A 57,671-nucleotide genomic window follows, 5' to 3' on the forward strand; every position below is an offset into this window, starting at 1 on the left:
AATTGTTCCTCGCAACTGATGAGGACCGCGAAGGAGAAGCGATTGCGTGGCATCTTGTGCAAGCACTTAAGCCAAAAGTGCCAGTAAAGCGCATGGTGTTTCACGAGATTACAAAAGATGCGATTCAAGCTTCGCTTGCTAACACGCGAAACGTTGACGACCATATGGTTGATGCGCAAGAAACACGCCGCGTGTTGGATAGATTGTACGGCTACGAGCTTTCGCCAGTTTTGTGGCGTAAAGTGGGACCGGGTCTTTCTGCTGGGCGAGTGCAATCTGTTGCAACGCGTTTGATTGTTGAGCGCGAGCGCGAGCGAATGGCGTTTAAAAAGGCGAGCTATTGGGATGTTTGTGCGGATTTGAGCGCAAATGGCGTTGATTTCCAAGCGAGAATGACGGCTCTAAATGGAGAGCGTTTGGCTGCCTCTAAAGATTTTAATTCGCTTGGCGAGCTTCAAAAAACTAAGGGCGAATCTGCTTTAGCGCACTATTTGAATGAGGCAGATGCTTGTGCGATTGCACAGAGTCTTGGTGCGGCTGATTTTGTTGTGAGCTCAATGGACACTAAGCCGTATCGCCGCCGCCCATTACCTCCGTTTACAACTTCTACTCTTCAACAGACTGCTGGAAACCGCTTGTCGATGAGCTCTCGCCAAACTATGCGCGCGGCTCAATCTTTGTACGAAAACGGTTACATAACCTACATGCGTACTGATTCTGTAACACTTTCTAAAGAGGCGATTTTTGCGGCGCGAGATTGCGTTAAGTCTAGTTTCGGAGACGAGTATTTAGCGGATTCTCCAAAACAGTATGCTACGACTTCTGCAGGCGCTCAGGAAGCGCACGAGTGTATTCGTCCTGCTGGATCTACGTTTAGAAATCCTGCGGATTTGGCTGGTGTTCTCCCTGCCGATCAGCTTAAACTTTATACGCTTATTTGGCAGCGCACTCTTGCTTCTCAAATGGCGGATGCTACTGGTTTTACAGCTACAGTTAAGCTAGACGCTTTGGCTGGCAGCTTTGGAACTGCTAATTTCCAAGCTTCTGGAACCGTGATTGAGTTTGCTGGATTTATGAAGGTGTTTGGCGGATTTAGCGAAGACGAGCAGTCTAAGGCTTTGCCTCCTATGGCTAATGGCGATGTTCTTAAAGCTTTGCAAGTTAGCGCGGATGGTCATGAAACTCAGCCGCCAGCTCGCTACACGGAAGCGTCTTTAGTTAAAACGCTTGAAGCTAAGGAGATTGGTAGGCCGTCTACTTACGCTAGCATTATTTCCACGATTATTGACCGCGGATACGTGTATGAGCGTGGGCGCGCGTTGATTCCAAGCTGGCTTGCTTTTGCTGTTATTAAGCTTTTGGAATCTAATTTCCCAACTTACGTTGACTATGCGTTTACGGCGGACATGGAAAATGGTTTGGACCGCATAGCACATGGCGAGGAAGCTGGTAAAGATTGGCTTTACAAGTTTTACTTTGGAGATAACGGGGCGGTTGCTGGCGACTTTGCAATGCATGAAGGTTTGCAAAAACAAGTTGATCAGCTTGGCGAGATTGACGCTCGAGAAATCAACACGATTGATATTGGCGGCGGATTGCACGTGCGCGTAGGAAGATACGGCCCGTATTTGGAAGATACGAAGAATCTAGACGAAGAGGGCAATGCGCGCAGAGCTTCGATTCCAAGTACTTTGGCTCCAGACGAGTTGACTGAGCAAGTTGCGCGAGATTTGATTGAGAACAACTCCGACGGTCCGCGCGTTTTGGGTACGGATCCGCAAACTGGCGGCAGCGTAGAAGTTAGGAACGGGCGTTTTGGAGCGTACGTTGCTCTTGTTGAAGCCTCGGATGAGGATGGGTCGCAAGCAGCCGACGATTCTGCTAAAACTGGCGCAAAGTCTTCTGCAAAATCTAAAAAGTCTGCTAAAGCTAAGCCAAAAATGGCGTCTTTGTTTAAAACAATGGACCCTGCAACAATAACTTTGCAAGATGCTTTGCGACTTTTGAATTTGCCTCGATTGGTTGGCATTGTGGAAGAAGTTGATGAGCAAGGCGAAGTAAAGCGCGCGAAGATTGAGGCGAATAATGGTCGATACGGACCTTATTTGACTAAGACTTACGAGCGCGCGGATGCTGGCGATTCGGCTGTGGATGCCAAGCCAGACAATCGTTCGCTTGCAAGCGAAGACGCGATTTTTAGTGTGACTTTAGACGAAGCCAAGGAGCTTTTTGCTCAACCGAAGTATGCAAAACGCACTCGTGGAGCCGCAAAACCGCCGCTTAGGGAGCTTGGAGAAGATCCAGAAAGCGGCAAGCCAGTGGTAATTAAAGACGGCTTCTACGGAGCTTATATTACAGACGGCGTTACGAATCGCACGCTTCCAAAGCAGTACACGCCTGAGTCGATTGAGCCGCAAGTTGCGTTTGAGCTTTTGGCGCAAAAGCGCGCGGCAGGGCCTGTAAAGCGCAAGAGAACTGCTGCAAAGAAGACGGCAACAAAGAAGACGGCCGCTAAAAAGCCTGCTGCAAAAAAGAGCACAGCAAAAAAGTCCACGTCTAAAGGCGAGTAAACCTGGTAGAGGTATGCAAAAATGGCTATAGGTCTTAAAAACAGCGGGCTTAGCGGTTTAAACAAAGGTCTTTTTATATCTTTTGAAGGTATAGACGGCGTTGGGAAAACCACGCAAGTTGAGGCTTTGCGTGATTTTTTGCAAGCACGCGGACTTGAGGTTGTTGTAACGAGAGAGCCTGGCGGAACACCGTTGGGCGAACAGTTGCGCAACATTCTTCTACACGGCGGAGCGATTTCTGCGCGCACCGAGGCGCTTCTGTTTGCTGCGGATCGCGCTCAACATGCTGCGCAAATCATCATCCCAGCCTTGCGGCGCGGTGCGGTGGTTATAACGGACCGTTACATTGACTCATCGCTAGCGTATCAGTCTGGGGGGCGTGAGCTCACTATGCAAGACGTGCGTGATTTAAGCGAGTGGGCGTCTAATTGCCTTTGGCCAGATCGCACGTATTTGCTAGATATGAGCGAGAAAGATGCTGCTGTGCGATTGCATGGGCAGGCGGATCGCATGGAAAGTGCAGGGCTTGATTTTGCGCGCCGCACGCGTGAAGCGTTCTTAGATCTTGCTAAACAAAATGTGCAAAGATTTTGCGTTTTAGACGCCACTTTGCCAGCTTGCGACTTATCGAAGTTGATTGCTAAAGACATGTGCAAGTTGATGGATAATGCTGGAATAGGTGACAAAAAATCGCCAGAAGCCCCAGAAAATCAAGGATTTTAGGATTTTAGGACTATAGGATTTTAGCAATGGACGTTTGGGAATCGGTAGTTGGTCAAGCGCAAGTTGTTGAACGCCTTAAAAAAGTAGCGCAAGGCGATTCAAGCAAAATCGCGCAATCATGGCTTATTTGCGGATCTACTGGATTCGGGTGTGCAAAAGTGGCAAGAGCGTTTGCAGCGGCATTGCAATCGAGTGGAAAAATCGCAAGCAACCGCGCCGCCGAAAACTCCGCCACTCAAATAAACACTCAAATAAACACAGATAAAATCGCAAGTGAAGTATTAGCTGGAACAAGCCCAGACGTAAACATTTTAAGCACGGACAAAGTTACAGTAAGCATTGACGAAGTGCGCGAACTCGTATCAATATCCGAGCAAATGCCAAGTGTTGCACCGTGGCGAATCATAATAATCGAAGACGTTGGGCGCATGCTTGAGCGCACAACAAACGTTTTGCTAAAAGAAATCGAAGAGCCAGCACCTCGCACAATATGGATTCTTTGCGCGGCAAGCGCGGCAGATGTTTTGCCAACAATTCGTTCTAGGTCTCAAATAGTGAATTTGGCTCAACCAAGCGACCAAGATGTGCAAGAATACGTGCAACAAAGCGCACACATTGATGCAAAAACGGCGGCGAGCGTGGCTCGCATAGCTCAAGGAAACGTTGATTTAGCAATGCTCTACGCTACAAGCGAGAGTGCTAGAAGCAGAAGAGAAGAGCTTGTTGCAGGCGTTTTGCGTCTTAGCAGCGCAATAGATGCTATTATGCTTGCACAAACGCTAATCGAAGATGCTAAAAGTCAGGCAGAAGACGAAGTGCAAAAGTCTGTTGAAGCTGAGCAAAGCGAGTTTTTGCGCATAAATGGCATTAAGCCAACAGATAAAATCCCACCTAAAATTCGTAGCGCATACAATGCGATTGGCAAAAAAGACGATGTTAAGCGCAAAGTCACTCGCGTAAGCAGAGACGTTTTAAACCGCGCAATAGATGCGATTTGCAGCGTGTACAGAGATGTGCTTGTTGTGCTAAACAATGCGCAATTACAAACGCCACTTGTGAATCAAGAATTTAAAGCAGAAATTATGCAGCTTTCTAAAAAGAATACAGCAGAGCGCGCGCTTAAATGCCTGGACGCGCTTGCGGTTGCTAAAAAGCGGCTTGCTGGCAATGGAAACGCAACGCTTGTTTTTGAAGCACTTTTCTGTGAGCTGTAACGCGCTAGCATCTTTGCTTGGTATTGTTGTATGAGGGCTGGGTGTTTCTACGTTCGCGCGGTCTAAGCGCGCGAACGTCTTCGCTTGCGTTGAAAGCACACCGTGCTTTCAACCTTAAGCAAGCTCAGCGCTCCGAATTACCTTTTCGCGCTACGATTCTCAAGCGAAAAGGTAGGTCGTCGCGCATAGTCACAGCGGTAGTAGATACTTAAATTATGAATATTTCTACAGATTTCACCACTATTCCAGACAACTTTGCAAAAGCTGCGCCGGAAGAAAACAAGATTAACGGCGTTCCAGTCGTGTCTTTTCCATTTTATGTAGACAAGTTGCCGGATTTTGTGCACTACTTGCATTGGCGATTTGTAGACGACGACACTATACCAGTGTGCGGATTTCAGTGGATTCATTGGGTTGTGGCAAATGTTCCAGTGGAAGCGCTTATGTTTGACTTTAATGACTCGCGCGCTTTGCAAATTCCGCAAGACTTTTCGCGCACAATGCCAACCATGATTCCAGAAGTTGTACAAGGGCGAAACTCGCAAGCTAGCCGATTTGTGGGTTGCACGGACCCTGCAATTACAATGCGCTACAATGGCCCGCAGCCGCCAGACAAGGATCACGACTACATGCTAGAAGTGTTCGGCACGCAAAAGCCTCTTCCAAATCTTAAAGAAGGCTTCTATCTTAACGAAATGATGAATGAAATCAGGCATTACGATTCGTATGTAGACGTTAACGGATTATATTTGCGAGGAAAAGCTTAGAATTTAGGATTTAGGCTTTATATGACTTCGTGCGGATTAGTCGCAAGCAGCTTACGACTATATATGCGTGCGTAAAATAGTCAAAAATAAGCAAAACCAATCAAACTAATCTAAACAAACAAAATAATCAAAAATAATCAAATAACCAAAATAATCAAAAATTAGAAAAATGAGGATGCAAATATGGCATGCACAACAATTTTAGTAGGACGCAAAGCGAGCTACGACGGATCCACGCTTATCGCGCGTAACGAAGACTCAGCAAATGGCGAGTTTAATCCAAAGCGTTTAGTGGTAGTAAAGCCGCAAGACCAGCCTCGCGTTTATAAGTCCGTGCTTAGCCACGTAACAGTAGAGCTTCCAGATAATCCAATGCAATACACAAGCGTTCCAAACGCAGACTTGCGCGAAGGAATTTGGGGAGAAGCTGGCGTTAACGAAGCAAACGTGGCAATGAGCGCAACCGAAACGCTTACATCCAACGAGCGCGTGCTGGGCGCAGACCCAATGGTGGAGCTTCAAAAAGCGCAAGGTAAGGAAGGCGACGCTGATTATAAGTCAGAAGTGCCAGGAGGAATTGGCGAAGAAGACTTCTTAACGCTTGTTTTGCCTTATATTCGTAGCGCTCGCGAAGGCGTTGAGCGTTTGGGCGCTCTGCTAGAAAAGTACGGCACTTACGAGATGAACGGCGTTGCATTCTCGGATGTAAACGAGATTTGGTGGATGGAAACTGTTGGCGGACACCACTGGATTGCTAAGCGCGTGCCAGACGAGGCGTATGTTGTTATGCCAAACCAGCTTGGAATCGACGAGTTCGATTTGGAAGACGCTTTGGGAGACCAAGAAGAGCACATGTGCTCGGCTGATTTGCTTGAGTTTATTGAAGAAAACCACTTAGATTTGTCGGTAGAAAACGCTTCGCCATTTAATCCTCGAGATGCTTTCGGCTCTCATTCAGATGCCGATCACGTGTACAACACTCCTCGCGCGTGGTTTATGGAGCGTTTCTTGAATCCTTATGACGAAGTGTGGGATGGTAAAGACGCAGATCACAAGCCAGATAGCAACGATATTCCGTGGGCGCGCCAGCCTGAGCGCAAAGTGACGGTTGAAGACGTTAAGTACGTGCTTAGCTCGCACTATCAGGGCACTGAGTACGATCCTTACGGCAAGCTTGGCGATGAGCATACTCGTCATCTTTTCCGTCCAATCGGCATCAATCGTCAAAGTCAGCTGGCTGTTATGCAAATCCGCCCTTACGTGCCAGAAGCGTTCCGCACAATTCAGTGGATGGCGTACGGCTCTAACCCATTTAATGCGCTTGTGCCGTTCTATCCAAATGTAAACGAAACTCCAAAGTATTTGGAAGATACGACTACTCGCGTAACAAGCGAAAACTTCTATTGGGAGAATCGCATTATTGCAGCTCTTGCGGATGCCGCATTTAACGACACTGCAAACGCGATTGAGCGTTACCAAGAAGTTGTCGGTTCCCTTGGTCACGCAATGGTTAAGTCTACGGATGCTGCTGCGGCAGATCTTCTTGGCGTTTCTTTGAAGGATTACGAACCAGAACGTGAAGGTAATGAAGGCGAAGATTACGATGATTTAGTTCGCGATCCTGAAGCAATTATTGCAGAGCTTCGTAACGACAAAGTGCGTGAAGCTTTGGCTGAAGCGAACGACGATATGGCAGCAAAGTTGAAGAAAGAAACAGATTCTTTGCTTGACACAGTGCTGTACATAACTAGCATGCGTATGAAGAATGGTTTTAATCGTTCCGATCACTGATCGCAAGCTGTTATAGACATTAGTGATAACGCGCATAGTTTTAATGTAATATTGCTATACCACGCCCATGCAATCGTATAGTATAAAAATTGTTCATTTACATTAGCTATGCGCGTTTACTATTGAGCGTTTATTGGGCATCTGTTATTGAACGTTTGTTATTGAACACTATTGGGCATCTACTAGGCTTTTTGCTTATGAAAGTGGGGAATATGAGCATTCTTGATTCGTTTACTACGCAATTTGGATTAGTTAAAAAAATAGACGCCTTCGGATTTATGGATTATTTAAAGAAGAATCCAAGTGAGCAAAAAAAGCACGGTAAAGTGCTACTCGTTACAGCTGATACTCCTCTTAAGGCTTCTAGAGGAGAAGGCAAAACAACTACCACTATTGCGCTGGTAGACGCGTTGCGCGAACGCGGGGTAGATGCGGCGGCTGTTTTGCGCCAGCCAAGCATGGGCATTACTGCAGCGGGTTCAAAAGGCGGCGCTAGCGGCGGCGGAAAGTCCTCACTTTCGCACCCTGAGCTAATCGATTGGGGATTGTGCGGAGAAATGGCTGCCATTGAATGTGCGCAGAATTTGCTTGTTTCTTTTGCAGAAAAAGCGATTGACGAGGGTATTTTAGACACGATTTTAGTGCCGCGCGTAAGTGAAGTACCTTCAAGATCTTTGCGTAGTATTGCTGTTGACTTTGGCAAGAGCACGGTTGCGGAGCGCGTTGTGTTAACGCCAACTTGTGAGCTTATGCAAATTGTAGTGCTTTCGAGAAGCATGGAAGAAATCGCAAATCGCGTTGCTGCCATGATTGCTGGCACAAAAGATGGGAATCCTGTTAAATTTGGCGATTTTGTTGACTTGTGGCGAATCACAAATATTCTTGCCGATGCTGTAAAGCCTGCAAAAACTGAGACGATTAATGGTTCTCCGATTTATGTTCATTGCGGGCCATTTGCCAACGTATCTCTTGGTATTCCAAGCCTTGTAAGCGTTGAAATGGCTTGTGCGTTGCACGATGTTGTTGTTGTGGAAGCAGGCTATGGCACGGATGCTGGTGCGCAAAAGTGGCTAGATATTGCTGCTCGCGAATTTGGCGCAAAGTGGCCTGCTGCTGCGGTTGTTGTTACTCGTGCAACTACTTGGCGAGATGACGAAACGCTTGCGTGGCGTTACCCGTTCCACGTTTCGCGCCTTGAGTCGCTTGATATTCCTACTTTCCCTCTGATTAATTTGTGGGAAGGGGAAGATGGACAAGTTCCAGATTTGCTTGAGCAAGCTAAGACTTTGGGATTCCGTAAGCCGATTGTTGGTAATCTTTTCCGAGATGGCGGAGATGGCTTGGCGGATCAGCTAGACGATTTTGTGTCTGTGATTACCGCTGATGCTGAAACGAAAGTTCCAGAAAGTAGGCGAGGAAAGTCGCTTCGCGAGCGCATTAATCTGCTTTGCTCCGAGGCGTATGGTGTGCCTGCTGAGCGCGTAATCGACAAAGCAGGTTTTGCTGATTCGTTGAAGGAAGCGCAGGATTTGTGCAATAAGGCTGGTGTTGATTTTGATAGCTTGGCTCTTGTTGCTGTAAAGTCGCCAGCAACCATGACTGATGACGATCACGCGCCTGAAGATTCTCGCACTGTAACTTTAAAGAAAGTAGAAGTTCACGCTGGAGCTGGGGTTGTTCAAGTCAACCTTACGACTTCACTAACAACTCCAATGCCAAAAATCGTGTGATTTTTCTCAACTATTTCCGTTTTTTGTAGTTAGACACGCTGATTAGAGCTACAAAAAGCGGAATTGTTTTCCCGAGTTTGTACCAAATTTGACCTAAATCACGTACAATCTCGGGCAGGTCGTCGCGCAAGTGAGGTGGAGATTCGAGATTTTTCGCACTGAATGAGATGAACCTCAGCATGAAATGGTGATTCATCGAATGAAGAAGAAAAATCGAGAATCTCGGTGATGAAAGATACGCAAAAGTTTTAGATATTCAGAAGGTTTGATGTATTTCTATACGAGCAATAAAAGAGGAGCGTAGCGACGGGAGTTGCGAGGAGAGAAATACTCAAACCTCGCGCAATACCAAGCAATGGAACCGCGCTACGCTCTAAGCTCGAAGACAGGTCGATTAGCACGCAAATGTGCGACGAAGCCAATCGCAAGCAAGATCAATCCACTGCTGAACTTCTGGTTGTACAAACTCAGGAATCACTGCGCCATTTTCATCGCGCTTAGCAGTTTCTTTAACAGCCAAAGCCAAGCCGTGCGGACCCTTAGGGAACAAATGTGCTTCCACGCTTACGCCAGCTTTAACACAAGCATTAATAAACATAATAGAGTTTTGAATTGGAACCGTTTGGTCTGTAATCGTTTGCCAAACGAACACAGGTGGAGTCTTAGAATCAACGTGGTTTTCAAGCGAAAGCTGTTCAACGAGTTGCGCGCGAGTGTTAGAATCTACGCTTCCAAAAAGACGGTCGAAAGTTGGCTTATGCGCGTATTCGCCAGCGGAAATCACTGGGTAAGCAAGCATAAGAGCGTTTGGTCGAACGCCATTTGCGTTGTATCCATTTGCTTCTTCAACATCGTCGCTAACGCTAGTCGCAAGATTTGCGGCTACATGACCTCCTGCAGAGAATCCAATAATCGCCACTTTTTGCGCATTTACATGCCATTCTTTTGCATTATCGCGAATCAATTGCATAGCTTGTGCTGCTTCCAAAAGCTGAGTCGGGTGTGCACTAGGCACAAGAGAATAGCGCAGAACAAATGCGTGGAATCCAGCAGCAGCAAACTTCATAGCAACAGGTTCTGCTTCGCGATTAGAAACGCGCAAGAATCCGCCGCCTGGCAAAATCAGCACTGCTGGGCGTGTTTGATCCCCTTCGCTATCTAAGTTGTCATCTAAAACATATCCAGTAAGAAGCGCGTTGCTACCGTCAATGCCTTTAATTTGGCGTTCTATAATCTTCATGGTATCTCTTTTCGTTTTGCTTATTTGCAATTCATGTTAAGCATAATTACTAAGCGCAATTACTAAGCATAATTCTAATCAAATATCTTATTTTTTAAGTGCGTTATTTTATAAATTCGTGTAGAGTCTTAAGAGGTTTTATAAGGAGATTTAAGATGCGTAATGAAGAAGATAATTTAGGTAAAGTTGTTCTTGCAGCCACTCCTATTGGCAATATGGGAGATGCTTCATCGCGCTTGATTAATCTTCTAGAAACCGCGGATATTGTTGCAGCGGAAGACACGCGCAGGCTTTACGATCTTGCAAATCGCCTTGGCGTGCATGTTTCTGGGCAAGTTATTGCATATCATGATCACAATGAGCACAACAAGGCAGATGGCTTGCTGGATAAGGTTGAGCAAGGCAATACCGTTCTTGTTGTTTCCGACGCTGGTATGCCTACGATTAACGACCCAGGGCTTGCGATCGTTCGCCGTGCAATAGAGCGCGATTTGCCTGTTACTTGCGCTCCTGGGCCGAGTGCCGTACTAGATGCTCTAGCGCTTTCTGGCTTGCCAACAGACCGTTTTTGCTACGAAGGTTTTTTGCCGCGTAAATCTGGAGACAGACAGCAGCATTTGCGCTCGCTTCTTTCAGAGCGGCGAACAATCGTTTTTTATGAGGCGCCGCACAGAATTGCGGAGTCAATGGAAGATCTTCTTGCAGTTTTTGGCGCAGATCGCAAAATGGCGTTATGTCGCGAGCTTACAAAGGATTTTGAGGAAATAAGGCGAGGAACAATCTCTCAAATATGCAAAAGCGTAGAAAACGACCCTCCGCGCGGAGAAATTGTTCTTGTGATTGCGGGAGCTAGCGATGAAGAAATCAAGCAGCGAAACATTGATTTGAGCGTTGAACAGCTTGCGCAAATGTCTTACGATCTTTCGCAAAATGAGGGTTTGCGTATTAAAGATGCTATAACGCGTATTGTTTCACAAAATCCTCTTTCAGACGGTTCTTTTGCGAATCGTAAAGAAGTTTATGCTGCTTGTTTAAACATCAAGTCATGAAATCTGTTTCGCGTAATCGTAGCTTTCTAAAAGTACGTCTAAGCTATGCTTAACATCTGGACCGCCTTTCTGTGAAATATACTCCAGTATTTTTGCGTCAGCGGCTGGGTTTGCTATAACCCATTTTCGTAAGTGCGGAATGTTTCTCGCTATGTGCCAAAGTATTTCTTTGTCTGTATTTTCACAGCATGCTACTTGCTCTGTGAGAATGATTGGCGGTTTTGGTGGTAGATCTTTTGTTTGTGTTTTATGGAAATTTTCTGTATTTTCTTGTACTTGATTTAAATGTTCAATATTAATATTCATAAAAAATATCTTCCTGTTCTATAACGTTTTTTAGCCAATCTTTTGCTTTTTGCGCTCCTGGAAAATGTGGGTTGCTATTTATGATTTTTTCGCATTCTTTAAAGCTTGTGCCATATTCTTGAATCAGATTGAAAATTGTGTCTTTTTTGCGTATCTCGTCGTAAATATTTTTAGACGGTGTTAATGCTATGTCGCAGATTGTTCGAGCAGGAGATGTTATGCGCAAATCTTTAATCACCTTTTGTTCTCTCTTCAACAATTTTCGTCTGAATACTCGTAATGGATGGTCATGTGGTACTACGCGATAATGGCTGCCAGAGATAACGTCTAATATGTTTGGAATTGTTCCTCCAAGCCAAATCCATGATGCTGTAAACATGCATGCTGCAGAGTCTCGTGGTATTAGCTTTTTGAGTATTTTGCACCGCCCCTCAATGGACTTTGCAGTGGAATGTGCAAATCCGCTTCTTATTGACAATCGTTCAAAAGCTCCGAATTTAGATAATTTCTTCATGCACAATGGTCCTGGCAGATGCGTTGTGTCTAGTAAGGTTGGAAGATTTTTACTAATGTCAATGTGTTGATTTTTATTGTCGTAATTTTCAAGAATTATTTTTGTTTCTTGAGCTATATCTTTAGTCGTACTGTATTTATTCGCATCATAGTTTCTGCTTTTTGAAGTCTGTCTTGAAGTCTTTTTTAAATTTTTAGCGATTGGCTTGATTGTGGGTTTATCTGTTCTTTTATTTGTTCGCTTATCGGTTGTTTTGCATGTGTATTTACTTGTAGTATTAGTCGAATTGTTAATAGTTTTGTTTGCAATAATTTCTGCTTCGTTATTCATAATCCCTCCTTTCTTGTTAGACATAATGATTGGGAATAATTTTTTAGACATATGGTTTTAGACAGAATAGATACGTTTGTTCATGTTGTCCATAAGATTTTTGCGAAATGTGTAAAAGTGGATTTTTAAGCATTTTTACATTAAAAAATGTGCATATGTGTATATGTTTTTTATTAAGGTGTCCTCGCTGAACAAGATAATATTTGGCTATGAGTCATATTTTGGTGAATGTTGCATGGCCTTACGCAAATGGCCCTCGTCATATTGGTCACGTTGCAGGATTTGGTGTTCCTTCAGACGTGTATGCGCGTTATGAGCGTATGAAGGGCAATGACGTGCTTATGGTTTCTGGTACAGACGAACATGGCACGCCGATTTTAGTTGAGGCAGATAAAGAAGGCGTTAGTGCTCAGGAGCTTGCTAACCGCTATAATCGCGTGATTACTAAAGATTTGTGCGATTTGGGTTTAAGCTACGATTTGTTTACGCGCACGACTACAGCAAATCATGAGCACGTTGTTCAAGAGATGTTCCGTCAGTGCTTAAAGAACGGCTACATTTATAAGGGTACTCAAAAGGTTGCGATTTCGCCTTCTACAGGTCGTACTCTTCCAGATCGCTACATTGAGGGCACATGCCCACTTTGCGGCGCGGATGGAGCTAGAGGCGACCAGTGCGATGCTTGCGGTAATGAGCTTGATCCAGATGAGCTTATTAATCCTGTATCCAAGATTAACGGCGAAACTCCGCGATTTGAAGAAACAGAGCATTACTTCCTCGATTTGCCTGCTTTAGCTGATGCTAATTTAAGCTGGCTTAATTCAAGGGATGGTTGGCGTACAAATGTTATTAACTTCTCGATTGGATTATTTAAGGAAGTTAAGCCTCGAGCTATAACTCGTGATATTGACTGGGGTATTCCTGTTCCTGTAGAAGGATGGGTTGATAACCCGAATAAGCGCCTGTACGTGTGGTTTGACGCTGTTATTGGCTACTTGTCTGCATCTATTGAATGGGCACGCCGTCAAGGTAAGCCGGATGCTTGGCGCGATTGGTGGTGTGACCCTAAGTCTCCTGGCTATTACTTTATGGGCAAAGATAACATCACCTTCCATTCTCAGATTTGGCCTTCAGAAATGCTTGCATATAATGGCGCTGGCTCTAAGGGTGGCGAGGCTGGAGTTTATGGCCCGTTGAATATGCCTGAGCAAGTTGTTGCTTCTGAGTTTATGACTATGGAAGGCAAGAAGTTCAGTTCTTCGCGTGGAATTGTGATTTACGTGAAGGATATTTTGGAGCGTTATCCTGTGGATGCTGTGCGTTACTACATTTCTATTGCTGGTCCTGAAAATTCTGATGCCGACTTTACTTGGGCAGAATTTGTTCGTCATAATAACGAAGAGCTTGCTGCCAGCTGGGGTAATTTGGTAAATCGTGTCGCTAATTTGATTCATAAGAATTTCGGAGAGATTCCTGCTCTGGATGAAAATTCAATGACAGATATGGATCGCGCTTTGCTCGATCAAACCTCTAATGCTTTTGAGATTGTTGGTGGTTTGATTGAACGTCATCATCAGAAGAATGCGCTTAACGAGGCAATGCGTGTTGTGTCGGATATCAACAAGTACATTTCTGCAACTGAGCCTTGGAAGATTAAAGATGATGAAGCACGTCTTGGTACTGTTTTGCACGTTGCAGCTCAAGCTGTCTCTGATGCTAATCATTTACTTGCTCCATTCTTGCCACATTCTGCGCAAAAAGTGTGGGAAGCTCTTGGTGGTACGGGTGTGTTCTCTCCTCTGCCAAGAATTGAAGAGGTGACTGACTTAGATAATCCAGATTTTAAGTATCCGATTATTACTGGCGACTATCGTCTTGGAGAAACTGTTCACCCGTGGGAGAGTGAGGAATTAGTGACTGGTACGCCTGTCGCTAAGCCAACTCCGATTTTTGCCAAAATTCCTAAAGAGGCTATTGATGAGGAGCTTGAGCGTTTTGAATCTGCGCTTGCCGCTCGTCGTAAAGCTGACGAAGAAAGATTGGCTGCAGCTAAAAAATCACTAGAATCTAAGTGATTAAACGAAAAATTTTAAGTTATAGTGATGCATGTAACAAAAAATAGGTTGACTATCAGGATTTAAAAAATTTTTTAAGGAAATTTTTAGGTTATATGCGTGTTTTGCGAGAAAAGTGTGGTTATAATGAGTATTGCTGATGGTTATCCATCAGTGAGGTTCGTTCGCGAACCCCATAACTGAAACCTTCTTCTCTCTTTCTCTCTGCCCCGGTGGGTCTTCTCTTTCCCACCGGGCTTCTTTTTATCTTTTTTAACTGTTCGCCGCTTACCCTACCATTTGTTCCTTTATTTCTGCCAAGTGTGGTGGAGATTCGAGATTTTTCGCAGCTAGCGAGGCGAGCCTCAGCATGAAATGGTGACTCGCCGAGAGAGCAAGAAAAATCGAGAATCTCGGTGATCAAGCAATACGCAATTGTTCAAGTACGTAAGAGGGCTGGGTGATTCTTGGTCGAACAGTATAAGAGCGGCAGCCGATACCAAATAATCCAAATGATCAACCACTACAAACAAACTTCAACCCAAAAACAAAATCAAAACCAAATCGGAACAACCGCAACAACAGACTACACGTAAGAGGCAGAGCGTTGTGAGACAAGAATTACCCAGCCCTCGCGCAACAGTAAACAGAGAATGTCGCGAGCGTTATATTTGCATCACGAGCGAGACAAATATAACGAAATTAAGTCAAAAAACGTTACAAATATCTCATCAATGATGCAAATATAACGAAAATCAGTCAAAAAACGTTACAAATGACTCACGAGCGAGACAAATGTAACGAATCTGGGTCAAAAAAACGCAGACTGCGTTGCAATCTGCGTTTGTAAATCAGCTTGTGCTAAATCAAGTTTAGCGGCAGCGCTTTGTAAGTGGAATCCACGGATCAAGCATTACAGGCTCCTGATCCAATATTGCTCGCGTTGCTTCATCAAGATACTTCTTGTTAATAATGATTTCTGTAACGTAGCGGTCAAACCACTGTGCGGAGCCGACATAGTATCCGTCTTCGCCGTTATCTTTACCCCAGCTGTTTTCAATCTTCCAGCGGTCTGGCTCACCATCTTTGTTAAGGTTTACGCCAGTAAAGGTCATTGCGTGGTTGCCTGGGCAATCCATATATTCCAAACCTTTAGCTTTGTCGAATGTAAACTCTACATCGAATAGCTCGTCTACGCGCACAACTGCTGGGTCAAAGAACCCATCTTGCCTTAGCGAGAATTGCGTGCAATCGCAAGCAAACCAAATTGGGTGTCCGTCTTTTAGCTGATCGACAGCTGCTTTTCGGAATACTTCTAGCGCAACGTTTGCAAACTCCATTTCCTTCGTCTCAGCAACGTTTGTGGTGTATTTAAGCTGGTAGAGCTTGTTGAACGGAGTGTGTTCCATTGGGGAGTTGCACAAGCTCACAAAGTCGTTTACGTCAATTGGAACGTATTTCTTTGCGAATTCTAGTGGTGTTATTCCATATTCGCGAATCATTGGACGATCGTCTTTGCCAGTCTTTGGCTTATCGTCCTTCTTATCGTCTTCTTTGGCTTCGTTCTTTTTGTCGTCCTTTTCGTCTTTCTTATCGTCGTCATCTTTAGTACGTGCAATGAAGTCGAAACGCTCTGGTGGCTCGCCAAGTGCGATAGCTGTCATACGGTATACGGTTTCAAGGTCGCGGATTTTCATTTCGCGCAACTCTTCTATGGAAGTACCGTTCTTGTGTGCTTCGCGCAATTCAGCCGCGAATTCACGCAACTTGGTATTTATGTATTGTACGAATGCATCTGAGTCAATAGCATTCTGTGAATCTGGGTATGCGCTTTTTGGTACGAGTCCGTACTTGTTTACCAAGTTAACGAACATTTGCCACCATCCGCCGTCGTCGATCGGACCGTAGTTAATGTTTTCAAAGACTCGACTATCTAGGGTTTCGTCTAATGTTGCCAACACGTTTTCCAAGTACGCATTTGCCTTTTCAATCTTGTCCCAGAAGAACAGGTAGCTTTCGGAAAACTCGAAGTCGTCTAAATTCCACTTGTGCATTAATTCGTAACGCAAAGTGTTAAGGGAAGCGAACATCCAGCAACGTCCAGAGTGCTGTTGGTTTGTTATTGATCCTTGTTTTAATTCTATGGAGAAGTTGCGTGGTAAAGCGCGTTGTCCTTGATAGCTTGTTGCAGCTTTAAGAACGCCGCTTGCTACGGAAGCGTTTGCGGCTACTCGATTTGCTCGCTGTTCGTTAAAATGCTTGGAATATTCGCGCACGTTGTCTATGGTAACGGCTTTTACGTTTTCAGACATATATCTCCTTTTGTTGTTAGGTTGAAAATAAGCGAATAAGCGTTATTGTAGCGTGTTCAATGCACGAGTAGCGTTTTGCGTGATTTGTGCTTTTTTAATAGGATACTAGTAAAACTAATTGCAATGTGTTTTGTTAGTACGAAATGTTATTGTATTTACACTTTTATTACTATTTACGAAACTAATTTTCGTAAAATTTAAATAATTCCGTTAAATATTCTGATGTTTTGTTGATTTTGTGTATTAATTTTTGTGATAATTGATATTTATTCCGTATTATTGCATGTTTATTTTAAGCAATGTACATAGGTTAGCTAAAAATATACTAATTACATGTCCCATTTATGAGGGCTTACTTAAGTGTGCCTTGAGTATGCTTTTGATTTGCTTTTGCAACTGGGTATAGCAAACGATGGCAGTGTGCAAGCTTTAGGCTTGCAGTTACCAGATGGAGGTAACAATGGTTAGACGTAGAAAAGAGTCACAATGATACGATACATCGTTAAACGATGCCTGAATTATGTTGTGATGCTGTTTGTCTCCGTATCCATGACGTATTTCTTGGCAAGTGCTTTTATGGATCCGCGATCGAATTATATGTCTAGGCATCCGCATCCACCAATTCCTTCGATTAACCGTTCTTTGGATTTGGCGAACATTAACGACCAAACTCCAGTTATTACGAGATATTTGCGTTGGATTACTGGCGTTCTTACTCGTTGGGATTGGGGATTAAGCCCAGAGCAGGCTCCTGTTGGTCCTGCGATTGCGGCTCGTATTGGTGCGTCTGTCCAATTAGTTACTTGCGCAACTGTTCTTGGTATTGTTTTCGGTGTTAGTGTTGGCGTTTATACTGCTATTCGTCAATATAAGTGGCAAGACAGGGTTCTTAACTCTATTGCTACGTTCTTGCTTGTTGTTCCAGCTGCTGTGTTTGGATTGCTTATTGTGTTAGCTGCAATTAGCGTTAACAATGCTGCTGGCTCTCGTTTATTCTTTGTTACGGGATTGCATTCTTATCAAGGTTCTAACCCTATTGCTTTTGTTCTTGACTTCTTACAGCATTTGATTTTGCCGACAATTGTTATGACTGTTCCTGGCATGGTTGGATACCATCTTACGCAGCGCACTTATTTGCTTGACACTATGAATGCTGATTATGTTCGCACTGCTCGTGCTAAGGGATTGCCTTTGAACATTGCTATTCGTCGCCATGCTTTGCGTACTTCTTTGATTCCTACAGCTGTGGACGTCGCCTTCTCTATTGCAGGTGTGTTCACGGGTGCTGTGATTACTGAGACCGTGTTCGCAATTAACGGTTTGGGTAGCTATTTTGTGCAAACAATTTCTAATAATGACATTAATGGTTCTGTTGCTATTGCTGCATTCGGAGCTGTGTGTACTTTGGCTGGAGCTTTGCTGGCAGATATCTTCTCTGCTTGGCTTGATCCACGTATTCGCTTGAACTAATTGCAGAACAGTGTAGGTGTTATTGATATGAGTAAAAAAGATGTATCTTCAAACCTTCAAGAGTCTGCTGCAGACAAGAAGGCGACTGCTAATTCTTGGGGTAATTTTAAGCGCACTGGCAAGATTACGCTTTATACGCGTCGTTTCTTTAGGCGACCATCTGCCGTCGTTGGCTTGGTTTTGCTTGTGTTCTTGATTCTTCTTGCGTTGTTTGGATCTAAGATTAGTAAGTGGGGCTACGATGAGCCTGATTTTACGGCTCTTGCAACTCCTCCTAGCGCAGAGCATTGGCTTGGCACAACGCCTGGCGGTTCTGACATGTATGCAATGGTTGTTCGCGGACTTGGTCGCTCGCTTTCTATTGGTATTGTAAGCTCCATTTCTATTACAATTATTGCTGCTTTGGTTGGTACTGCTATTTCTTACTTTGAGGGTTGGTTTGAGCAAGTTGGCATGTGGGTTTTGGACATGCTTTTGATTGTTCCATCCTTCTTGCTTATTGCTTTGATTGTTAGCTCCGCGACTGGTGGCAATGATTGGCTTTGGCTTGCATTTGGTATGACTTCCTTTGGTTGGATTGGTTATGCTCGTACGCTTAGAACTTTGACTTTGAGTTTGCGCGAGCGTGAATATGTGCGCGCAGCCAAGTTTGAAGGTGTTTCTTCGTTCCGCATTATTGTTCGCCACCTTGTTCCAAATCTTGGTTCTGTATTGATTATTAATACAGTTCTCGGTGTTATTGGTGCAATCAACGGCGAAACCGCATTGAGCTTCTTGGGTCTTGGTATCAAGGCTCCAGATACTTCTTTGGGTACTCTTCTTAATGTTGGTCAAAGTAGCGTTATGACCTCTCCTTGGGTTCTTTTGGTTCCTTCTGCGGTTTTGGTTATTTTGACTTTCTCTGTTCAGCTTATTGGCGATGGTCTTCGCGATGCGATTGATCCATATTCTAGGTCTGTTGGTAAGGCCGAGTAAGGCTTGTTGGAGGTTTAAACATGACTGATATGGTGAATGACGCAATTAAGGAAGATTCTGTGATGGAAAATCAGAACAACGAACCACTTCTTTCTGTACGCAATTTGCAAGTTAGCTTTGCTTCGGAAGCTGGTACGGTTCATGCAGTACGCAATATGAATTTTGATTTGTACCGCGGAAAAACCATTGGTATTGTAGGTGAATCTGGATCTGGTAAGTCGGTTACTTCCCTTGCTGTTATGGGCTTGCTGGATAAGAACGCGTCTGTTAAGGGTTCTGTTGTTTATAAGGGCGAAGAGCTGTTAACGAAGTCTGATGCAGAGATGAGTAAGATTCGTGGCAAGAATATTGCTATGGTATTCCAGGATCCTCTTTCTGCTTTAACTCCAGTGTTTTCTATTGGAGATCAGCTTAAGGAAGCTTTGGTTATTCATAATCCAGATATGACCGAAGAACAGATTCGTGAGCGCTCTATTGAATTGCTTAACTTGGTTGGTATCACTAAGCCAGCTGAGCGCTTAAAGTCTTTCCCTCACGAATTTTCTGGCGGTATGCGTCAGCGCGTTATGATTGCTATGGCAATCGCGAATAACCCAGATATTATTATTGCTGATGAGCCTACTACCGCTTTGGATGTTACTATTCAGGCTCAGGTTTTGGATGTTTTGAAGAAAGCGCAGAAAGAAACTGGCGCAGCGATGATCTTCATTACTCACGATTTGGGTGTTATTGCTGGCGTTGCAGACGAAGTTATTGTTATGTATGCGGGTCATTTGGTTGAGCATAATAGCGTTGAGGAGATTTTTGCTCACCCAACTCAGCCATACACAATCGGCTTGCTTGGCGCTGTTCCGCGCGTTGATCAAAAGCGTACTCGTCGCTTAACTCCAATCTCTAAGCCAACAATGGATATGTTGATGGCAGAAGAAAAGAGTGGAGATACTAGCGACATGATGGGTCTGGAAGCAGAAAGCGAAACTGTTCGCGCGCTGCTTCATGCGGAAACCGAAAAAACGATTAAGCCAATGTTTGAGGGCATTCCTCGCGAGGATCGCAAGGTTGTTTTGGATGTTAAGGGATTGGTTAAAACGTTCCCAATTACAGGTGGCGGTTTCTTGAGACGCAAGGTTGGCGAAGTTCGCGCTGTTGATGGTATTGACCTTGAGATTCGCGAAGGCGAAACTGTAGCTCTTGTTGGCGAATCTGGTTCTGGTAAGTCAACTACTTTGATGGAAATCATGAGTTTAAAGAAGCCAGAAGCTGGCTCTATTACAGTTTTTGGCACCGAGCTTAACGATAAGTTGACTAAAGAGCAGCGTCGCGAGCTTCGTTCTAAGATTCAATACGTGTTCCAGGATCCTATGAGCTCTCTTGATCCTCGTATGCTTGTTTACGATATTTTGGCAGAGCCTCTTCATGTTCAAAAGAAGTCTAAGGAAGAGATTCGTCAGCGTATTGCGGAGCTTATGCAGCTTGTTGAGCTGAATCCAGATCAGGTTGATCGCTTCCCAACGCAGTTCTCTGGTGGCCAGCGTCAGCGTATTGCTATTGCTCGCGCTTTGGCTGTAAACCCTAAGCTGCTTCTTCTTGATGAGCCTGTTTCTGCCTTGGATGTTTCTATTCAGGCTGGAATTATTAACTTGCTTGAAGATTTGCAAGACAAGTTGGGTGTTGCTTACTTGTTTGTGGCTCACAATATGGCGGTTGTTCGTCATATTTCTAGCAGAATTGCTGTTATGTACCACGGACGCATTGTTGAATCTGGCGAAACGGATGAGGTGTTTGATAATCCTAAGCATCCGTACACTAAGGCTTTGATTAGTGCTGTGCCAATTCCAGATCCTGCGATTGAGAAGAATCGTAAGCGTATTATTCTCAATGAAGAAGATTCGTTTGATGACGTTGCAAGCGTCTGATTCTAATCTTTTGTGAATACGCCTAAACTTTTTGTTTAGGGCAATTTTGATCGCGTGTGTTATGCAAGACACACGCGATTTTTTGTTACAGGCACATAAATTCTAAAAAAAGTAATATATTTTGTTTTTTAATTAAAATAAACTAAAAAATTTTCTGTTTGACTGTTTTATGTATTTAATTTTCTTTTTTATGGATTAAATCTTAAGTAACAAAAGCTTAAATTCAGTATTTGTTAAAAAAGTCGTAACACAAAATGTCAAAAGATTAGATATACTCTACACACATACCAGAAAGCGGACATCATTTCTGGGGAATGAGAGGAATCATGAAAAAAACTAATGCAGGCAAATTAACTGTATTCGCCGCAGCTGCACTTTCTGTTGCAATGCTACTCGGCGCTTGCGGTGGCACAACTGCTACTACAGCAGATAAGGCCAAGGGCGGTATGACCGAAGAGCCAGCCGCAGGTGTGGATACTTCCTACACTGGCGCTCTTCCAATGCCTAAGGTTGACAAGCGCTATGACAATCCACAGCCTCGTGACAATGTTAAGGATGGCGGTACTTACACGTTCTCGCTTTCTGACATGGGTCCAAACTGGAACTACGCTTCTAACGACGGTAACACCGCGTATATGAGCACTTTGTGGGGCTTCTACCAGCCATCGCTTCTTTATTACGATACCGTTAAGGGCGAGAAGGTTAAGTACAACCCTGATTACATTACTTCTGTTAAGAAGGTTAGCGACAAGCCACTCGTAGTTCAGTACGATTTGAACCCAAAGGCTAAGTGGAACGATGGTACAGACATCGATTACACTGCTTTCAAGGCTACTTGGGAAGTTATGAATGGCCAGAACGAAGCCTACTCTGTACCATCTCACGAGGGCTATGACTGCATTGAGTCCGTTGAGCAGGGCGCAAATCCTAAGCAAGTAATCGTTAAGTACAATAAGCCATGCGCAACTTGGGAATTGCTTTTCGCTCCATTGGTTCATCCAAAGGCAACCGATCCAACCGTATTCAACCAGGGTTGGGTAAATAATCCTCACAACGAGTGGGGTGCAGGTCCATTCGAGATTCAGTCCGCAACCGAAGATCAGGTTGTTTTCGTGCGCAATCCAAAGTGGTGGGGCAAGAAGGCAAAGCTTGACAAGGTTGTTGTAAAGCGTATGGAAGATACCGCTGCAATGAACGCCTTCCAGAACGGCGAAATCGATTCCGTGGATTCCATCTCCACCAAGGATAAGGTTAAGGCTGCTCGTAGCGTTAAGGGCGCTCAGCTCCGTTACGGCTACAGCACCAAGATTCGTGTTATTAACTTAAACGCAAAGGCTGGCGCATTCAAAGACAAGGCCGTGCGTAAGGCCGTTGTCCAGGCATTCGACGTTGCCACCTACAACAAGATTCAGTTCCAGGGTATGAGCTGGAAGAGCGAGCAGCCAGGTTCGGAGCTTCTCTCCATGTTCCAGGCTGGCTACAAGAACAACCTCCCAGCTGATGGTAAGTTCAACGTAGAAAACGCTAAGAAGACTCTTGAGGCCGCTGGCTACAAGATGGGCAAAGACGGTTACTACGCTAAGAATGGTAAGACCGTTCAGTTCACATTTACCTTCTTCGGCGATGACTCTACTCAGGCAGCTCTTGCTAACGCATTCCAGGCCATGATGAAGAAGGCTGGCATGAAGTGCAAGACTGTAAACAAGCCTGCTTCTAAGTTCTCTAAGACTGTAAGCTCCTTCGACTTCCAGGTGCTTCCAATGGCTTGGGTTTCCCAATCCCCATTGAGCTTCGTGGGATCCGCTTCCCAGGTCTACGGTTCTAAGAGCGATTCCAACTTTACTGGCACTGGCAACAAGAAGATTGATGCCCTGCTCGCCAAGGTTGGTAAGACTTACGATTACAAGGAACAGACTGCATTGGCCAACAAGGCTGAGTCCATGGCTTTCGCCGAGTATGGTACGCTTCCAGTTTCTGCTCCTCCAACCTATCAGGCATACAAGAAGGGCTTCGCTAACGGCGGTCCTGCTGGATATGCTAACGTTTTTGTTGAAAACATTGGTTGGCAGAAGTGAGTAAATTTGTAGCGATAACTCGCGCAAGTTTACTAAGCTGATTGCTTAACTTATAGCATGTGGCGTGTGGTCTTTGGCTGCACGCCACATGCTTTTGCTGTAATCGCGTGCGTAGTTACGCAGAAAATAATCGCGTAAAAAATAGTCGCGCAAAAATAAACTCAGAAAAATAGTATAAACTTAATAAAACTTAATAAAAAATAAATCGCGAAGTCAAAAATAAGGGAGAATCTAGCGCATGTATGTAAATCCAAGTAAACGCAAAGACGCGAGTAATGTGCGCTGGGTTTTGCAATATTGTAAGCCAGATATGTGGAGAGTAGGCGTATCGCTAGTTCTTTTTACTATAAACGACACAATGGCAATGACAATGCCGCTGCTTTCGGGCTTTATTGTAGACAAAGTCATTATTGGAAAACAGCATGATTTGCTTGCTTTTGTATGCGTGCTAATGGTTGCAATGATGATTATTCGCGTAGGCTCAAGATATATCTACCAGCTTCAAATGGAAAGATTTGGCCAAAACGCCGTGTATCGCCTTGTAAGCGACGAGTACGAGAAGCTGCATTCGCTTGATTTTACATACTTTAATCACACGCGCACAGGCGACATTATGAGCCGCATGACTTCGGATACGGACGCGATTCGCCACATTTTAAGCTGGGTGTCTTATATGGCGCTGGATTGCTTAGTAATGTTTGTGTTTGCGCTAGTTATAATGTTTTCAATCCAATGGCAGCTAGCTCTAGCGCTTATGGCAATTACACCATTTTTATTCTGGCTTGCAAGACTTATGGGCAAGAACGCTAGGCCAAAGTTCCTTGCGATTCGCGAATCGTTTGCACGCATGAATTCAATGGTAGAAGAAAACATTGAAGGCAATCGTGTTGTAAAAGCTTTTGTGCGCGAGCCTTTTGAAACACAGAAATTCGATAAATGCAACGAAGACTACTTTAACCGCAATATTACGCTTGCAAAAAACACACAAAAATACATGCCATGGCTTGACGGCATGGGCTTTGCGTTAGAGCTTGTAACAGTAGGATTTGGTGGATGGCTTGTGCTTAATGGAAGCATGACTTTAGGTGCGTTTGTAACGTTTAACAGCTTCCTTTGGATGCTCCACATGCCAGTAAGAATGGTTGGGTGGCTTATTAACGATTGGCAGCGATTCAACGCAGGATGCGTAAATATTCGTAAGCTTCTCACGCAAGAATCGCATATTGATTTGCCATCTGCCTCCGAGAAAAACGTTAAGGTAAAGGGCCATGTAACTTTTGAACACGTTGATTTTGCGTTCCCAGATGATCTTGATTCCCCAGTTTTAAGCGATATTGATTTAGATGTTCCAGCAGGAACAAAGCTTGGAATCTTAGGGGAAACGGGGTCTGGAAAGTCAACGCTTGTAAGTCTTATAGCAAGATTCTATGATCCTACGCTCGGCCGCGTTTTAATTGATGGAAAAGACGTGCGCGAATGGCCTCTAGAAATTGTTAGAAATCAAGTTAGCATAGTTGCGCAAGAAACATTCCTGTTTTCCGATACGATTGCAGGAAATATTGGCTTTGGGTTGCCTCAAAACGAGGAAAATTGCAAAGAATTAGATAACACGATTAGGCGCATGGCAAGAATCGCAGATGCAGACGATTTTATTATGAATATGCCAGAAGGCTACGAAACTGTAGTAGGCGAGCGAGGAGTTGGTCTTTCGGGCGGTCAAAAGCAGCGTTTAAGTCTTGCTCGCGCGTTAGCTAATAATCCTGCAATCTTGATTATGGACGATACAACTTCTGCAGTAGACATGGAAACTGAGGAGCATATTCAAAAAGAACTAAAAAAGTTAGATGGTTCTCGCACAGTAATCACAATTGCGCACAGAATCTCGTCTGTTAAAGACGCAGACATGATTATTGTGCTAGATCACGGCAAAATCGTAGAACGCGGAACGCATGAGCATCTTGTGGCGTCGCATGGAAGATATTGGGAAATCTACAAAAAGCAGCTTGGTATGCAAATGGGCAAAGCTTTGGGATTTGAAGATTTAGACAAGGCTAAAGGTGAGTAGAATGGCGCAACGCAACACTTATAAAGAAGATGAAAGCCAAGAAGAGCACGTAAATTTACACGAGTTGATGCGCGTTCGCAAATACATAAAGCCGTACGCATGGCAATTAGTAAAAATAGTTTTAGTTGTTATTAGCGGAAGTTGCATTATGACAATAACGCCAATGATTACAAAAACACTTATAGACGTAGTTTTGCCTAATAAAAACGTTTCTTATTTGTATGCGCTTATTGCATTGTTTGGCGTGCTTATTGTGCTATATGAGCTTGGTTTGGCATACAGAACGCTTGCTATTACGCGACTTGGTCAAATGATAATTAAAGATATGCGACGAGATATTTTTACGCACGTGCAATCGTTGTCGTTTGATTACTTTGATTCGCGCCCACACGGCAAGATTTTGATTCGCATAGTAAACTACATTAATACGCTTTCCGACACGCTTTCGTCTGGTTTAATCAACGTATTTTCCGATGTTTTTGTGCTAATCATTACGCTGATCGCAATGTTTGCTATAGATTGGCGAATGGCATTGTGGAGCCTTGTATTATTCCCGGTTTTTATAATCTGGACTCGCACTTTGCAAATTTTGCAACGAAAAGCGTCTAAAAAATTGTCGAATAAACAAAGCAATCTTAACGCATATTTGCACGAATCAATCGCAGGCGTAAAAACCACTCAAACTTTTGCGCGCGAATCAGAACAATACGCTACATTCCAAGATCAGCAGTCGGGAGTCAGAAAAGCGTGGATGCGAAACGTTAGAGTGCAAATGCTACTTTGGCCAGGAGCTTCGATTATTGAAAGCGCAGCAATTTCGCTGCTTTACTACGTTGGCATAATGAATGCAAGTAGTATGAACATAAGCACGGGTACGCTTATAGCATTTGTGTGGTATTCGAGTACTTTTTGGGAGCCAGTTGTAAACATTGGTAACTTCTACACGCAACTCGTAACATGCTCAGTGTATTTGGAGCGTATTTTTGAAACGCTAAGCATTAAGCCAAATATTGTAGATAAGTCAGATGCAAAAGAATTGCCGCAAATTAAAGGCAGGGTTGACGTAAACGACGTTGTGTTCCGCTACGAAGAGAACGGAAAGCCGATTTTGAATTTAGTTGACTTGCACATTGAGCCTGGAACAACGGTTGCGCTTGTAGGTCCTACTGGAGCGGGTAAAACAACGCTTGTAAGCCTGCTTTCTAGATTCTACGACGTTTCCGAAGGCTCAATCACAATTGACGGCTACGATGTGCGCTCAATAACGTTAGCATCTTTGCGAAAGCAAATGGGCGTTATGCTTCAAGACAGCTTTATATTTAGCGGAACTGTTAAAGAAAACATTCGCTACGGCAAGCTTGACGCAACAGACGAGGAGATTGAGTCGGCGGCTCGCGTAGTTCACGCGCACGAGTTTATTGAAGAATTGCCTAATGGCTACGATACGGAAATTGAGGAGCGAGGAGCCACTCTTTCTGCAGGACAAAGGCAGCTTATATCGTTTGCCAGAGTATTACTTGCGAATCCGCGAATTCTAATTTTAGACGAAGCAACAAGCAATATAGATACGCGTACAGAAGAGGCGTTGCAAGCAGGATTAGCTCAATTGCTTAAAAATCGCACTTCTTTTGTAATTGCACACAGGCTTTCTACAATAGAGAATGCGGATTTGATTTGCGTGATTGACCATGGGCAAATCGTGGAGCGCGGAAGCCATGAGCAGCTTATGGCGCAAAAAGGTGCGTATTACAGGCTTGTGGAATCGCAATACGCTGCGATTAGTGCTGCGATCCAGTAAGCGCAAAAGTTGCGTTTTAAGTCACGTTTTAAGCCACGTTAAATATGCGACTACACTTGTAAATCATGAGTAAGCATCATCGCGAACACAATTGGGCGCCTTCTTTAACAGAGCAGTCTGAAATATGGCAGAATCTAATTAAAGAAGGCATAACAATCGCAGACGACCACACGCACATGTTAAGCGTAGTGGATTTTGCAAAAAATCTTAATCAAGAATTATCGCAAAAAGGGCGAGAACCAATTGCGGAACCAAGTGCAGATGACTTAGTAAATAGTGCAAAAGCATCAGGCGTTTCTAAAATGATTGAGGTTGGATGCGAATATCCAAATTGGCAGCCAACAATAGATTTTGCGGCAGCTCACGCGGATTGCGTGCGTGCTGCAATAGCGATTCACCCCAACGAAGCGCCTCTACACGGTCATAGGGGAGCAGAAGGACCAGACGGCTTACCGGTGGTTTATAAGCCGTATCATGATATTTCATTTGACGAAGCAATGCAACACTTGCGCTCGCTAGTCGTAGATAACGCAGAAGAAGTAGTGGCAATAGGTGAAACGGGATTAGACTATTTTCGCACAGGCGAGTCTGCAAGGATTTACCAACGCGAATCATTCCGCGCGCATATAGCACTTGCAAAAGAGCTTAATTTGCCGCTTCAAATTCACGATAGAGATGCTCATAGTGATGTTGTAGAAATTTTGCTAAAAGACGGAGCGCCAGAGCGCACAGTGTTTCACAGCTATTCTGGCGGGAAAGACTTAGCTCAAGTGCTAAAAGAAAACGGATGGTACGCAAGTTTTTCTGGAACGATTAGCTATAAAGGTAACGAAGATTTACAAGAATCTGCGCGAATCATTGGCAAAGATCATATAACTGTTGAAACAGATGCGCCGTACCTTACACCAATGCCGTATCGAGGTCGTCCGAACGCGCCTTATATGGTTCCTTATACACTTGAATCGTTAGCAACCGCGCTTGACTGTTCTTTGCTAGAAGTAGCAAAGTCAACTTTAAAAACAACGAAAGAAATCTACGGTTTTTAGATGATCTAGTCTTATATTCTTGCTTTGATTAAGCCTTATTTTTCAAGGATTCTATGCTGACTTTGCTTTATATATCTGTTATTGTATACAATATTTAGGTACAAATAAATAAAACTGTAAGCAGTAAGACCATATGCGACTTCTTATTATGGCAGATTATTGCAAAGAAGAGGTCTTACTTTTTGGAGGAAAAATCAAGCATGACTAAGTCACGCGTTTCAGCGCTATCTAACGATAACGCTAAGGATCTTCGCAACGGGGCGAAGGAGTCTGAGAAGGCTGCTAAGGGAGTAACGAACCCTAAAGAGGCGATCCTAAAAGCCGCTTCTTTTACAAAAGCGCCAAAAGTTTCTCAGAAAACCACCACTCGCGAAGAACGAGAGGCGTTGGCGTATCAGCAGGCTAAAGAAGTTAAAGAGGCTGAAAAGCTTGCGGATAGTGCGGTTAGAGGTCCACTTGGCAGATGGTGGGCAAAGATACAAACCAGCTCAGATAAATTTACTTTAGGTATGTCGATAGTGGCATTGGGCGTTGTTTATGGAGATATTGGAACTTCTCCTTTGTACACTGCTCAAACATTCTTAGCTGGTCAAGGCGGATTGCAAAACATTAGTCGCGAAGCCGTTTACGGAATGTTATCCCTAGTGTTTTGGTCAATCACGCTGATCACAACCGTAAAATACGTGTTTGTAGCTATGCGCACAGACAACAAAGGCGAAGGTGGAATTTTTGCACTCTACTCGCTTATTAGACGAAAAGGCGCGTGGCTTGCGATTCCAGCAATGATTGGCGGTGCTGCGTTCCTTGCGGATTCTGTTCTAACTCCAGCAGTTTCAATATCTTCCGCAGTTGAAGGTCTGCGAACTATATCTGCGTTTAGGCCTATTTTCTTAGAAAACGACAATCTATCTTTAATGATCACCGTGGTTATTATTGTGATTCTGTTTTCGGTTCAACAGCGAGGAACTGAAAGAATAGGCAAAGTTTTCGGCATAGTAGTTATGATATGGTTCGGATTCCTAGCGCTTGTTGGAATCATGAATATTGGAGAAGATTGGGCAATTTTTGAAGCTTTGAACCCAATTTACGGCTTGAAGTTTTTGTTTAGTTCGCACAATGTGCAAGGAATGGCGTTAATGGGCATCATATTCCTTTCCACAACAGGTGCGGAAGCCTTGTATTCTGATATGGGTCATGTTGGGCGTGGAAACGTTTACGTTACGTGGCCATTTATTAAAGTTGCTCTTGTTCTAAACTACTTTGGTCAAGGCAGCTGGATGCTACAACATCAAAACAATAAAGCATTATGGTCTATAGAAGGCTTAAATCCTTTCTTCCAGATGCTCAGCCCGAATTTACGTTATGTAGCAGTTGTGCTTTCTGTAACAGCAGGCATTATTGCATCACAGGCTTTGATTACTGGTGCATTCACTATGGTTTCAGAAGCTACAAGCCTTAATTGGATGCCTCATCTCCAGGTGCGTTACCCTGCGCGTACTCGTGGTCAGCTTTATATTCCAGTTGTTAATTTTGTGCTTTGTCTTGCAACTCTTACGGTTTTAGCTGTGTTTAAAGATTCAGAGCATATTTCGGGAGCATATGGTCTTGCACTTACGCTTACCATGATTGCTACAACAACACTTCTTACTGTTCACATGTGGTATCAAAAGAAGAAGATTGCTGCTTTAATTTTTGCCACTGTGTTCTTGATTATCGAGATTTTGTTCTTTATAGCATCTATGGCAAAATTCATGCATGGTGGTTGGTTTACCATGATTCTTGGGGCTACGATTCTTATCGTTATGCTCACTTGGAAGGATGGCACTAAGATTGAGCGTTCTCAACGCTTGCACATGAAGCCTAAGGATTTTCTGCCTGTGCTAGATAAGCTTCATCGTGATTTCCGTATTCCTTATTTTGCGGATAACATTGTTTATTTGACTTCCGATAAGGAAATGAAGCGTTTGGATACTGGAATCTTCTTCTCTATTTTTGCGGATCATCCTAAGCGTGCGCGCGCGTGGTGGGCTGTGTCAGTGGAAACGGATGATGCTCCGTTTACTCGCGAATATTGCGTGGAGAATTTTGGTACGGACTATTTGTTCCGCGTTAAGATCAAACTTGGGTTTAAGGTTTCTCCTTCGATTCCTGCGTATTTGCATCAGATTATGCACGATTTGTCGCATACTGGCGAGCTTCCGCAACAGCAATCTGTGTACCCTAAGGTTGATGCGGATCCAGATATTGGTCCAATTCGTTACGTGCTTTTACATAAGGCTTTGATGCCTGAGTCGAATATTTCTTTGCGTGGTGCGTTATCGCTAAAAATGAAGTATGCGATTCGTCATATTGCTGGTACGCCTGTTAAGTGGTTTGGATTAGCTCCGTATAATCCTGTTGTAGAAGTTCAGCCGTTGTTTGTTTCCACTCGTAGACCTCCTCGTTTAAAGAGAGAAGAAGTTGCTTCTTCTAGAGCAGTTCAGTCTTTGCAAGGTTCAGGAATTGTGTCTGATGTTGCGTCGGATGCTGAACAAACAACTATTATGAACGCTAGAGATATTGTTAATGCAAATGTTTCTAGCGATGGCAAGTCTGAGAAGTCTGAAAAGTCTGCAAATAAGGAGACTAAGGAATCTAAAATATCTAACACTGGCAAAATCGCTAGAATAGATACTGGTCAGATTAAAGCAGTTAAAAAGTGAAGTGATTTAAGCAACTAAGCAACAAGTGCTTTGTTTGTGTTGCTTTGTTTTAAGGAGCGCGGTGTAATTATGCTTGCAGATTTGCCTGATTTTAATAGGATCGAAAAGTTGCATCGCGCTACTGCGCCAAGTGAAGCTGCGTACAATTTGATTCACTGCCATTGTGTTGTTATTGCTACGATTTCTTGGATGATCGCAAGACGTCAAAATCAGTTGTTGGCTTTTAAGCAGCTTGGTAGTATTGAGGATTTTGCGGATAAGTCGCCAGCATCCGTCGAACGGATTATGCTTTGTCAAATATCTAAAATCAATAAAGACTTAAAAAGTAGATGTGATTTAGCAAAGTCGTGTCTTGAAAAATTAATAAATTTAGATCCGTTATCTCTTCCTCAAATCGATGGAGGTGCGGCTCCAAGTGATTATGTAGACGAATATGCTGCATTTGCTGGAGGATTGTTGCACGATATAGGAACTTATTTTGTTTTAGCTAAAGATGGTTCGCGCGAAGAGAACGGTAAGTTGGAGTTTGACGGTCCTCATTATATTTTGCACGGCTTGCGCGGCTACAACTATTTGATTGATAACGGTTTTAGCGAAGATACTGCGCAATTTGCGCGTAATCATACTGGTGTAGGGCTGACTCGCGAGCAAGTTGTTTCTCAGAATTTACCGCTTCCAGCTGGCGACTATATTCCGCAAACTATTGAACAAGAAATTGTGATGGTTGCAGATAAATACAACAGTAAGTCGATTCCGCCGCGATTTTTAACAGTTGATACATATAGACGTAAAGCTGAACGATTTGGCGAAGAAAATGCAAAGCGATGGATGTTCTTGGTTAATAAGTATGGCAGAGTGAGTGTTTGCAAGCTTGCAGATTTCTTTGGGCTTAAGGTTGATTAGGCAAAGTTGATTAAGCTTTGCTTTTATGGCTATAAAGCCGCTAATCCAAGTGCAGTGTTTACTTCGGCTACAATATCGTGCATAGCAGCGCTTGCTGCAGCTGCGTCACCTTCCATAATTGCCTGCGTTACCTTTTTATGGTTTAATATCGCTTCTTTATTTGGTTTTTGCGGATAAAGATTTAGCTCAACTCTGCCGCGTAATACGCTTTCGACTATTGAACTAAGTTTTGCAAAAATCGGGTTACCGCTATTTGCAAGCAAAAGAGTATGGAACTGGATATCTAATTCATGAAAATCTGCCAGTCTATTTTCTTCTACCGCTTTTACCATATCGTGACCAATTACGCCCAATTTATAGCGTATTTCTACATCTCCGCGTAATGCACATCCAGCTGCTGCGGCAGGTTCTACAACAAGACGAAGTTCTGTTAATGCTCGTAGTTCATTTTCTCTGTATGGTGAATGTAGTTTCCATGTGATTACTCGTGTATTTAAATCGTCCCAATTTTCTGGATTGCAAGCTATTACGCCTGTTCCGCGTTGAAATTGTACGCAACCCAAAGATGCTAATAGTCTTGTTGCTTCTCGAGCTACTGTTCTAGATATTCCATATTGTTTTTGAATATCTTCTAGTTTTCGATTAGTTTTTGGCTCCCATTTGTTATTTACTATTTCATCTGCGAGAGAATCTGCTATAGATAGATGTAAAGGAGCGTTTTCGGTCACTAAGTCACTAGAAATTTGACTTTGTGTGGTATTAGACACCATATTTGCCTCGCAGTTTTATGTATACTTATGGTTTCATCCTAGCAAATAGAAAATGAAAATATAGTTATGCTCAAAAAATAACATATCAAAGACTCTTAATTCTTTGACAAAGAGTCTTTGTGTGGTATTCTTATAGTGTTGTCAATAACAAAGGAGCTATTATGGCGATTCACATTGTAGTGATGGGCGTTGCTGGTTGCGGCAAGTCTACTGTTTCTGAGGCAATTCGCGATCAACTTGGTTACACTCTGGCAGAAGGTGATGATTTTCATCCAAAAGCTAATATAGATAAAATGTCCGCAGGAATTGCGCTAACAGATGAAGATCGTTGGCCTTGGTTGGATCTTATTAACAAATGGATGGTTGCGCGTGAAAGTCTTGGAGAAAACACAGTTGTTTCAAGCTCTGCATTAAAACGGTCATATCGCGAAGTTCTTTCTAAAAATCTAAACGTGTACTTCTTGCATTTAAACGGAAGCCATGAGTTAATAGCGCAGAGGCTAAAAGATCGTAAAGGACACTTTATGCCACCATCTTTATTGCCAAGTCAGTTTGCAATTTTGGAGCCTCTAGGTAAAGAAGAAAACGGAACCGTTATATCGATTGAAGGTTCTGTTGAAGATATGGTTCATAGAGCTATCAAAGCAGTAAAAACATATGAACAATCGCAGCTGCAAAAACAATCATAAATTCAAAACAATAGCAATTGTAAAGTGGCGCAATTGTAAAGCAGCACAAAAATATACATTCAAAAATTACTAACGCAAATAACAAAGTTGTTAGCGCATTGATCGTAAACAAAAGATCACAAGGAATTATAAATAAAGCATCACAATAATTAAAACAATTCACAAAATCATGGAGGATTTATGAGTGGGTTAATTCTTGCGGCAATATTAGGTATAGCGCTTATTGTCGTACTTATTGCAGTGGTAAAAGTACATCCCTTCCTATCGTTAATGATTGGTTCGATTGCAACTGCAATCATTGCAGGAGTTCCATATGATAAAAGTCTTACAAGCTTTACTAATGGAGTTGGTTCCACAGCATCAGGAGTTGGATTACTCATTGCTTTAGGCGGAATTATTGGAATTCTTCTTACGCGTTCTGGTGGAGCAGACGTGATTTGTGACACCATACTTAAGAAAGCTCCAGAACATAAACTTCCATGGGCTATGGCGCTGAGCGCATTTATTGTTGGAATTCCACTGTTCTTTGAAGTTGGTGTAGTGATACTTATACCAATTATTCTTCTTGTTGCTCGTCGTACAAAAATGCCAGTAATTGCTTTAGGAATACCGGCGCTCGCAGGCTTATCGGCTTTGCATGCTTTTGTACCGCCACATCCTGGACCACTTGTTGCTATTGATGCTTTGCACGCAAACCTTGGATTGACTTTGGCTTTTGGTTTGATTATCGCCATACCAACTGTAGCAATCGCAGGACCTCTAATGGTTCATTGGATGGTAAAAATGGTTCCTATTCAAGCTAAGCAAGAAGAAGACAATAAGAAGGAAGATAAGCCACAAAATCGTCCTACATTCGCGGAAGCATCTAGCGTAATTTTACTTCCAGTAATTCTTATGCTTGCAGCCAGTGTTGTTGATATTACGGGGCAATCAAAATCTACATTTGGTAGTGTAATCGCATGGATTGGAACACCACTTGAAGCTCTTACAATCACTACTATTTTTGCGATGATATTATTTGCTATTCGCGCAAAGTGGAGTAGGGATACATTAAATTCTCTGGTAGGCCTTTCGTTCTCCTCAATTGCAAGTATCTTGTTGATTGTTGCTGCTGGAGGTGGATTCAAGCAAACTCTTGTAGATTCTGGAATTGGTAAAGTTATTGCTACGGGCATTGTTCAGGCAAATCTTAATCCTCTTCTTGCTGGATGGATTGTTGCTGTACTAATTAGGCTGGCGACTGGATCTGCAACCGTTGCAACCGTAACGGCATCTGGTATTGTTGCACCTTTGGCTGCAAATCTAAATCAAGTACAATTAGCGTTACTCGTACTAGCTATTGGTGCTGGATCAATCTTCTTATCTCATGTAAATGATGCTGGATTCTGGTTGGTTAAAGAATATTTCGGTATGAGCGTAGGACAAACATTTAAAACATGGTCATTAATGGAAACAGTATTGTCTGTTGTTGGACTTGCAATTATTATGCTAGTTTCCGCTGTTGTTCCTGTGTTCATATGAAATTAAAAAGATTATCTGAATAAGTTTTGTGACAGTTTTGCAAAAGTTATTAAAAGTTATTAAAAGTTATCAAAAAATTTGAAGGAAGGAATTTATTATGCAATTAGGTGTTATCGGTTTAGGGCGCATGGGTGGAAACATGGTTAAGCGCTTGCGCGAAGGAGGTCATGAAGTTGTTGGATATGACGTTAGTGCCGAATCAAATCGAGATGTTGATTCTTTAGAAAAATTGGTACAAAGACTTTCTAGTCCGCGTATTGTATGGGTTATGGTTCCAGCTGGTTCTCCTACAGACACAACTATCGAAAAATTAAGCAATCTTCTCGAAGATAATGACCTAGTAATTGATGGAGGCAATACTAGGTATATTGATGATCAACGTCATTCTGCTGAATTAAAAGCAAAGGGAATCCATTTTATGGATGTTGGAGTTTCAGGCGGAGTTTGGGGATCGACTCGTGGATACGCATTGATGGCTGGCGGCTCCGATGAAGATTATCAGAGAATGCTACCAATTTTCGAGACTTTGAAGCCTGAAGGCCCTGACGGACTCGTTCACGCTGGTGCTGTTGGCGGTGGTCATTTTGCCAAGATGGTTCACAATGGAATTGAATACGGGATGATGCAGGCTTTTGGTGAAGGCTTTGCAACAATGATGCGTTCAGAATTAATAGATGATCCAGCTAAGGTTATGTCTTCATGGCGCCAAGGTTCTGTTGTTCAGTCTTGGTTGCTTGACTTATTCGCGCGCGCTGCAAAAGACGATCCAACATTAGAATCTATGCCTCCTGTTGCTAATGAATCTGGTGAAGCAAAGTGGATGGTTGAAGCTGCACTTGAACTTGGTGTTCCAACCCCAGTTACCGCATGCTCATTGTGGGCTCGTCAAGTATCTCGCGGAGGTGGAGATGACACTTTGCGAGTAGTTTCATCGTTGCGTGCGCAGTTTGGTGGTCATGTCACTAAAAAATAGTCAAAGTAAGTAGAAAATATCTAAGGTAAAAATAGATAAAAAATAGATAAAGAATAGATAAAGATTGTATAGATGGGCAGTTATGTGTTAATTGCCCATCTATTTTATTTTCGACACTCCCGGGTTTTGTGTTTTTTATGGTTTTTTGTTTGTTTTTTGGGTTGTTTTTGGTTTTGTGTTGGTGGTTTGTTGTGGTTTTTTGCGTGTTTTCGACACGCCGATGTTTTGGCTTGTTTTCAATGGTTTTGTGGTGTTTGTTTGGTGTTGGTTTGCGTTTTGGTGGGGTTTGGTGTAAGTTTATCTCTTGCTGCTCAGCGCGGCTGGTTCTCCTCGGTTGAGGTTGATGGGCCGGCTGGTGTGGTGGTGGTTTGAGAACTCAAGAGCGTGTCTGTACTACTTATTAGTTAATTATTGCCAGTTCATTGTCAGCCTCACGGATTGTGGGGTGCCTGAGAGATGGTTAAATGATGGTGAGGTTTTTTGTTGGGATGTTCTTTCCTTAAAGAATGTCTCGTCTTTTTCTTTTATATTGGAGCCTTTTGTTGGCTCTTCATTGAAGTTTTTCGTGGAGGGTTCGATTCTGGCTCAGGATGAACGCTGGCGGCGTGCTTAACACATGCAAGTCGAACGGGATCTGACCAGCTTGCTGGTTGGTGAGAGTGGCGAACGGGTGAGTAATGCGTGACCAACCTGCCCCATGCTCCAGAATAGCTCTTGGAAACGGGTGGTAATGCTGGATGCTCCAACTTGACGCATGTCTTGTTGGGAAAGTGTTTAGTGGCATGGGATGGGGTCGCGTCCTATCAGCTTGTAGGCGGGGTAATGGCCCACCTAGGCTTCGACGGGTAGCCGGCCTGAGAGGGCGGACGGCCACATTGGGACTGAGATACGGCCCAGACTCCTACGGGAGGCAGCAGTGGGGAATATTGCGCAATGGGGGAAACCCTGACGCAGCGACGCCGCGTGCGGGATGAAGGCCTTCGGGTTGTAAACCGCTTTTGATTGGGAGCAAGCCTTTTGGGTGAGTGTACCTTTCGAATAAGCGCCGGCTAACTACGTGCCAGCAGCCGCGGTAATACGTAGGGCGCAAGCGTTATCCGGAATTATTGGGCGTAAAGAGCTTGTAGGCGGTTCGTCGCGTCTGGTGTGAAAGCCCATCGCTTAACGGTGGGTTTGCGCCGGGTACGGGCGGGCTAGAGTGCAGTAGGGGAGACTGGAATTCTCGGTGTAACGGTGGAATGTGTAGATATCGGGAAGAACACCAATGGCGAAGGCAGGTCTCTGGGCTGTTACTGACGCTGAGAAGCGAAAGCGTGGGGAGCGAACAGGATTAGATACCCTGGTAGTCCACGCCGTAAACGGTGGACGCTGGATGTGGGGCCCATTCCACGGGTTCTGTGTCGGAGCTAACGCGTTAAGCGTCCCGCCTGGGGAGTACGGCCGCAAGGCTAAAACTCAAAGAAATTGACGGGGGCCCGCACAAGCGGCGGAGCATGCGGATTAATTCGATGCAACGCGAAGAACCTTACCTGGGCTTGACATGTGCCTGACGACTGCAGAGATGTGGTTTCCCTTCGGGGCAGGTTCACAGGTGGTGCATGGTCGTCGTCAGCTCGTGTCGTGAGATGTTGGGTTAAGTCCCGCAACGAGCGCAACCCTCGCCCTGTGTTGCCAGCGGGTTATGCCGGGAACTCACGGGGGACCGCCGGGGTTAACTCGGAGGAAGGTGGGGATGACGTCAGATCATCATGCCCCTTACGTCCAGGGCTTCACGCATGCTACAATGGCCAGTACAACGGGTTGCTTCATGGTGACATGGTGCTAATCCCTTAAAACTGGTCTCAGTTCGGATCGTAGTCTGCAACTCGACTACGTGAAGGCGGAGTCGCTAGTAATCGCGAATCAGCAACGTCGCGGTGAATGCGTTCCCGGGCCTTGTACACACCGCCCGTCAAGTCATGAAAGTGGGCAGCACCCGAAGCCGGTGGCCTAACCCTTTTGGGATGGAGCCGTCTAAGGTGAGGCTCGTGATTGGGACTAAGTCGTAACAAGGTAGCCGTACCGGAAGGTGCGGCTGGATCACCTCCTTTCTACGGAGTTTTTGTGCACGCTCGGATTGAGTGTGGTTACTGGTGTGGAAAACAATAGTTAATGTTTTTAGATGAGTTTGTTGGGCATGCTTTTGGGTTCCCGGATTGCCACCCCCCTTTTTTGGGGTTGCGGTCCTGGCCCTTGGATTACAGGTTGAGGCTTTTTGGTTTTTGGCTTGTGTTCTTGGTGTTTGGTGGTTTGAGAACTGGATAGTGGACGCGAGTAAGAATAGTGAGACTGTTTTTGGTTTTGCTTGTTTTTACTTTTATCAATTTCAACCGGCTCCATTTTGGTGGAGTCGCTTGATCGTTTTGTGATCGTTTAGTGTGATGATTTATTGTCTAGAGAGTTAAGCGATAGGCTTTTTACTGGTGTATCACTGGTAAGGGCGTATGGTGGATGCCTTGGTAGACAGGACCGATGAAGGACGTGACGGGCTGCGATATGCCTCGGGGAGCTGCCGAGTGGGCTTTGATCCGAGGATTTCCGAATGGGGAGACCCGGCCACTGTTATGGGTGGTCACCACAGTTTTTGTGGGGGGTACGCAGGGAAGTGAAACATCTCAGTACCTGCAGGAAAGGATACTCCGTGAGTAGTGGCGAGCGAAAGCGGATCAGGCTAAACCGAGTACGTGTGATAACCGTCAGGTGTTGCGTATTCGGGGTCGTGGGATTGACTGTTCAGCCTCTGACGGGGTTGAGAAGAGTGATAAAATGTCGTGTTATGTGAATGGGATTGAATTCCCAGCCGTAGAGGGTGATGGCCCCGTAGCAGGTTGCGCGATGTCTTTTTATGTTTATTCCCAAGTAGCGCGGGCCTCGTGGAATCCCGCGTGAATCTGCCCAGACCGTTGGGTAAGCCTAAGTATTCCTGTCTGACCGATAGTGTACTAGTACCGTGAGGGAAAGGTGAAAAGCACCCCGGGAGGGGAGTGAAATAGTTCCTGAAACCGTGCGCTTACAATCCGTCGGAGCCTTCTTTGTGGGGTGACGGCGTGCCTATCGAAAAATGAGTCTGCGAGTCAGTGGTATGTGGCGAGGCTAACCCGGGTGGGGGAGCCGTAGCGAAAGCGAGTTTTAAAAGGCGTTTTAGTCGCATGTCCTGGACCCGAAGCGGGATGATCTAGCCCTGAGCAGGTTGAAGCGCGGGTAAGACCGTGTGGAGGACCGAACCCACCTAGGTTGAAAACTGGGGGGATGACTTGGGGTTAGGGGTGAAAGGCCAATCAAATTCCGTGATAGCTGGTTCTCTCCGAAATGCATTTAGGTGCAGCGTCATGTTATTGCTTGCAGGGGGTAGAGCTACTGGATGCTTGCGGGCCCATACCGGGTACTAATAGCAGCCAAACTCCGAATACCTGTTAGGTTTATCATGGCAGTGAGTCGGCGGGGGATAAGCTCCGTCGTCAAAAGGGAAACAGCCCTGATCGTCGTCTAAGGTCCCGAAGCGCGTGCTAAGTGGGAAAGGATGTGGAGTCGCATAGACAGCCAGGAGGTTGGCTCAGAAGCAGCCATCCTTGAAAGAGTGCGTAACAGCTCACTGGTCTAGTGGTTCCGCGCCGACAATGTAGCGGGGCTTAAGCACGCCACCGAAGACGCGACTGCATGATTTAGTTCATGTGGGGTAGGAGAGCGTCCTGTATGGGGTGAAGCGGCAGTGTGAACTTGTCGTGGACTATACGGGAGTGAGAATGCAGACATGAGTAGCGAGAGACAGGTGTGAATCCTGTCCGCTGAATGACTAAGGGTTCCGGGGCCACGTTCGTCGTCCCCGGGTGAGTCGAGTCCTAAGGCGAGGCCGACAGGCGTAGTCGAATGGATGAACGGGTTGATATTCCCGTACCGGTGTTACACCGTTCGAACTGAATCTGAGAGTACTAACCTTCGTTATTCTGGTTGATTGCCTTTCGGGGTTTTCTTCTGGTTTAGTGTTGGGACTGTATCGGTAGTAGGTTAGCGTGGGAGTGACGCGGGTAGGTAGCCGGCTGCGGAGGTGGTTTTCCGTGGCTAAGCGTGTGGGCTGTCCTCTAGGTAAATCCGGGGGATGTTTAAGCTGAGGCGTGATGGGTAGGCTGTAAGGCTGATTCCGGTGATCCTGCTTGCCGAGAAAAGCTTCAACGTGAGGTGTGATTCCGCTCGTACCCTAAACCGACACTGGTGGTCTGGTAGAGTATACCAAAGCGATCGGGCGAATCCTGGCCAAGGAACTCGGCAAATTACTCCCGTGCCTTCGGCATAAGGGAGACCCCTGATGGTGATGTTTTTTACAAGCGGAGCTGTTGGGGGTGGCACAAGCTAGGGGGTAGCGACTGTTTACCAAAAACACAGGAGCGTGCGAAGGCGTAAGCCGCTGTATACGCTCTGACGCCTGCCCGGTGCCGGAAGGTTAAGAGGATCCGTTAGCTTCGGTGAAGCGGTGAATTTAAGCCCCGGTAAACGGCGGTGGTAACTATAACCATCCTAAGGTAGCGAAATTCCTTGTCGGGTAAGTTCCGACCTGCACGAATGGCGTAACGACTTCCCCACTGTCTCGGCCAGGAGCCCGGCGAAATTGCAGTACGAGTAAAGATGCTCGTTAAGCGCAGAAGGACGAAAAGACCCCGGGACCTTTACTATACCTTGGTATTGTCGTTAGGTGTGGATCGTGTAGCATAGGCGGGAGGCTGTGAAGCGTGGGCGCTAGCTTGCGTGGAGTCGATCAGTGAAATACCGCTCTTTCCATATCTGGCGTCTAACCTCGACACGTTATCCGTGTTAGGGACAGTGCCTGGCGGGTAGTTTAACTGGGGCGGTTGCCTCCTAAAGAGTAACGGAGGCGCTCAATGGTCCGCTCAGCCCGGTTGGCAATCGGGTGTTGAGTGTAATCGCACAAGCGGGCTTGACTGTGAGACTGACGGGTCGAGCAGGGACGAAAGTCGGAGATAGTGATCCGGTGCCGGCGTACGGACGTGGCATCGCTCAACGGATAAAAGGTACCCCGGGGATAACAGGCTGATCATTCCCAAGAGTCCATATCGACGGGATGGTTTGGCACCTCGATGTCGGCTCGTCGCATCCTGGGGCTGGAGCAGGTCCCAAGGGTTCGGCTGTTCGCCGATTAAAGCGGCACGCGAGCTGGGTTCAGAACGTCGTGAGACAGTTTGGTCTCTATCCTCTGCGCTCGTTGGAATGTTGAGGAGACCTGCCCATAGTACGAGAGGACCTGGGTGGACGAACCTCTGGTATGCCGGTCGTCACGCCAGTGGCGCTGCCGGTTAGCTACGTTTGGAAGGGATAACCGCTGAAAGCATCTAAGCGGGAAGCCTGCTCCAAGATTAGCATTCCTTGCACTTTGTGTGTGAGCCCCCATGTAGAACACGTGGTTGATAGGCTGGATGTGGAAGCCCTGTAAGGGGTGGAGCTGACCAGTACTAATGGGCGATTGTGATACTACTTGTATTGCTTATCGTTTAATTCTCTTAGATAGTATGGAGTGTTAGACGGTCATTTTATGGTTAAGTTGTTGATTTTGATGATTGTTTCTTCTGTTTGCTCGCGTTCATGTCCGGTTCCCAAACCGCCAAGTTGCCGCTCGTTTAAAGCGAGTGTATAATCTAGTTTTGCGGTGGTCATGGCTCAGGTGAGACGCCCGGTCCCATTCCGAACCCGGAAGCTAAGGCCTGACACGGTGAGGGTACTGCACTCGATAGGGTGTGGGAGACTAGCACGCTGCCGCATTATTCTTTCTAGCGGGGAACTTGATTGTTCCCCGCTATTTTATTATTTAAGCTTAGGTTATCGTCGAACACGTTCATATTCTTGTAGTGCGATTGTACCAAAACATGTTAGTGTAAAGAATCTTGTTAGCGTAAAGAGTAGTGTGTAAGTGTAGCTTTAACACAATTAGACGGAAGTATGTATGAAAAAGGCTCTTATTAACATTGATTATACGAATGATTTCGTTGCAAGTGATGGCTCGCTTACAGTAGGAGAGCCTGCACAAAAGCTCGAGAAGCGAATTACAGAGATATCGCAAGAATTTCTAGACGCTGGAGAATTCGTTGTTTTTGCAATCGATACGCATCATCTAAACGATCCGTATCATCCTGAAGCTAAGCTTTTCCCACCTCACAATATTGCTGGAACACACGGTCAGAAACTGTATGGCATGCTTGGCAATTTTTATGAGGCAAATAAAGATAAAAGCAACGTTTATTACATTCATAAGACGCGCTACTCGTCGTTCAATGGCACTGATTTGCTGATTAAGCTTCGCGAACGTCATATTGAGGAGCTGCATTTGGTAGGCGTTTGCACAGATATTTGCGTGCTTCACACGGCTGTCGATGCGTATAATCTTGGATTCAAGATTGTGGTTCACAAAGATGCAGTCGCAAGCTTTGATCCTCAAGGTCACGAGTGGGCTTTGCGCCACTTTAAGACTTGTCTTAATGCAGATATTGTAGAAGGCTAAGATCTTTAGCTAAAAATATAAATAATTATTAAATAATCAATTATTAAATAATCGACGCTGGTTGCTTTGAGCTGCCAGCGTTTTTGTTTAATCGGAGTGTCGACTTGACTATTAATGAGAATCATTATTATTATTGATAGACGTTGTAAAGATGTCTTCGAGTAGTTATGTGTAAAAGAAGAGTACACATTGCGAAATAGAGAAGATGAAGTGTAGAGAGCGAAATAGTAATTATGACTCAGGTCATTAAGAATATGGTAAAACGCGCGTTTGCAATGTGTGGCGTTGCGGTGCTTGCGTTTGCGGTGCTGGTATCGGGGTTCAGCGCTGCAAATCCTGCGTATGCGGATGAAGAAGATTCTCAGAATGTTTGGGTTGGCAGTGATGATGTTAGAGGAGATCAATATTCCCCTGAAGAAAAAGTCACAATTAACTCCGGGCATGTAGACGCTTTTTATTCATTCCAAACTAGAGAAAATAGTGATCTGCTAATGGGTCTTAGCTATGGGAATGTAATTTATTCTCCTAAAAATGTGACGATGACTATTTCTGATTCGTCATTTTATACTTCAAATCTTCCTTACAAAAATGCTGGAGATATACCTTTTAATACGTCAGATGGCTATTGGCGTTTGAACGGTTCAGGAAATAAGCAGAGTAGCGAAGTATTTCCTGGCTGGGATTCGTCTAATTCTCGTTTTTCTGTAGGAGCTAAAGATACTAGCGACGCTTGCGCAGATATAGTAATTGATAAAGTTATTGCCCCTGAAGGCGGACGCGTTCTTGCTTGGACTCAAAAAACAAATGATAATAATGAAACTTTTGTGTCATCTTTAGAAGCGCATGATAAAGATGATGAAAGTGTAGCTGGAAGTCGATTCGTAATGCCTGGCATTATACATCAGTCAATGGTTGGTCATGAACATGCTGATTGGGTTTTTACAAAGCCGGGAACTTACAAAATTAGCGCTTACACAATAGTAAAAAATAAGAAAACTGGCACAACTGTTACTTCAAAGCATGCTACGTATACTTTCGAAGTAAAACATAATAAAACACATGCAGTTTCAAGCAAAACAGAAACTTTGCAGATGGATCCTAATCGCGTGCCGCCAACAAGAGATCCTAAATTTGTTGAAGAATCATTGTCGGGCAGCACACATTGCAGAGAAGACGATAGTAATATTTGCATTGTTGGCGTAAGAAATACTGGTTCACATCCGCATTATCACTCGTATGAGCCGGGTGGTGAAGTTAGCCTTTCAGTGTATTTGCCAAAATCAATACGCGGTAAAAAAGATACCAAGCCATCTTGGACGTATATTCGAGAAGACGAAAAAGGTCCTGATTTTTCATACGATTTTAATAGCAATTTTCCAGTAGGGGATAGAGATCCAGATCTTAAAGAAACATTTAATATTCCAGCAGAGCCTGCATTAAATGGAATGCTTGTTAATGCAACGATAAGCGGTGGGATTGAGTTGGGATTAGGTTTTGGAGATGATAGAGATACTGTAAAAATTGTGGTAGATGATCATGGTGCTGATGGAAGGCCTGTGGTTGCTGCGGTTGGTAGGATGAAACCTCTTGGAGTTGGAGATACACTAAATCTTCGTTCTGTGCTTTATAGTCCACGAGTATCTGTTATTAAAGGTCAAAAGCAAGATCCAGACGTTCAAGTTACTTCCATAGTAAAAAGGCATGTTTGGCTTATTAAAAAAGCTGGCGAAACAAAATTTAAGTACATACCTAAAGAAGAAGGTAAGAACTTAAATTTGAAGATTGACGAAAGTATGGATGGAGCTATTGTTCGCTCGTCGCTTGTGCTTGAGAACGGCGAATTGTACAGAAATGAAGAATTTAACGATTTTACCGATTATCAAATATGGTTGAAAAATTCAGAGAAAGAACATTCTGGTAATAAGGACAATAATAAGAAGTCCAATAAGAAAAAATCTACGAACAATAAAACAAAAAACAAGAAGAATAAGAAAAATAAGAAGAATCGTAAAAAGAATAAGAACCATAAGTCTAATGGAAACGATGAATCTGATAGCCAGAATGAGATAGAAGACGGCAATCAGGACGAAGAATCCAATAACACAGGTGAATCAAAAGAAAAGAATAACAATAAGGAATCAGAGTCAGATAATAAAGATTCTAAAAAGAACAAAAAGAAAAACGATAAGGATAAAGATAAAAAGAAGAATAAGAATAAGTCAGATGAAAACGAAGATGATTCCAATTCGTCTGATTCTTCCAATTCGCATAACTCTTCCGAATCGTCAGACTCTGACAATAACAGTTTTAAGCAATCCGCAACCACTCCGTTAGTTGCAAGAACTAATACTAATAATGTATTTACAAATGCTAGTGGAAGCTTCACAAAATCTTCTTCTAAAGGATTAGGCGGATTGTCAAATGGTATTTCTTCTTCAAAACATTCTAAGAAGATGAAAAAAGTGAAATTGCTTAGTAAAAAAGGTAAAAAGTCAAATAAAACTAAAGCTGCTTCATACAATTCTGATGATGAAAACATTGAGGATTCAGAAGTACTAGAAGAGTCAGAAGAAGAACAAGAAGAGAAAAGTCACAAAACAAAGTGGGTAGCTGCTGCTGTAGGAACTGCAAGCGTGAGCTTGTGTGCTGTAACAGGCGCTGGGGCTTTCTTGATGAGACCACGTATGAAGTTGTTGTAGAAGGAGAAGAAAAATGACTAAAAACAAGCACTATATAGCAACGGCAATAATAGCATCAATATGCACAGCAATTATGCTACTAGCTACGGCTCTACTCCCATCTCCATTTATGGGGTCCGCCAAAGCTGCAACAAGCAACCAGCCAGTTATGATTCAGGCAGGTCACGCAGATTTTGGACCAACACTTTCTGGCGGAAATTGGAAAATACAAATTCGCGATGATACTGGCGACGAACCAGTATGGAGAGACCCAGAAAACGTAGTATTCAAACTTGGCAACAGTTCAATAGTTCCTATGCCAAACGATGCAACGTACAACTTTATCGGCGAAAAACCAGGAACAAAGCTTTATGTGATTCCACAAACACAAAACTCTAATGTGGTATGGCTCGGATGGAACACGCAGGAAGGCGGAGTGCTTAACGAGCTAGATCGCGGAGCAAACCTTTCGCTTGATGGCGTTAGCGGACCTGGAAAACTGCACGTCTACCTTGAAAATGGCAATAATGCTCCACAGCAATTATGGGATAGTACTAAAGGATATCCACAAAACAGTTGGATTGAAGCGAACGCGCACACTCACGTAAATTGGGTATTCTCGAAGCCTGGAATCTACCATATAAAGCTCACTTTTTCTGGAAAACTAAAGAATGGTCGCGCTGTAAGCGATACTCGTGTGCTTAATTTTGCAGTGGGAGAAAAAACAGATCCACAAGCTGCGTTAGCTGGTGCAGCAGGAGCATCATCTTCAGGCGCGCACTCTCAGGCTGGCTCATCGAATGCAAACGAAGGAAACGACGGAGAAAATAACGAAGAGTCTGACGCAGACAACAATGATGAGAATGCGGAAGGACGCGAATCGAGCAATGCTTCCGCCAGAAAGCATAAGAAAGCTAGTAGCGCTGACGATACGGTAGCGATAGCGCAGATTGTGATGATTGTGTTTGTAATTCTAACAATCGTAATTATTGCGTTTATTGTATTCGCTGTAATTAAAAGTAAGAAGGCAAAGCAGCAGGCGATTAGTCAGCATGGTGTGAATCAGCAAGTTTCGCCAATGGCTCCTATGCAGCAGCAAATGCAACCGCAAATGGTGGCTCCAGTGCAGCAAATGCAACCGCAGTACGTACAACAGCCTGTACAACAACAGCAGTATGGAGTTCCGCAGCAACCAGTGTATGCTCAGTCTAATGTGCCAGTGCAGCCAGTTGCTCCAGCACAGACTTATACTCAGCCATATTCGCAGCAGTACGTTCAGTCTCAAGCGAATCAAACTTATATGAATCCAAATCCTCAGTATGTTGAAAATCAAAGTTCACTAAGTGACTTAGTGAATCCTACAGAAGAAACAACTATCTTACCGAACACAGATTTTAATAATTTAGGACAAAACAATGCATAGTAAAACATTAATTTGCCTCAAACTAATAAGCGCGATTATAAGCGCAATAATATCTTTTGGATTCCTAGCGTCAATATGCTGCTGTAATTGCGGTAGTGCGTATGCCGACGATGCTGTTGCAGACTCTGAACTTGCTAATGCTCAAGCTTGCGTGGCAGCTCAACTTGAAGAAAATGCTGCTCAACCAAGCAGTAATGCAACTGCCGCCGCAAACTTATGCAGAGTAAAAAAAGGTCATACCGACGTTTTTGCAACTTATAAAGATGCCGGCGGAAATCTTGTGCTTGGAACAAGAGGAGACGCTTTTCCTGGAACCACGAAAAATGGTGTCCGATATGACCCTTCGTTGGTTCGGTTTATTGTCGGTAATAAAAGTCGCGTAAGAAAAGGTAAAACATTTTCTTTCGTGAAACAAAATGTGAAATATGTGTATCATCTTTCTTCTCAAATGGAAGAAGGTAAATTATATGCAGGTGTTTCTACTGAACCTTTGAGTGAAGATCATAAAATCAAAAAAGTAACTTTCAGCTTTGAAAATGCTAAGATGCCAGAAAATGGCGCAGTTTATATGGCTGGAAAAGATGATGGCGCAATATTAAAATATCTTGGAACAAGTGGCACGGATTTTCCAAGTGAGTACACTGTGGACAATAACGCTCATGTGCATATGGATTGGGTTTTTACTGTACCAGGTATGTATATTTTGACAGTAAAGGCTGTTGCTGAAACTAGTGATGGTAATAAACTTACTGCTACACAAGATTACACATTTGAAGTTGACCTTAAGCGTGCTAAAGAATCTTCTGAATATGACACAAACGATCAATCAGGTGAGCCTACTAATAATAATGCCACTTCGCAAAATAATCAGAAAAATAAACAGTCTGAGGGTAAGGACTTAGACGATGAAGACGGTAACGATAGTGATAATGAAGATGAAGAATCTGAAGACAACGAAGATGAAGATGATGAAGATTCTTCCACTTCAATAGTCATAAACGGAAACAATAACAGAGTTTACGTAACACCATGGCCTGGAGCCAAGCCAAATGGCGGACTAGCTAACCAAAGTTCTGACGAGGAAGATGGCAATGGGAAAAGTGAAGGTGGTAACGGATCTGAAACCGAATCTGGATCTGAAACCGAATCTAAAGGCAAAAACAAAAAGCAAAAAACCGTCAAAAAATGCTCAAAATTTAAGGATTTACAAGGCGATAAGCTAGTAATAAAGCATGGTCACGTTGATTTAGCAACCTATTCAACTGGCAATGGAATAGGATTTGCAGTACAAGAAGACGTGACTGGAAGCCACGTGAAACGCGACCCGAGCAAAGTTGTGTTTTATGCTGGAAAATCAGCTAAAGATAAAGGTGTGTGGCGACTTCCACAAACGCAAAAAAATAGCGTACCGTGGGTTGGCTGGAGTAACCAGAATTTAAGCCCACACAAGCCAAGCAAGATCAGCCTTAAATCTGTAAAAGGGCCAGGTAGCGTGCGAATTTGGTTGCAAGGCGGACTTGGTGTAAAAGCTAAAACACTCATGTCTAGTAGTGGAAACAGTACGTATACAATCCCAGCAAACACGCATATGCATTTAAACTGGGACTTCTCAAAGTCTGGATATTATACGATTACTTTTGCTGTAAGTGCAAACGGAAAAACAGTTACAAAAGACTTCCACTTTGCAATTGGTGTAGACCCAATGGAAAAGCCAATGAGCTGCTCTATGACAAAAGTCGATGGCGAAGACGTAGATTCAGATGATAAGTCAAATGAAACTGATGAAACTGATGATGACTCTGAGAACAGTTCCGACGACAAAGTCAACAATAACGACAATTCTGGAAATAATGGAAATTCTGGCAATAATAGTGGCACGACGCCATTAGCAGCTGCAGCTAGAGGAAACTCCGGTTCGGGAGGATCATTCTTTGGTGGTGGAATTGGAGCATCGAAAAGCGCTAATCGAGGCAAAACTGGCAGGTCTGTAAGTCTTTCTGGCGGAATTGGAAATCATGCAAACAAAGGCATCCAATCAAAATACAATTCCAAACGAGTTAAAGGTCTAAGAAAAAGTTTGCAAAGCGGCGTTAAAAGCGAAGAGCCTAGAGGAATAGTAGGATTGTTCAAACGCAAGCCAGTAGTTGCATACACGGCTTTAAGTCTTGGTATTACAGCAATTTCTGGAACTTGCGCAGCTGGATTGTTCGTTCTACGCAAACGCGGATTAATACCTGCAGGAGGCTTATTTAGAGCACTTATGAATTTGAAATAAAGCGTAGAAAACATTGGTAAAATTAATGAAAATCGTTGATTTACTAGGTAAAAAAAGTGTGAAGCGCGCGGTTTCTGCTGCTCTAGCAGTTTTAACCGCGCTGCCGCTGGGCGCGTGCGGTGCGCCTAACAACGCGCTTCGTGCAAATAGCGAGAATAACGCAAAATCTGGGAAAATTAACGTTGTAACAACAACGGGCGTTTTGCGAGATATGGTTGCGAATGTTGCAGGAGACGCAGCAAATGTGAGTGCGATTGTGCCAGACAACGCGGATCCGCATTCGTACGAGCCGCGTTTGCGCTCAATTAGAGACGTTGTGTACGCGGATGTTGCTTTTAGTAACTACATGATGCTTGAGGAGCACGGCGTAATTACAGCTTTGGACGCTAATTTGCGAAAAGGTGTGCCAAATGTGCAACTTGCGGAAGAAAGTGTTAAGCACGCTGCAGATATTATTCCGATGGTAGAAGACGTGTCTTTAGACACGATTTGGCTAGGTCTTGCTACAGAACGCATGGCTGCGCAACCGAGCGAGGAAGCGCATAGTGCGCAAGACGGTGCAAGCGCAAATACGCAAAAGCGTGCGGAAGAATCGCCCTCGGCGGCGGCTGGTGAGTTAGCTTCGCTAAACAATCTCAATAAAACAAAAACAAATTCACAGCAAGTTAGCCAACTAGAAAAGTCAGGTCAATCTTTGCAATCAAATGCGCCTTCTACCGCAACAAAAGAAGGCCGCGCAACTGTAATAAAGCCGAACGCATACAGCATGAAAAGGTCCGACAGAATACGCTTAACGGCTACAAAAGTAAGCGGACCAGGCGCGCTATTTGCATACTTGACTGGCACTTTTGGAAGCGTAGAAACATACTTTAACAGCGCAAACGGAATAAGCGCAAACGACCACGTAGACTTGCCAGCAGACGCACACACGCATTTAAGCTGGGCGTTTAGCAAGCCAGGCGAATACACGCTTGACTTGCACGCCGACATGCTAAACGCGCAAAACGAGGTAGTGTCTAGCCTTGGAAACGCTAAAATGCGATTTGCTGTAGGCGTAAATGCGCAAAAAATAGCCAAAAAGCGTGGAGCTAGCGTAGTGCTGAACAAGGGTCATGCAGATTTAGCTTACGACTTAGCAAAACGCGGATTTGTGTACCGCGTAGATACTTTGCAAGAAAAACGCTCCACTACGCCAAAACGCGTGTATTATGCGCCTCGCGATGTGGTTGTAGAAGTTCCAACTAACGCGCTAAAAGAGATACCAGCCGAACAAGGATACAGGTTTTTGGGAGCTGCAAGGCAAAAGATTTATCAGCTGCCGCAAGCAGTTTTAGGAAAGCACGTTCACGGAGATATTGACCCGCATTTGTGGCAATCCGTAAAAAATGGCATAGCATACGTGCGCACAATCGCAGATCGCCTTTGCGAAGTGAACCCTAAAAATGCTCGTAAATATCGCGAAAATGCGGATCGATACATTAACAAGTTGTTAGACGTAGATGCGTATATGCGCAAAAAAGTGGCGTCAATACCAAAAGAGAAGCGCAATTTAGTTACAACGCACGACGCTTTTGCGTACTTAGGTAAAACTTACGGCGTGAATATTGCAGGATTTGTAACGATTAATCCTTCGAGCGAGCCGAGCGTGCAAGATAGGCGTAGATTGCAGCAGATTTTGCGCGATTTAGAGATTCCAGCTGTGTTTTTGGAGCCAAATTTAATATCGCGTTCGTCTGTGCTGAAGGAGTTGGCAGCGCAAGCGCACGTAAAAGTGTGCCCGATTTATGGAGATGCTTTCGATTCTAAAGTGCGAACTTACGCGGATATGATGCGAGCGAACGCGGATTCTTTAGCGAAGTGCTTGAAGTGAGATTGAAGTTGGATTTAAGTGAGATTGATGTTGGATTTATGTTGGATTTAAGCGATGAGGATTGACGAGGGAAATATGGACGCAAATATGGATGCGAATGCTGTTATAAACGCGCAAAACTTAAGCGTAAGTTACGGCAGTCGCACGATTGTAAAAGACGTTTCGTTTACGATTAAAAGTGGCGAATTTGTGGGACTTCTTGGTGCAAATGGAGCTGGTAAAACAACGCTTTTCCGCGCGATTATGGGGCTAATACCGCATTCTGGAAAACTCGAAGTGCACGCTAATAAAAGCGGTGAATCTTTGATTAATTCGCGAGTAAACAACGTTGGATACGTGCCACAACGCCACGATATTGCGTGGGATTTTCCACTTTCCGTACTAGACGTGGTAATGATGGGCCGCATTCGTCACATTGGATACGTGCGTCGCGCAAAAAAAGAGGACTACGAGATAGCGCTCGCTTCTCTTGAGCGCACAGGAATGGCGGATTTTAGGGATCGCACAATCGGCGAGCTTTCGGGCGGGCAAAGGCAGCGCGTACTCGTTGCACGTGCTCTTGCAGGACAGCCGCGATTGTTGCTTTTAGATGAGCCATTTACAGGCTTAGATATGCCTACTCAAGAGCTGCTCACGAGTCTTTTTTTGGATTTAGCAAAGTCGGGAGAAGCGATTTTGATGAGCTCGCACGACATAATCGGATCTATAAACTCGTGTTCTAGAATCATGCTTTTCGACGGAAGCATAGTGGGCGACGGCGCTCCAGAATCGTTAAACGCAAATCAATGGGTGCAAACATTCCATGTGGATGCGCAAAATCCACTAATCAAAGCTGTAGAGCGCGTTATGGCGCATGAAAGTGTGGTAGAAAAATAATGCTATCTCCAATCGACTTTATACAAGACCTTACAAACCCAGACCTTTGGTTCTTACTCAAAGCGCTTATAGTAGCGTGCCTTTCTAGCGTAATATGCGGAGTTGTAGGATGCTACGTAGTGCTACGCGGAATGGCGTTTATTGGAGACGCAGTAGCGCACTCCGTTTTTCCAGGACTCGCAATCGCATTTGTGTTGCAAGGAAATTTGCTATTTGGTGGCGCGCTCGCAGGAGTTGCAACCGCGCTAATCGTATCAATCTTTAGCCAAAATCGTAGACTTCGCGAAGACTCGTTTATCGGCGTATTTTTTGTGTCTGCATTTGCGCTGGGAATCGTAGTAATCTCAAAGGCTTCGGGCTATGCAGGATCCTTGGAATCGTTCCTATTTGGCTCCATTACAGGAATACCAGACTCCGACATTGCTGTAGTAGCAATAACAGGGCTAATAATCGTAACGCTTCTAATGATGTTCCACAAAGAGCTAGTATGCGTTTCAATGGATCGAGAAACAAGCCGCGCAATGGGTTTGCCAGTAGCATGGTTGGATGGAATGCTATACGTTTTAGTTGCGATTGCTGTAGTAGTATCTGTGCAAATAATCGGAAACGTGCTTGTCTTAGCGCTTTTGATTACTCCTGCGGCGACTGCGCGATTGCTTACCGACAGACTTGGGAAAATGATGATTTTGGCGCCTGCTATTGGGTGCGCTTCTTCGATTCTTGGAATGTACTTGTCTTGGAGTTTAGACACTGCTACTGGCGGCACAATCGTTTTGGTTGCGACTTTTATGTTTGTTCTAGCGTGGATGTGCTCGCCTAAACATGGGTTGTTGGCGAGGATTGTGCCGAAACTGCGATCAGTTGTTTCGTAAAATTGCGGTTTATAGTTTGCGGCACAATAGACGTATGGTATCTAAAGGAAAGCCTTCGCCTAGAAGCGCGGTTAAGCCGCTCAGTGATGAGCAAGTAGAACGCTTAGCGCGAGCACACAAGTTAGTTGATCCTACTTATTACTACCCAACTGGCGCGCGGACGCCAAATACGGCAGAAATCAACGCGCAAAATCCAAAAGCAACTGAGCGCCTGCTCGAAGGAACGTCTCGCGTGCTTAGATCTCGTTGCAAAGTGCGCGCATGGGGATTAGAGAATGTGCCAGAAGAAGACGTGTTTATAACCGCTTGCACGCACGTTACAATGTTCGACGTTTTCGTGCCAATGACGTCTCTATTCCACCAAGGCCGACGTCCGCGATACATGGCAAAAGCAGAGCTTGCGCATTGGCCAATCTTAGGAAAATGGTTCCAGCTTGTTGGCATGCAACCAGTTCCACGCAGAAGCGGAAAAGCACGTGAAATCGAAGAAGAATCGATTAAAATCCTAACAAACGGTAGACCGCTTAGCGTATGGCCAGAAGGAACAGTTACGCGCGACCCTCAAAAATGGCCTATGAGCATGAAGCCAGGAATCGGAGTTATTGCGCTCGAAGCATCGCGTAGGCTGGGGCATCAAATTCCGCTATTTTGCGCTGTTACATGGGGTGCTGCAAGCATCAATCATTGGTGGCCGTGGCCAAAGAAGAACGTTGTAATGTGCTACGATGCGCGTCTTGATTATTCGGATCTTCTAAAAGATATGGAAAATTGGGGTGATTTGCCGCCTATGGAGTCTGCTGCCGAATTGGCTCGTCGCGTACGCATACGCATGACGGAAATTATGGAAGAGATCCGCGGAGAAAAAGCACCAGAAGGATACTTTGACTATAGACTTATGAAGAGAGTCAAAGAATAGTGACTGTAAATTTGCGGTTCACTAAGCCGTAAAACTTTTGTGAATCATCCGTAAAGCGGGCTGTGTAGAATTATGCAATAGTTTGATTAAAAGTATGCAAACATAAAATCGTAAATACTTAAATCACAAAAGTATATAGATTAAAACCGAAAGGCTAGGCGTAAACATGAACGTTACGGTGTTGGGTGCTGGAGCTTGGGGTACGGCGTTTGGGCAAGTGCTTGCAGACGCGGGAAATCAAGTGACAATGTGGGCAATAGAGCCGCAAATTGTGGAAGGCATTCGAGATAATCACCGCAACGAAGTGAGGCTGCCAAGCGTAGAGCGTTTGCCAGAAAACATGACTGCTACTGGGGATCGCGAAGAAGCTGTAGCAAACGCAGACATTGTAGTAGTTGCGATTGCAGCACAATTTGCGCGCGTTGCACTTGAAGAATTTGCTGGCAAAATTCCGCAACATGCGATTGTTGTTTCGCTTATGAAGGGCATTGAGCGCACGACAGGCAAGCGTATGGACGAAGTTGTGTGCGAAGCTTTAAGCTTACCGCGCAACCGTTTTGCAGCATTATCGGGGCCAAACTTAAGCAAAGAAGTGGCATTAAGGCAGCATGCGGCAGCGGTTGTGGCGTGCGAGAATCGCGCAAATGCCGAAGTGGTGGCAAAAGCTTGCTCAAACAGCTACTTTAAGGCGTTTGTATCAACCGACGTAATCGGCGTAGAAATGTGCGGATCGCTTAAAAACGTGGTTGCGCTCGCAGTTGGCATGGCTCGAGGCGCAGGATATGGAGAAAATACAGCAGCTATGATTGAAACGCGTGGACTTGCAGAGTTGACGGCATTGGGCGTTGCAGAAGGCGCAGATTCGCGCACATTCGCAGGACTTGCAGGCTTTGGTGATTTAGTTGCAACTTGCGGGTCTCCGCTAAGCCGCAACTACACTTTTGGATCAAATCTTGGGAAAGGCATGAGCGTTGAAGAAGCAACTGCCGTAAGCAATGGTGTGGCTGAAGGCGTTCCAACTACTAGCGCGGTTGTTTCAATGGGTAAGCGTTTGGGAGTTGCTACTCCGCTTGCAAGTGCGATGGCTCGTGTGCTAGAAGAAGGAATATCGTGCCAAGAGATGCTTGCAATGCTTTTCGATAACGATGTTTGCGAAGAGTAGTGAAATTCCTTATAAGCCGTGCGCGTAGATAATTCAAAATAATTAAAATAATTAAGATAATTAAAATAATTTTCAAAGGAAAAAAATGACGAAAAAGCGTGTAGTGTTCTTGTATGGCGGTAAAGCAGACGAACATTCGATTTCTTGCATATCGGCTGCTGGAGTACTCAGTGCTGTAGACGAAAGTCGATTTGAAATCGTACGTATTGCAATCACAAAGCAAGGCGAGTGGATTGTTGGCGGCGAAGATCCGCGAAACTTCCGCATGGAGCAAGGCGAGTTGCCAGTAATCACAAAAACCGAGCAGACGCGCGATGTTGTGCTAGACCCAGCTAAAGGTGCCGACGGATTTTTGGTGCGAGAGGCAGATGGCACGCTTACAAGTTTGGGTCATATTGACGCTGTTTTTCCGGTTCTTCACGGCCCAAACGGTGAAGACGGAACCTTGCAAGGTTTGCTAGAAATGATGCAAGTTCCATACGTTGGTTGCGGAGTTTTGGCATCCGCCGCGTGCATGGATAAGTATTACGCTAAGCAACTTTTTAAGGCGGCTGGAATTGATGTTGCTCCAGGAATCGCGCTGGATGTGCGAAAGTTCGCTAATGATTGCGCAAATCACTTTGACGCGTACGCAAACGAAATTCTTGAGCAAGTTGAAGAAGCAAAACTCGAGTATCCACTTTTTGTAAAACCAAGCCGAGCAGGATCTAGTTTTGGAGTTACAAAAGTTGAATCGCGCGATGCTAAAGCTTTAGCAGATGCCGTTTTTGAGGCTTCGAAGCACGATTGGCGAGTATTGATAGAGCAAGGAATTGACGCGCGAGAAATTGAGTGCGCGGTTCTTGCCGCTCGCGACGGCGAAGAGCCTAAAGCGAGCTGGCCTGGAGAAGTTGTGCTTGACAAGCGCGAGGCTGGAGAAGACCAGTTCTACGATTTTGACAGCAAATACATGGATTCCGCAGCTTCACACGTGGAAGTGCCAGCAAATCTGCCAGAAGAAACTTTGCAGCGCGTTCGCAATACTGCGCTCGCAGCGTTCAAAGCAGCGGACGGTCGAGGACTTAGTCGCGTGGATTCTTTCGTTACTCCAGAAGGACATGTAATGATTAACGAGATCAACACAATGCCTGGATTTACGCCAATTTCCATGTATCCAAAAGCTTGGGAAGCAACAGGAATAAGCTACGGTGATTTAATCACAAAACTTATTGAAGGCGTGATTTTAGACTGAGACAAACTTCAAAAAATCATGGTTTTTGAGGATTAGTCGCCAGCAACCGAAGAATTTGTGCAAATTTGCGCAAATATCAAATCTTAAAGTCTGTATAAAATCAGGTTTAAGAGAAAACTTAAAACACAAACGAAGAGGTAAAAATGCGAAAAACTCAGCATAACGACATGTACCATTTAGCGCGAAAACGTCAAGGAGATGTTGGTGTATCGCTGTGCTTATTCCTATTTGTTTGGATTCTTGCAACTATTTTAATAGGTGAACTTATAGGCTTGTTCATTCCAAAAGGTGTTCTAAGTCCTTCATTAAGCTCCTTCGTTTCGTCAGACATTGCGCAATACTTAATAGCGTTGCCGATAGCGATGCTTGTTTTAAGACGAGTGCCAGCGGTAGAAACACGCAAATTCACAATGACATTCAGACAGTTTGCTGGATTTTTCGCAGTGAGCGTACCGATAATGTATGCAGGAAACTACCTAGGTTTGGCGATTTCTGCGCTTATATCTGGCGGAAAAGCTGAAAACAGGATTGCAGATATAGTGGCAGGCGGAAACGTATGGGAAACCATGATTTTCGTTGTTTTCCTTGCTCCAGTTGTGGAGGAATGGCTGTTTAGAAAGCAGATTATAGACAGGCTGCGAGTGTATGGCGAAAAGCGCGCGATTGTGTTCTCGGCTCTGGCGTTTGCGTTGTTCCATATGAACATGTTTCAGTTCTTCTACGCTTTTGGGCTGGGACTTGTGTTCGGCTACATGTATGCGCGCACATCGCAGCTTAGATACAGCGTTGCTTTGCACATGATTGTGAACTTCCAAGGAAGCGTTATAGCGATGTGGATTTCCGACAATATGATGGATTCAAACGGGAACTTAATTAAAGTTGAGAATCTTACAACGCAAGAAATCGCGGATTTGGCTCCTGGATTCATGTTTATAGGTCTTTACGCGATGTTCATGATTGTTATGTTTGTGTTTGGAATTGTGCTGTTAGCAAGGAGTAAAAAATATCTCGAATTCTACGATTCGCCGCTTGAAATTCGCGGAAGTGCTGGAATAAAGGCGCTTTACGGAACAGTCGGCATTATGGGTTTCCTTGTGGTTTCAGTGCTTATGAATATGATAATGCTTTTTGTGTGAGCGAGAACGCGTTTAGTGTGATTTCGGATTACGGGATTATTTGTGATTGATTAGTGTATTGGAGGCGATTTTATGGTTACGGTAAATGCAGAAAATGCAGAAAATAGTGATGGATCGGTTGCTGGCGACTTTTCTGCTGAGCCAATCCGCGTGGGTCTTTTAGGCGCCGGAACAGTAGGATCGCAAACAGCGCGTCTAATAGTGGAAGAAAACGCTGACTTATCGGCGAGAATCGGCGCTCCGCTAGAACTTGCAGGAGTAGCATGCTTGCATCCAGAAGATGTGGACGCTCCATGGATTGCCAAAAATCTTCTAAGCGCAGACGCTCTAGCATTATGTGAACGCGAAGATATAGACATAATCGTTGAGCTAATTGGCGGTTTGGAACCAGCGCACACATTTGTAAAAACCGCTCTAGAATGCGGAAAGTCGGTTGTAACAGCAAACAAAGCATTGCTTGCAAAGTTTGGTCCAGAACTCTACGATTGCGCGCAAAAAAACGGAGTGGATTTAAGTTTCGAGGCGTCTGTTGCAGGTGCAATCCCAATTTTGCGTCCGCTTAGAGAGTCGCTTGTAGGCGACAAAATCACGCAAATTTTTGGAATCGTAAACGGAACTACAAACTATATTCTTGACGAGATGACGGTTCGCGGTCTTGATTTTGATTCGGCTTTACGCGCGGCTCAAGAAAAGGGGTACGCGGAGGCGGATCCTACAGGAGACGTTGAAGGATTTGATGCAGCAAACAAGGCTGCTATTCTTGCAACACTTGCATTCCAAATGCCAATAAGCATTGATGACGTTAGTGTTGAAGGAATTAGCGCGATTACGGCTGAAGACATTGCTGCGGCAAGTGCAGAAGATCGCGTGATCAAGCTGCTTGCAGCGGTTGCTTGCGATTCGAATGGATTGGTGAGCGCAAGCGTTTACCCAGCGTTGGTTAGCAAAGAGCATCCGCTGGCTTCCGTTCATGGCAGCTTTAACGCCGTTTTTGTTAAAGCGCAAGCGGCGGATGATCTTATGTTCTACGGCCGCGGCGCTGGTGGTGCGCCAACAGCAAGCGCGGTTGTTGGAGATATTGTTGGAGCTGCTAGAAACATAGCGCGCGGTTGCAGCGATGCCAGCGTGCCAATGTATAACGCAAAATCTTTGGCTTCCACGCGCTCGATTCGTGCGGATTTTGTT

38 protein-coding genes and 3 rRNA genes (2 of these 41 running past the window's edge) are annotated in these 57,671 nt (G+C 44.5%); 36 read left to right on the plus strand and 5 right to left on the minus strand.

Going from position 1 to position 57,671, the window contains the following annotated elements:
• From topA to HXT19_RS00690, 6 genes are all read left to right on the plus strand, one after another.
• Positions 1 to 2,570, plus strand: partial view of a type I DNA topoisomerase gene (gene topA, locus HXT19_RS00665; RefSeq protein WP_174160339.1) — the 3' portion only. Its footprint begins 268 nt before the window's first position; the window shows 2,570 of its 2,838 coding nt (coding positions 269-2,838); its start codon lies beyond the left edge, outside the window; it ends in the stop codon at positions 2,568 to 2,570.
• 21 nt (positions 2,571 to 2,591) lie between these two features.
• Positions 2,592 to 3,293 carry a dTMP kinase gene (gene tmk / locus HXT19_RS00670; protein ID WP_174160338.1) on the plus strand — a complete coding sequence of 234 codons (702 nt, stop codon included), beginning with the start codon at positions 2,592 to 2,594 and terminating at the stop codon, positions 3,291 to 3,293.
• A gap of 26 nt (positions 3,294 to 3,319) precedes the next feature.
• On the plus strand, positions 3,320 to 4,507 hold the full coding sequence (locus HXT19_RS00675) for a DNA polymerase III subunit delta' (protein ID WP_422119705.1): 1,188 nt from the start codon (positions 3,320 to 3,322) through the stop codon (positions 4,505 to 4,507).
• A 215-nt stretch (positions 4,508 to 4,722) separates the two neighbouring features.
• Positions 4,723 to 5,274: a YbhB/YbcL family Raf kinase inhibitor-like protein gene (locus HXT19_RS00680; protein WP_422119706.1), complete on the plus strand. Its 552-nt coding sequence runs from the start codon at positions 4,723 to 4,725 to the stop codon at positions 5,272 to 5,274.
• A gap of 183 nt (positions 5,275 to 5,457) precedes the next feature.
• A complete protein-coding gene (locus HXT19_RS00685; protein ID WP_116437953.1) occupies positions 5,458 to 7,065 on the plus strand; it encodes a C69 family dipeptidase in 1,608 nt (535 codons plus the stop codon).
• 212 nt (positions 7,066 to 7,277) lie between these two features.
• Positions 7,278 to 8,795: a formate--tetrahydrofolate ligase gene (locus HXT19_RS00690; protein WP_248912274.1), complete on the plus strand. Its 1,518-nt coding sequence runs from the start codon at positions 7,278 to 7,280 to the stop codon at positions 8,793 to 8,795.
• 394 nt (positions 8,796 to 9,189) lie between these two features.
• Here the strand turns inward: HXT19_RS00690 and HXT19_RS00695 are convergent, their stop codons facing one another.
• Positions 9,190 to 10,035: an alpha/beta hydrolase gene (locus HXT19_RS00695; RefSeq protein WP_048731022.1), complete on the minus strand. Its 846-nt coding sequence runs from the start codon at positions 10,033 to 10,035 to the stop codon at positions 9,190 to 9,192.
• 155 nt (positions 10,036 to 10,190) lie between these two features.
• Between HXT19_RS00695 and rsmI the strand changes: the two genes are divergently transcribed.
• Positions 10,191 to 11,084: a 16S rRNA (cytidine(1402)-2'-O)-methyltransferase gene (gene rsmI / locus HXT19_RS00700; protein WP_009994267.1), complete on the plus strand. Its 894-nt coding sequence runs from the start codon at positions 10,191 to 10,193 to the stop codon at positions 11,082 to 11,084.
• Here rsmI and HXT19_RS00705 read toward each other — a convergent pair.
• Positions 11,079 to 11,390, minus strand: coding sequence for a hypothetical protein (locus HXT19_RS00705; protein WP_004113848.1), 312 nt, complete (start codon positions 11,388 to 11,390; stop codon positions 11,079 to 11,081). The genes rsmI and HXT19_RS00705 overlap by 6 nt on opposite strands.
• Entirely contained in the window at positions 11,380 to 12,234 is an 855-nt protein-coding gene (locus HXT19_RS00710; RefSeq protein WP_032833861.1) for a hypothetical protein, read from the minus strand. The genes HXT19_RS00705 and HXT19_RS00710 overlap by 11 nt, the downstream gene beginning before the upstream one ends.
• Before the next feature lie 209 nt (positions 12,235 to 12,443).
• On the opposite strand from HXT19_RS00710, the gene metG reads away from it, so the two are divergent.
• Positions 12,444 to 14,309 carry a methionine--tRNA ligase gene (gene metG / locus HXT19_RS00715; protein ID WP_421780383.1) on the plus strand — a complete coding sequence of 622 codons (1,866 nt, stop codon included), beginning with the start codon at positions 12,444 to 12,446 and terminating at the stop codon, positions 14,307 to 14,309.
• Between the two features lie 851 nt (positions 14,310 to 15,160).
• Here the strand turns inward: metG and HXT19_RS00720 are convergent.
• Positions 15,161 to 16,600, minus strand: a complete 1,440-nt coding sequence (locus HXT19_RS00720) for an aminopeptidase C (protein ID WP_004112753.1) — start codon at positions 16,598 to 16,600, stop codon at positions 15,161 to 15,163.
• Positions 16,601 to 17,086: 486 nt separating this feature from the next.
• On the opposite strand from HXT19_RS00720, the gene HXT19_RS00725 reads away from it, so the two are divergent.
• From HXT19_RS00725 to HXT19_RS00765, 9 genes are all read left to right on the plus strand, one after another.
• Positions 17,087 to 18,070: an ABC transporter permease gene (locus tag HXT19_RS00725; RefSeq protein WP_004138444.1), complete on the plus strand. Its 984-nt coding sequence runs from the start codon at positions 17,087 to 17,089 to the stop codon at positions 18,068 to 18,070.
• Positions 18,071 to 18,097: 27 nt separating this feature from the next.
• Positions 18,098 to 19,045, plus strand: coding sequence for an ABC transporter permease (locus HXT19_RS00730; protein WP_004113854.1), 948 nt, complete (start codon positions 18,098 to 18,100; stop codon positions 19,043 to 19,045).
• A gap of 20 nt (positions 19,046 to 19,065) precedes the next feature.
• Positions 19,066 to 20,961, plus strand: a complete 1,896-nt coding sequence (locus HXT19_RS00735) for an ABC transporter ATP-binding protein (RefSeq protein WP_020760736.1) — start codon at positions 19,066 to 19,068, stop codon at positions 20,959 to 20,961.
• A gap of 326 nt (positions 20,962 to 21,287) precedes the next feature.
• The gene (locus HXT19_RS00740; RefSeq protein WP_422119707.1) at positions 21,288 to 23,036 is read left to right on the plus strand and encodes an ABC transporter family substrate-binding protein; all 1,749 of its coding nucleotides are present in this window, start codon (positions 21,288 to 21,290) and stop codon (positions 23,034 to 23,036) included.
• A gap of 238 nt (positions 23,037 to 23,274) precedes the next feature.
• Entirely contained in the window at positions 23,275 to 25,101 is a 1,827-nt protein-coding gene (locus HXT19_RS00745; protein WP_422119708.1) for an ABC transporter ATP-binding protein, read from the plus strand.
• A 1-nt stretch (position 25,102) separates the two neighbouring features.
• Positions 25,103 to 26,899 carry an ABC transporter ATP-binding protein gene (locus HXT19_RS00750; protein ID WP_101891985.1) on the plus strand — a complete coding sequence of 599 codons (1,797 nt, stop codon included), beginning with the start codon at positions 25,103 to 25,105 and terminating at the stop codon, positions 26,897 to 26,899.
• A gap of 65 nt (positions 26,900 to 26,964) precedes the next feature.
• Positions 26,965 to 27,945: a TatD family hydrolase gene (locus HXT19_RS00755; protein WP_004118191.1), complete on the plus strand. Its 981-nt coding sequence runs from the start codon at positions 26,965 to 26,967 to the stop codon at positions 27,943 to 27,945.
• Between the two features lie 200 nt (positions 27,946 to 28,145).
• Entirely contained in the window at positions 28,146 to 30,647 is a 2,502-nt protein-coding gene (locus tag HXT19_RS00760) for a KUP/HAK/KT family potassium transporter (RefSeq protein ID WP_004112737.1), read from the plus strand.
• Positions 30,648 to 30,716: 69 nt separating this feature from the next.
• The gene (locus HXT19_RS00765) at positions 30,717 to 31,550 is read left to right on the plus strand and encodes an HD domain-containing protein (RefSeq protein ID WP_004112735.1); all 834 of its coding nucleotides are present in this window, start codon (positions 30,717 to 30,719) and stop codon (positions 31,548 to 31,550) included.
• 29 nt (positions 31,551 to 31,579) lie between these two features.
• Here HXT19_RS00765 and HXT19_RS00770 read toward each other — a convergent pair whose 3' ends face one another.
• Positions 31,580 to 32,320: a FadR/GntR family transcriptional regulator gene (locus HXT19_RS00770; protein WP_004112733.1), complete on the minus strand. Its 741-nt coding sequence runs from the start codon at positions 32,318 to 32,320 to the stop codon at positions 31,580 to 31,582.
• 161 nt (positions 32,321 to 32,481) lie between these two features.
• Between HXT19_RS00770 and HXT19_RS00775 the strand changes: the two genes are divergently transcribed.
• The 19 genes from HXT19_RS00775 to HXT19_RS00865 form a co-directional block, all read left to right on the plus strand.
• On the plus strand, positions 32,482 to 33,009 hold the full coding sequence (locus HXT19_RS00775) for a gluconokinase (protein WP_004112729.1): 528 nt from the start codon (positions 32,482 to 32,484) through the stop codon (positions 33,007 to 33,009).
• Positions 33,010 to 33,189: 180 nt separating this feature from the next.
• On the plus strand, positions 33,190 to 34,530 hold the full coding sequence (locus HXT19_RS00780; RefSeq protein WP_004112718.1) for a GntP family permease: 1,341 nt from the start codon (positions 33,190 to 33,192) through the stop codon (positions 34,528 to 34,530).
• 97 nt (positions 34,531 to 34,627) lie between these two features.
• Positions 34,628 to 35,503: a phosphogluconate dehydrogenase (NAD(+)-dependent, decarboxylating) gene (gene gnd, locus HXT19_RS00785; protein WP_004118197.1), complete on the plus strand. Its 876-nt coding sequence runs from the start codon at positions 34,628 to 34,630 to the stop codon at positions 35,501 to 35,503.
• Positions 35,504 to 35,575: 72 nt separating this feature from the next.
• Entirely contained in the window at positions 35,576 to 35,875 is a 300-nt protein-coding gene (locus HXT19_RS00790; RefSeq protein WP_422119709.1) for a hypothetical protein, read from the plus strand.
• 190 nt (positions 35,876 to 36,065) lie between these two features.
• Positions 36,066 to 37,593 (plus strand): 16S ribosomal RNA (locus HXT19_RS00795).
• Between the two features lie 373 nt (positions 37,594 to 37,966).
• Positions 37,967 to 41,027: ribosomal RNA gene (locus HXT19_RS00800) — 23S ribosomal RNA — on the plus strand.
• A 167-nt stretch (positions 41,028 to 41,194) separates the two neighbouring features.
• Positions 41,195 to 41,311, plus strand: a 5S ribosomal RNA gene (gene rrf / locus HXT19_RS00805).
• The 16S, 23S and 5S rRNA genes sit together here, the layout of an rRNA operon.
• A 181-nt stretch (positions 41,312 to 41,492) precedes the next feature.
• Positions 41,493 to 42,047, plus strand: a complete 555-nt coding sequence (locus HXT19_RS00810; protein WP_004118082.1) for a cysteine hydrolase family protein — start codon at positions 41,493 to 41,495, stop codon at positions 42,045 to 42,047.
• Between the two features lie 233 nt (positions 42,048 to 42,280).
• The gene (locus HXT19_RS00815; RefSeq protein ID WP_048730833.1) at positions 42,281 to 44,746 is read left to right on the plus strand and encodes a choice-of-anchor M domain-containing protein; all 2,466 of its coding nucleotides are present in this window, start codon (positions 42,281 to 42,283) and stop codon (positions 44,744 to 44,746) included.
• Between the two features lie 13 nt (positions 44,747 to 44,759).
• On the plus strand, positions 44,760 to 46,148 hold the full coding sequence (locus HXT19_RS00820) for a choice-of-anchor M domain-containing protein (RefSeq protein WP_048730834.1): 1,389 nt from the start codon (positions 44,760 to 44,762) through the stop codon (positions 46,146 to 46,148).
• Positions 46,141 to 48,423, plus strand: a complete 2,283-nt coding sequence (locus HXT19_RS00825) for a choice-of-anchor M domain-containing protein (protein ID WP_422119710.1) — start codon at positions 46,141 to 46,143, stop codon at positions 48,421 to 48,423. The genes HXT19_RS00820 and HXT19_RS00825 overlap by 8 nt, the downstream gene beginning before the upstream one ends.
• A 25-nt stretch (positions 48,424 to 48,448) precedes the next feature.
• Positions 48,449 to 50,293 (plus strand): anchored repeat ABC transporter, substrate-binding protein, encoded by a 1,845-nt coding sequence (locus tag HXT19_RS00830; RefSeq protein WP_101888053.1) that lies wholly within the window; start codon positions 48,449 to 48,451, stop codon positions 50,291 to 50,293.
• A 54-nt stretch (positions 50,294 to 50,347) separates the two neighbouring features.
• Positions 50,348 to 51,169 (plus strand): anchored repeat-type ABC transporter ATP-binding subunit, encoded by an 822-nt coding sequence (locus HXT19_RS00835; protein ID WP_075038814.1) that lies wholly within the window; start codon positions 50,348 to 50,350, stop codon positions 51,167 to 51,169.
• Complete coding sequence (locus HXT19_RS00840; RefSeq protein WP_101888052.1) at positions 51,169 to 52,041, plus strand: anchored repeat-type ABC transporter permease subunit; 873 nt, start codon at positions 51,169 to 51,171, stop codon at positions 52,039 to 52,041. Before HXT19_RS00835 ends, HXT19_RS00840 begins: the two co-directional genes overlap by 1 nt.
• Positions 52,042 to 52,075: 34 nt before the next feature.
• Complete coding sequence (locus HXT19_RS00845) at positions 52,076 to 52,957, plus strand: lysophospholipid acyltransferase family protein (protein WP_064623315.1); 882 nt, start codon at positions 52,076 to 52,078, stop codon at positions 52,955 to 52,957.
• 166 nt (positions 52,958 to 53,123) lie between these two features.
• Complete coding sequence (locus HXT19_RS00850) at positions 53,124 to 54,119, plus strand: NAD(P)H-dependent glycerol-3-phosphate dehydrogenase (protein WP_004113710.1); 996 nt, start codon at positions 53,124 to 53,126, stop codon at positions 54,117 to 54,119.
• Positions 54,120 to 54,204: 85 nt separating this feature from the next.
• Positions 54,205 to 55,350 carry a D-alanine--D-alanine ligase family protein gene (locus HXT19_RS00855; RefSeq protein ID WP_004113708.1) on the plus strand — a complete coding sequence of 382 codons (1,146 nt, stop codon included), beginning with the start codon at positions 54,205 to 54,207 and terminating at the stop codon, positions 55,348 to 55,350.
• A 143-nt stretch (positions 55,351 to 55,493) separates the two neighbouring features.
• A complete protein-coding gene (locus HXT19_RS00860; RefSeq protein ID WP_048730846.1) occupies positions 55,494 to 56,486 on the plus strand; it encodes a CPBP family intramembrane glutamic endopeptidase in 993 nt (330 codons plus the stop codon).
• Positions 56,487 to 56,558: 72 nt separating this feature from the next.
• Positions 56,559 to 57,671, plus strand: partial view of a homoserine dehydrogenase gene (locus HXT19_RS00865; RefSeq protein WP_101888051.1) — the 5' portion only. It continues 276 nt past the right edge of the window; only the first 1,113 of its 1,389 coding nucleotides appear in the window; it begins with the start codon at positions 56,559 to 56,561; its stop codon lies beyond the right edge, outside the window.

It is taken from the genome of Gardnerella sp. DNF00038, assembly GCF_049262855.1.
GTDB lineage: Bacteria > Actinomycetota > Actinomycetes > Actinomycetales > Bifidobacteriaceae > Bifidobacterium > Bifidobacterium vaginale.

Bases quoted from the DNA above. Each gene is read 5' to 3' on its own strand.
- HXT19_RS00735 (WP_020760736.1), top strand. From the start codon at position 19,066: ATGACTGATATGGTGAATGACGCAATTAAGGAAGATTCTGTGATGGAA.
- HXT19_RS00850 (WP_004113710.1), top strand. From the start codon at position 53,124: ATGAACGTTACGGTGTTGGGTGCTGGAGCTTGGGGTACGGCGTTTGGG.
- HXT19_RS00775 (WP_004112729.1), top strand. From the start codon at position 32,482: ATGGCGATTCACATTGTAGTGATGGGCGTTGCTGGTTGCGGCAAGTCT.
- HXT19_RS00845 (WP_064623315.1), top strand. From the start codon at position 52,076: ATGGTATCTAAAGGAAAGCCTTCGCCTAGAAGCGCGGTTAAGCCGCTC.
- HXT19_RS00765 (WP_004112735.1), top strand. From the start codon at position 30,717: ATGCTTGCAGATTTGCCTGATTTTAATAGGATCGAAAAGTTGCATCGC.
- HXT19_RS00730 (WP_004113854.1), top strand. From the start codon at position 18,098: ATGAGTAAAAAAGATGTATCTTCAAACCTTCAAGAGTCTGCTGCAGAC.
- HXT19_RS00830 (WP_101888053.1), top strand. From the start codon at position 48,449: ATGAAAATCGTTGATTTACTAGGTAAAAAAAGTGTGAAGCGCGCGGTT.
- HXT19_RS00815 (WP_048730833.1), top strand. From the start codon at position 42,281: ATGACTCAGGTCATTAAGAATATGGTAAAACGCGCGTTTGCAATGTGT.
- HXT19_RS00840 (WP_101888052.1), top strand. From the start codon at position 51,169: ATGCTATCTCCAATCGACTTTATACAAGACCTTACAAACCCAGACCTT.
- HXT19_RS00695 (WP_048731022.1), bottom strand. From the start codon at position 10,035: ATGAAGATTATAGAACGCCAAATTAAAGGCATTGACGGTAGCAACGCG.
- metG (WP_421780383.1), top strand. From the start codon at position 12,444: ATGAGTCATATTTTGGTGAATGTTGCATGGCCTTACGCAAATGGCCCT.
- HXT19_RS00720 (WP_004112753.1), bottom strand. From the start codon at position 16,600: ATGTCTGAAAACGTAAAAGCCGTTACCATAGACAACGTGCGCGAATAT.
- HXT19_RS00810 (WP_004118082.1), top strand. From the start codon at position 41,493: ATGAAAAAGGCTCTTATTAACATTGATTATACGAATGATTTCGTTGCA.
- HXT19_RS00725 (WP_004138444.1), top strand. From the start codon at position 17,087: ATGATACGATACATCGTTAAACGATGCCTGAATTATGTTGTGATGCTG.
- HXT19_RS00710 (WP_032833861.1), bottom strand. From the start codon at position 12,234: ATGAATAACGAAGCAGAAATTATTGCAAACAAAACTATTAACAATTCG.
- HXT19_RS00705 (WP_004113848.1), bottom strand. From the start codon at position 11,390: ATGAATATTAATATTGAACATTTAAATCAAGTACAAGAAAATACAGAA.
- HXT19_RS00680 (WP_422119706.1), top strand. From the start codon at position 4,723: ATGAATATTTCTACAGATTTCACCACTATTCCAGACAACTTTGCAAAA.
- HXT19_RS00770 (WP_004112733.1), bottom strand. From the start codon at position 32,320: ATGGTGTCTAATACCACACAAAGTCAAATTTCTAGTGACTTAGTGACC.
- HXT19_RS00750 (WP_101891985.1), top strand. From the start codon at position 25,103: ATGGCGCAACGCAACACTTATAAAGAAGATGAAAGCCAAGAAGAGCAC.
- rsmI (WP_009994267.1), top strand. From the start codon at position 10,191: ATGCGTAATGAAGAAGATAATTTAGGTAAAGTTGTTCTTGCAGCCACT.
- HXT19_RS00745 (WP_422119708.1), top strand. From the start codon at position 23,275: ATGTATGTAAATCCAAGTAAACGCAAAGACGCGAGTAATGTGCGCTGG.
- HXT19_RS00780 (WP_004112718.1), top strand. From the start codon at position 33,190: ATGAGTGGGTTAATTCTTGCGGCAATATTAGGTATAGCGCTTATTGTC.
- HXT19_RS00675 (WP_422119705.1), top strand. From the start codon at position 3,320: ATGGACGTTTGGGAATCGGTAGTTGGTCAAGCGCAAGTTGTTGAACGC.
- HXT19_RS00685 (WP_116437953.1), top strand. From the start codon at position 5,458: ATGGCATGCACAACAATTTTAGTAGGACGCAAAGCGAGCTACGACGGA.
- gnd (WP_004118197.1), top strand. From the start codon at position 34,628: ATGCAATTAGGTGTTATCGGTTTAGGGCGCATGGGTGGAAACATGGTT.
- HXT19_RS00860 (WP_048730846.1), top strand. From the start codon at position 55,494: ATGCGAAAAACTCAGCATAACGACATGTACCATTTAGCGCGAAAACGT.
- HXT19_RS00855 (WP_004113708.1), top strand. From the start codon at position 54,205: ATGACGAAAAAGCGTGTAGTGTTCTTGTATGGCGGTAAAGCAGACGAA.
- HXT19_RS00835 (WP_075038814.1), top strand. From the start codon at position 50,348: ATGAGGATTGACGAGGGAAATATGGACGCAAATATGGATGCGAATGCT.
- HXT19_RS00790 (WP_422119709.1), top strand. From the start codon at position 35,576: ATGGGCAGTTATGTGTTAATTGCCCATCTATTTTATTTTCGACACTCC.
- HXT19_RS00820 (WP_048730834.1), top strand. From the start codon at position 44,760: ATGACTAAAAACAAGCACTATATAGCAACGGCAATAATAGCATCAATA.
- HXT19_RS00825 (WP_422119710.1), top strand. From the start codon at position 46,141: ATGCATAGTAAAACATTAATTTGCCTCAAACTAATAAGCGCGATTATA.
- HXT19_RS00760 (WP_004112737.1), top strand. From the start codon at position 28,146: ATGACTAAGTCACGCGTTTCAGCGCTATCTAACGATAACGCTAAGGAT.
- HXT19_RS00690 (WP_248912274.1), top strand. From the start codon at position 7,278: ATGAGCATTCTTGATTCGTTTACTACGCAATTTGGATTAGTTAAAAAA.
- HXT19_RS00740 (WP_422119707.1), top strand. From the start codon at position 21,288: ATGAAAAAAACTAATGCAGGCAAATTAACTGTATTCGCCGCAGCTGCA.
- HXT19_RS00755 (WP_004118191.1), top strand. From the start codon at position 26,965: ATGAGTAAGCATCATCGCGAACACAATTGGGCGCCTTCTTTAACAGAG.
- tmk (WP_174160338.1), top strand. From the start codon at position 2,592: ATGGCTATAGGTCTTAAAAACAGCGGGCTTAGCGGTTTAAACAAAGGT.